Source organism: Caballeronia sp. LZ032, from assembly GCF_031451315.1.
In the GTDB taxonomy this organism is placed as follows: domain Bacteria; phylum Pseudomonadota; class Gammaproteobacteria; order Burkholderiales; family Burkholderiaceae; genus Caballeronia.
The window spans coordinates 173,702-227,867 of the sequence record NZ_JARUXP010000005.1; the positions used below are offsets into that span (position 1 = coordinate 173,702).

66 protein-coding genes and 3 pseudogenes (1 of these 69 only partly in view) are annotated in these 54,166 nt (G+C 59.3%); 44 read left to right on the forward strand and 25 right to left on the reverse strand.

Going from position 1 to position 54,166, the window contains the following annotated elements; all coding sequences use genetic code 11:
• Window positions 1–109 precede the first annotated feature (109 nt).
• Window positions 110–213: pseudogene (locus QCE69_RS35365) on the reverse strand (electron transfer flavoprotein subunit beta/FixA family protein); the annotation flags it as partial.
• 518 nt (window positions 214–731) lie between these two features.
• Window positions 732–1,121, reverse strand: a complete 390-nt coding sequence (locus tag QCE69_RS35370; protein WP_309935578.1) for a hypothetical protein — start codon at window positions 1,119–1,121, stop codon at window positions 732–734.
• 215 nt (window positions 1,122–1,336) lie between these two features.
• On the opposite strand from QCE69_RS35370, the gene QCE69_RS35375 reads away from it, so the two are divergent.
• The 5 genes from QCE69_RS35375 to QCE69_RS35395 all read left to right on the forward strand — a co-directional run bounded on the left by QCE69_RS35375 (window position 1,337) and on the right by QCE69_RS35395 (window position 3,197).
• Window positions 1,337–1,567 carry a hypothetical protein gene (locus tag QCE69_RS35375; protein ID WP_309935579.1) on the forward strand — a complete coding sequence of 77 codons (231 nt, stop codon included), beginning with the start codon at window positions 1,337–1,339 and terminating at the stop codon, window positions 1,565–1,567.
• 16 nt (window positions 1,568–1,583) lie between these two features.
• The gene (locus QCE69_RS35380) at window positions 1,584–2,339 is read left to right on the forward strand and encodes a hypothetical protein (protein WP_309935580.1); all 756 of its coding nucleotides are present in this window, start codon (window positions 1,584–1,586) and stop codon (window positions 2,337–2,339) included.
• Window positions 2,340–2,421: 82 nt separating this feature from the next.
• Window positions 2,422–2,601, forward strand: a complete 180-nt coding sequence (locus QCE69_RS35385) for a hypothetical protein (RefSeq protein WP_309935581.1) — start codon at window positions 2,422–2,424, stop codon at window positions 2,599–2,601.
• Window positions 2,591–2,713, forward strand: a complete 123-nt coding sequence (locus QCE69_RS35390) for a hypothetical protein (RefSeq protein WP_309935582.1) — start codon at window positions 2,591–2,593, stop codon at window positions 2,711–2,713. The genes QCE69_RS35385 and QCE69_RS35390 overlap by 11 nt, the downstream gene beginning before the upstream one ends.
• A 283-nt stretch (window positions 2,714–2,996) precedes the next feature.
• Window positions 2,997–3,197, forward strand: a complete 201-nt coding sequence (locus QCE69_RS35395; protein ID WP_309935583.1) for a hypothetical protein — start codon at window positions 2,997–2,999, stop codon at window positions 3,195–3,197.
• Between the two features lie 10 nt (window positions 3,198–3,207).
• Here the strand turns inward: QCE69_RS35395 and QCE69_RS35400 are convergent, their stop codons facing one another.
• Complete coding sequence (locus QCE69_RS35400) at window positions 3,208–3,450, reverse strand: hypothetical protein (RefSeq protein WP_309935584.1); 243 nt, start codon at window positions 3,448–3,450, stop codon at window positions 3,208–3,210.
• Between QCE69_RS35400 and QCE69_RS35405 the strand changes: the two genes are divergently transcribed.
• The 8 genes from QCE69_RS35405 (at window position 3,449) to QCE69_RS35440 (ending at window position 7,983) form a co-directional block, all read left to right on the forward strand.
• Window positions 3,449–5,218, forward strand: coding sequence for a replication endonuclease (locus QCE69_RS35405; protein WP_309935585.1), 1,770 nt, complete (start codon window positions 3,449–3,451; stop codon window positions 5,216–5,218). The two genes, QCE69_RS35400 and QCE69_RS35405, sit on opposite strands and share 2 nt — an antisense overlap.
• Window positions 5,215–5,478: an ogr/Delta-like zinc finger family protein gene (locus QCE69_RS35410; protein WP_309935586.1), complete on the forward strand. Its 264-nt coding sequence runs from the start codon at window positions 5,215–5,217 to the stop codon at window positions 5,476–5,478. The genes QCE69_RS35405 and QCE69_RS35410 overlap by 4 nt, the downstream gene beginning before the upstream one ends.
• The gene (locus tag QCE69_RS35415; protein ID WP_309935587.1) at window positions 5,475–5,681 is read left to right on the forward strand and encodes an ogr/Delta-like zinc finger family protein; all 207 of its coding nucleotides are present in this window, start codon (window positions 5,475–5,477) and stop codon (window positions 5,679–5,681) included. Before QCE69_RS35410 ends, QCE69_RS35415 begins: the two co-directional genes overlap by 4 nt.
• A gap of 25 nt (window positions 5,682–5,706) precedes the next feature.
• Window positions 5,707–5,913 carry a hypothetical protein gene (locus QCE69_RS35420; protein WP_309935588.1) on the forward strand — a complete coding sequence of 69 codons (207 nt, stop codon included), beginning with the start codon at window positions 5,707–5,709 and terminating at the stop codon, window positions 5,911–5,913.
• A 53-nt stretch (window positions 5,914–5,966) separates the two neighbouring features.
• The gene (locus QCE69_RS35425; RefSeq protein WP_309935589.1) at window positions 5,967–6,557 is read left to right on the forward strand and encodes a metal-dependent phosphohydrolase; all 591 of its coding nucleotides are present in this window, start codon (window positions 5,967–5,969) and stop codon (window positions 6,555–6,557) included.
• A gap of 8 nt (window positions 6,558–6,565) precedes the next feature.
• Window positions 6,566–6,967, forward strand: a complete 402-nt coding sequence (locus QCE69_RS35430) for a DUF4031 domain-containing protein (protein ID WP_309935772.1) — start codon at window positions 6,566–6,568, stop codon at window positions 6,965–6,967.
• Window positions 6,968–7,028: 61 nt separating this feature from the next.
• Window positions 7,029–7,670: an AAA family ATPase gene (locus QCE69_RS35435; protein WP_309935590.1), complete on the forward strand. Its 642-nt coding sequence runs from the start codon at window positions 7,029–7,031 to the stop codon at window positions 7,668–7,670.
• Window positions 7,671–7,737: 67 nt separating this feature from the next.
• Window positions 7,738–7,983, forward strand: a complete 246-nt coding sequence (locus QCE69_RS35440; protein WP_309935591.1) for a hypothetical protein — start codon at window positions 7,738–7,740, stop codon at window positions 7,981–7,983.
• A gap of 82 nt (window positions 7,984–8,065) precedes the next feature.
• Here the strand turns inward: QCE69_RS35440 and QCE69_RS35445 are convergent, their stop codons facing one another.
• Both QCE69_RS35445 and QCE69_RS35450 read right to left on the reverse strand, forming a co-directional pair.
• Window positions 8,066–8,425 (reverse strand): type II toxin-antitoxin system HicB family antitoxin, encoded by a 360-nt coding sequence (locus tag QCE69_RS35445; protein WP_309935592.1) that lies wholly within the window; start codon window positions 8,423–8,425, stop codon window positions 8,066–8,068.
• A complete protein-coding gene (locus QCE69_RS35450; protein ID WP_309935593.1) occupies window positions 8,422–8,673 on the reverse strand; it encodes a type II toxin-antitoxin system HicA family toxin in 252 nt (83 codons plus the stop codon). Before QCE69_RS35450 ends, QCE69_RS35445 begins: the two co-directional genes overlap by 4 nt.
• Before the next feature lie 477 nt (window positions 8,674–9,150).
• Here QCE69_RS35450 and QCE69_RS35455 point away from each other — a divergent pair, with 477 nt between their 5' ends.
• On the forward strand, window positions 9,151–10,404 hold the full coding sequence (locus tag QCE69_RS35455; RefSeq protein WP_309935594.1) for a hypothetical protein: 1,254 nt from the start codon (window positions 9,151–9,153) through the stop codon (window positions 10,402–10,404).
• Window positions 10,405–10,470: 66 nt separating this feature from the next.
• Here QCE69_RS35455 and QCE69_RS35460 read toward each other — a convergent pair whose 3' ends face one another.
• Both QCE69_RS35460 and QCE69_RS35465 read right to left on the reverse strand, forming a co-directional pair.
• Entirely contained in the window at window positions 10,471–11,523 is a 1,053-nt protein-coding gene (locus QCE69_RS35460; RefSeq protein ID WP_309935595.1) for a phage portal protein, read from the reverse strand.
• Window positions 11,523–13,286, reverse strand: a complete 1,764-nt coding sequence (locus tag QCE69_RS35465; RefSeq protein ID WP_309935596.1) for a terminase ATPase subunit family protein — start codon at window positions 13,284–13,286, stop codon at window positions 11,523–11,525. The genes QCE69_RS35460 and QCE69_RS35465 overlap by 1 nt, the downstream gene beginning before the upstream one ends.
• Before the next feature lie 160 nt (window positions 13,287–13,446).
• Here QCE69_RS35465 and QCE69_RS35470 point away from each other — a divergent pair, with 160 nt between their 5' ends.
• From QCE69_RS35470 to QCE69_RS35595, 26 genes and pseudogenes are all read left to right on the forward strand, one after another.
• Window positions 13,447–14,529: a GPO family capsid scaffolding protein gene (locus QCE69_RS35470; RefSeq protein WP_309935597.1), complete on the forward strand. Its 1,083-nt coding sequence runs from the start codon at window positions 13,447–13,449 to the stop codon at window positions 14,527–14,529.
• Between the two features lie 49 nt (window positions 14,530–14,578).
• Window positions 14,579–15,595, forward strand: coding sequence for a phage major capsid protein, P2 family (locus tag QCE69_RS35475; RefSeq protein WP_309935598.1), 1,017 nt, complete (start codon window positions 14,579–14,581; stop codon window positions 15,593–15,595).
• Entirely contained in the window at window positions 15,592–16,275 is a 684-nt protein-coding gene (gpM, locus tag QCE69_RS35480) for a phage terminase small subunit (RefSeq protein ID WP_309935773.1), read from the forward strand. The genes QCE69_RS35475 and gpM overlap by 4 nt, the downstream gene beginning before the upstream one ends.
• 102 nt (window positions 16,276–16,377) lie before the next feature.
• Window positions 16,378–16,854: a head completion/stabilization protein gene (locus tag QCE69_RS35485; RefSeq protein WP_309935599.1), complete on the forward strand. Its 477-nt coding sequence runs from the start codon at window positions 16,378–16,380 to the stop codon at window positions 16,852–16,854.
• Entirely contained in the window at window positions 16,854–17,060 is a 207-nt protein-coding gene (locus QCE69_RS35490; protein WP_309935600.1) for a tail protein X, read from the forward strand. The genes QCE69_RS35485 and QCE69_RS35490 overlap by 1 nt, the downstream gene beginning before the upstream one ends.
• A 17-nt stretch (window positions 17,061–17,077) precedes the next feature.
• Entirely contained in the window at window positions 17,078–17,422 is a 345-nt protein-coding gene (locus QCE69_RS35495; protein WP_309935601.1) for a putative holin, read from the forward strand.
• Between the two features lies 1 nt (window position 17,423).
• Window positions 17,424–17,696, forward strand: a complete 273-nt coding sequence (locus QCE69_RS35500; RefSeq protein ID WP_309935602.1) for a phage holin family protein — start codon at window positions 17,424–17,426, stop codon at window positions 17,694–17,696.
• Window positions 17,693–18,499, forward strand: a complete 807-nt coding sequence (locus QCE69_RS35505) for an N-acetylmuramidase family protein (protein ID WP_309935603.1) — start codon at window positions 17,693–17,695, stop codon at window positions 18,497–18,499. The genes QCE69_RS35500 and QCE69_RS35505 overlap by 4 nt, the downstream gene beginning before the upstream one ends.
• Complete coding sequence (gene lysB, locus QCE69_RS35510) at window positions 18,496–18,930, forward strand: Rz-like lysis system protein LysB (protein ID WP_309935604.1); 435 nt, start codon at window positions 18,496–18,498, stop codon at window positions 18,928–18,930. The genes QCE69_RS35505 and lysB overlap by 4 nt, the downstream gene beginning before the upstream one ends.
• Window positions 18,824–19,069, forward strand: coding sequence for an Rz1-like lysis system protein LysC (gene lysC / locus QCE69_RS35515; protein WP_309935605.1), 246 nt, complete (start codon window positions 18,824–18,826; stop codon window positions 19,067–19,069). The genes lysB and lysC overlap by 107 nt, the downstream gene beginning before the upstream one ends.
• Window positions 19,062–19,511, forward strand: coding sequence for a phage tail protein (locus QCE69_RS35520; protein WP_309935606.1), 450 nt, complete (start codon window positions 19,062–19,064; stop codon window positions 19,509–19,511). The genes lysC and QCE69_RS35520 overlap by 8 nt, the downstream gene beginning before the upstream one ends.
• On the forward strand, window positions 19,496–19,969 hold the full coding sequence (locus QCE69_RS35525) for a phage virion morphogenesis protein (protein ID WP_309935607.1): 474 nt from the start codon (window positions 19,496–19,498) through the stop codon (window positions 19,967–19,969). The genes QCE69_RS35520 and QCE69_RS35525 overlap by 16 nt, the downstream gene beginning before the upstream one ends.
• Before the next feature lie 95 nt (window positions 19,970–20,064).
• Complete coding sequence (locus QCE69_RS35530; RefSeq protein ID WP_409021275.1) at window positions 20,065–20,748, forward strand: phage baseplate assembly protein V; 684 nt, start codon at window positions 20,065–20,067, stop codon at window positions 20,746–20,748.
• Window positions 20,745–21,104, forward strand: coding sequence for a GPW/gp25 family protein (locus QCE69_RS35535; RefSeq protein ID WP_309935609.1), 360 nt, complete (start codon window positions 20,745–20,747; stop codon window positions 21,102–21,104). The genes QCE69_RS35530 and QCE69_RS35535 overlap by 4 nt, the downstream gene beginning before the upstream one ends.
• Entirely contained in the window at window positions 21,101–22,012 is a 912-nt protein-coding gene (locus QCE69_RS35540; RefSeq protein WP_309935610.1) for a baseplate J/gp47 family protein, read from the forward strand. The genes QCE69_RS35535 and QCE69_RS35540 overlap by 4 nt, the downstream gene beginning before the upstream one ends.
• On the forward strand, window positions 22,005–22,571 hold the full coding sequence (locus QCE69_RS35545) for a phage tail protein I (RefSeq protein WP_309935611.1): 567 nt from the start codon (window positions 22,005–22,007) through the stop codon (window positions 22,569–22,571). Before QCE69_RS35540 ends, QCE69_RS35545 begins: the two co-directional genes overlap by 8 nt.
• Window positions 22,568–23,485 carry a hypothetical protein gene (locus QCE69_RS35550; RefSeq protein WP_309935782.1) on the forward strand — a complete coding sequence of 306 codons (918 nt, stop codon included), beginning with the start codon at window positions 22,568–22,570 and terminating at the stop codon, window positions 23,483–23,485. The genes QCE69_RS35545 and QCE69_RS35550 overlap by 4 nt, the downstream gene beginning before the upstream one ends.
• Before the next feature lie 169 nt (window positions 23,486–23,654).
• Window positions 23,655–24,080: a hypothetical protein gene (locus tag QCE69_RS35555; RefSeq protein ID WP_309935612.1), complete on the forward strand. Its 426-nt coding sequence runs from the start codon at window positions 23,655–23,657 to the stop codon at window positions 24,078–24,080.
• A 2-nt stretch (window positions 24,081–24,082) separates the two neighbouring features.
• Window positions 24,083–24,373, forward strand: coding sequence for a hypothetical protein (locus tag QCE69_RS35560; protein ID WP_309935613.1), 291 nt, complete (start codon window positions 24,083–24,085; stop codon window positions 24,371–24,373).
• A 6-nt stretch (window positions 24,374–24,379) separates the two neighbouring features.
• Window positions 24,380–25,552: a phage tail sheath protein gene (locus QCE69_RS35565; protein WP_309935614.1), complete on the forward strand. Its 1,173-nt coding sequence runs from the start codon at window positions 24,380–24,382 to the stop codon at window positions 25,550–25,552.
• A 39-nt stretch (window positions 25,553–25,591) separates the two neighbouring features.
• Complete coding sequence (locus QCE69_RS35570) at window positions 25,592–26,101, forward strand: phage major tail tube protein (protein ID WP_309935615.1); 510 nt, start codon at window positions 25,592–25,594, stop codon at window positions 26,099–26,101.
• A gap of 65 nt (window positions 26,102–26,166) precedes the next feature.
• Window positions 26,167–26,523 carry a phage tail assembly protein gene (locus QCE69_RS35575; protein WP_309935617.1) on the forward strand — a complete coding sequence of 119 codons (357 nt, stop codon included), beginning with the start codon at window positions 26,167–26,169 and terminating at the stop codon, window positions 26,521–26,523.
• Window positions 26,524–26,531: 8 nt separating this feature from the next.
• Complete coding sequence (locus tag QCE69_RS35580; RefSeq protein ID WP_309935618.1) at window positions 26,532–26,648, forward strand: GpE family phage tail protein; 117 nt, start codon at window positions 26,532–26,534, stop codon at window positions 26,646–26,648.
• Window positions 26,648–29,224 carry a hypothetical protein gene (locus QCE69_RS35585; RefSeq protein ID WP_309935619.1) on the forward strand — a complete coding sequence of 859 codons (2,577 nt, stop codon included), beginning with the start codon at window positions 26,648–26,650 and terminating at the stop codon, window positions 29,222–29,224. The genes QCE69_RS35580 and QCE69_RS35585 overlap by 1 nt, the downstream gene beginning before the upstream one ends.
• Before the next feature lie 12 nt (window positions 29,225–29,236).
• A pseudogene (locus tag QCE69_RS35590) lies at window positions 29,237–29,656 on the forward strand (phage tail protein); the annotation flags it as partial.
• Window positions 29,657–29,961: 305 nt separating this feature from the next.
• Window positions 29,962–31,017, forward strand: a complete 1,056-nt coding sequence (locus tag QCE69_RS35595; RefSeq protein ID WP_309935620.1) for a phage late control D family protein — start codon at window positions 29,962–29,964, stop codon at window positions 31,015–31,017.
• 38 nt (window positions 31,018–31,055) lie between these two features.
• On the opposite strand, the gene QCE69_RS35600 is transcribed toward QCE69_RS35595, so the two are convergent.
• The 3 genes from QCE69_RS35600 to QCE69_RS35610 form a co-directional block, all read right to left on the reverse strand.
• A complete protein-coding gene (locus QCE69_RS35600) occupies window positions 31,056–31,331 on the reverse strand; it encodes a hypothetical protein (protein WP_309935621.1) in 276 nt (91 codons plus the stop codon).
• A gap of 10 nt (window positions 31,332–31,341) precedes the next feature.
• Complete coding sequence (locus tag QCE69_RS35605) at window positions 31,342–31,626, reverse strand: DUF6723 family protein (RefSeq protein WP_309935622.1); 285 nt, start codon at window positions 31,624–31,626, stop codon at window positions 31,342–31,344.
• 456 nt (window positions 31,627–32,082) lie between these two features.
• A complete protein-coding gene (locus QCE69_RS35610; RefSeq protein WP_309935623.1) occupies window positions 32,083–32,328 on the reverse strand; it encodes a hypothetical protein in 246 nt (81 codons plus the stop codon).
• A gap of 360 nt (window positions 32,329–32,688) precedes the next feature.
• On the opposite strand from QCE69_RS35610, the gene QCE69_RS35615 reads away from it, so the two are divergent.
• Window positions 32,689–33,060: a DNA-binding protein gene (locus QCE69_RS35615; protein ID WP_112007958.1), complete on the forward strand. Its 372-nt coding sequence runs from the start codon at window positions 32,689–32,691 to the stop codon at window positions 33,058–33,060.
• Complete coding sequence (locus tag QCE69_RS35620) at window positions 33,057–33,581, forward strand: RES family NAD+ phosphorylase (RefSeq protein ID WP_309935624.1); 525 nt, start codon at window positions 33,057–33,059, stop codon at window positions 33,579–33,581. The genes QCE69_RS35615 and QCE69_RS35620 overlap by 4 nt, the downstream gene beginning before the upstream one ends.
• Before the next feature lie 759 nt (window positions 33,582–34,340).
• Here the strand turns inward: QCE69_RS35620 and QCE69_RS39640 are convergent.
• A complete protein-coding gene (locus QCE69_RS39640; protein ID WP_409021268.1) occupies window positions 34,341–34,517 on the reverse strand; it encodes a hypothetical protein in 177 nt (58 codons plus the stop codon).
• Between QCE69_RS39640 and QCE69_RS39645 the strand changes: the two genes are divergently transcribed.
• Window positions 34,495–34,833 (forward strand): 5-methylcytosine restriction system specificity protein McrC, encoded by a 339-nt coding sequence (locus tag QCE69_RS39645; protein WP_409021269.1) that lies wholly within the window; start codon window positions 34,495–34,497, stop codon window positions 34,831–34,833. The genes QCE69_RS39640 and QCE69_RS39645 overlap by 23 nt on opposite strands.
• Here the strand turns inward: QCE69_RS39645 and QCE69_RS35630 are convergent.
• A pseudogene (locus QCE69_RS35630) lies at window positions 34,773–35,249 on the reverse strand (transketolase C-terminal domain-containing protein); the annotation flags it as partial. The gene QCE69_RS39645 and the pseudogene QCE69_RS35630 overlap by 61 nt on opposite strands.
• A 247-nt stretch (window positions 35,250–35,496) precedes the next feature.
• Here QCE69_RS35630 and QCE69_RS35640 point away from each other — a divergent pair.
• On the forward strand, window positions 35,497–37,638 hold the full coding sequence (locus tag QCE69_RS35640; protein ID WP_309935774.1) for a glycosyl hydrolase family 28-related protein: 2,142 nt from the start codon (window positions 35,497–35,499) through the stop codon (window positions 37,636–37,638).
• Between the two features lie 49 nt (window positions 37,639–37,687).
• Here the strand turns inward: QCE69_RS35640 and QCE69_RS35645 are convergent, their stop codons facing one another.
• The 13 genes from QCE69_RS35645 to QCE69_RS35705 all read right to left on the reverse strand — a co-directional run.
• Entirely contained in the window at window positions 37,688–38,380 is a 693-nt protein-coding gene (locus QCE69_RS35645) for a GNAT family N-acetyltransferase (protein ID WP_309935626.1), read from the reverse strand.
• An 86-nt stretch (window positions 38,381–38,466) separates the two neighbouring features.
• Window positions 38,467–39,942 carry a glycosyltransferase gene (locus QCE69_RS35650; RefSeq protein ID WP_309935627.1) on the reverse strand — a complete coding sequence of 492 codons (1,476 nt, stop codon included), beginning with the start codon at window positions 39,940–39,942 and terminating at the stop codon, window positions 38,467–38,469.
• 127 nt (window positions 39,943–40,069) lie between these two features.
• Window positions 40,070–42,592 carry a class I SAM-dependent methyltransferase gene (locus QCE69_RS35655; RefSeq protein ID WP_309935628.1) on the reverse strand — a complete coding sequence of 841 codons (2,523 nt, stop codon included), beginning with the start codon at window positions 42,590–42,592 and terminating at the stop codon, window positions 40,070–40,072.
• A gap of 106 nt (window positions 42,593–42,698) precedes the next feature.
• Window positions 42,699–43,784: a glycosyltransferase gene (locus tag QCE69_RS35660; protein ID WP_309935629.1), complete on the reverse strand. Its 1,086-nt coding sequence runs from the start codon at window positions 43,782–43,784 to the stop codon at window positions 42,699–42,701.
• Window positions 43,785–45,101: a glycosyltransferase family 4 protein gene (locus QCE69_RS35665; RefSeq protein ID WP_309935630.1), complete on the reverse strand. Its 1,317-nt coding sequence runs from the start codon at window positions 45,099–45,101 to the stop codon at window positions 43,785–43,787.
• On the reverse strand, window positions 45,098–46,057 hold the full coding sequence (locus QCE69_RS35670) for a polysaccharide deacetylase (protein ID WP_309935631.1): 960 nt from the start codon (window positions 46,055–46,057) through the stop codon (window positions 45,098–45,100). Before QCE69_RS35670 ends, QCE69_RS35665 begins: the two co-directional genes overlap by 4 nt.
• The gene (locus QCE69_RS35675; protein ID WP_309935632.1) at window positions 46,054–47,004 is read right to left on the reverse strand and encodes a polysaccharide deacetylase; all 951 of its coding nucleotides are present in this window, start codon (window positions 47,002–47,004) and stop codon (window positions 46,054–46,056) included. The genes QCE69_RS35670 and QCE69_RS35675 overlap by 4 nt, the downstream gene beginning before the upstream one ends.
• A 132-nt stretch (window positions 47,005–47,136) precedes the next feature.
• Window positions 47,137–47,955 (reverse strand): hypothetical protein, encoded by an 819-nt coding sequence (locus QCE69_RS35680; RefSeq protein ID WP_309935633.1) that lies wholly within the window; start codon window positions 47,953–47,955, stop codon window positions 47,137–47,139.
• A gap of 165 nt (window positions 47,956–48,120) precedes the next feature.
• Window positions 48,121–49,962, reverse strand: coding sequence for a glycosyltransferase (locus QCE69_RS35685; RefSeq protein ID WP_309935634.1), 1,842 nt, complete (start codon window positions 49,960–49,962; stop codon window positions 48,121–48,123).
• A 9-nt stretch (window positions 49,963–49,971) separates the two neighbouring features.
• Entirely contained in the window at window positions 49,972–51,252 is a 1,281-nt protein-coding gene (gene wecC / locus QCE69_RS35690; RefSeq protein ID WP_309935635.1) for a UDP-N-acetyl-D-mannosamine dehydrogenase, read from the reverse strand.
• Window positions 51,253–51,343: 91 nt separating this feature from the next.
• Window positions 51,344–52,480 (reverse strand): non-hydrolyzing UDP-N-acetylglucosamine 2-epimerase, encoded by a 1,137-nt coding sequence (gene wecB, locus QCE69_RS35695; protein ID WP_309935636.1) that lies wholly within the window; start codon window positions 52,478–52,480, stop codon window positions 51,344–51,346.
• 113 nt (window positions 52,481–52,593) lie between these two features.
• On the reverse strand, window positions 52,594–53,772 hold the full coding sequence (locus QCE69_RS35700; RefSeq protein WP_309935637.1) for a chain-length determining protein: 1,179 nt from the start codon (window positions 53,770–53,772) through the stop codon (window positions 52,594–52,596).
• Window positions 53,769–54,166, reverse strand: partial view of an ABC transporter ATP-binding protein gene (locus tag QCE69_RS35705; RefSeq protein WP_309935638.1) — the 3' portion only. It continues 265 nt past the right edge of the window; 398 of the gene's 663 nt are visible here — the last part of the coding sequence; its start codon lies off the right edge, out of view — the gene reads right to left on this strand; it ends in the stop codon at window positions 53,769–53,771. Before QCE69_RS35705 ends, QCE69_RS35700 begins: the two co-directional genes overlap by 4 nt.

The following is a 54,166-nucleotide window of genomic DNA, read 5'->3' on the forward strand; positions in this document are numbered from 1 at the left end:
TGCCCATGCCGAGCCTATCGGCACACATCTATCATCGTTACGAAAACCATCGCGCGCGGTTGGCACGCCGGCACTTTAACCCACAGAATAGCCAGAGTGGCTGCCGCAGCTTGCCGTCCGCGACCACGACCTTCGATGCGAACGTCGCCTGCGGCAATCCGGCCGGCGCTGCAGCATCTGGCCGGTCTGATTCGAATCGTCGTCGATGGCCTGTGAAACGCGGTGCGACATCCAGCGTGGCAGAGTCACTCCGGTATATGGGTTAAGGGAGGCTAACGCGCGTCCAGTTCAACATTCGGGACGAGGCGATTTTCGCTCGGCGTAGCAGTCTCAGACTGCTGCCGAAGAGTGAGACCAACGCGCGCTTACAAGTGCCGCACCGGCGCCAGATACTCGATCATCGGAAACAAGCCGCGCAGCGGTTCGCCTTTTCGGTAATAAGCGTCGATCTCGGCCTCGTCGATCGGACCAAATTCGACCCGCATACGCGCCACCGATCACACGCAAGCCCTTCAACTGGCGCCGCTTCCAGTTGCGCCGGCCGGCCCTTGGTCATGATGCGCAGCGCCTCGATACCGCCTTATCCAGACAGGCCTTCCGCGTGTGTGCCGTCTGCCTCCCCGCCTCGACAGCCTTGGCGACTTCGGCAGGCGTATTGAGACGTAGCATCAGGCGGGCGTCCGACCCGCATTCGCTTGCGCGTCCCTTCGTTCAGCAAGCCGCAGCGCGGTTTACATAATGCTTAGAGATGACCCCTTCGTCTGATTATCTCCACGCGTAGACGCCTGTGACGGGGTAGGGGCTAGCAGGCTCAAGCCAATTACGGACACGATCGAGCTCAGCGCGATAGCCCCCGCCGCTTTTCCCCAGGCATTCTCCCACAGTGAACGCGTTTCACTGTCTTTCGCGCGCTCGATGTTCGCGGCCGCAATCACCTCAATTGCCTGAATATTAAGGATTTCCGCCACGCGGAGAGCCGTTAGATTGTCGAACGACGTGCGTCCGACGCGATAGCTGCTGACAGCAGCGCGCGTCACGTGCAGAGCCTTCGCGACAGCATAATCGGACGGTAGATCAAGGTGCGCCTTGACCTCATCCAAATAGTCCACCGTAGTTTTCATACACGCCCCCCGGCGCAAGTTTTGGTCTCAACCCAGAATTTATGGCAAGCGTCAACATCTGACAACGGTATTCACCTGTTGACTTGTATGCAATTGTTGACGTAATTTTGCGTTCGTCAGGCCGCAGACGAACAGCACGACCCCGCTGTTTTAAGGCTGATCCCCTTTAGAGCGGTCTGACACCTTTTTTCCATAGGGGTCATCGGGGGTTCGTCGTGAGTCACAGCTCGTTACAAAGTCGTCGGGCAGAAGTGAAAGAGTTCGGCCCATTCCACAACCGCAGCGACGCTTTCGGCGGCTATTTCATGGTCTGCGGATTCTCCTTTCATTGGTTTGAAGACAGCACGCTGATCGAAGCGGCGCGCGCGCCGTATCGAAAGACGCGCGAGCAAGCGCTGCGCGCGGCTGAAGTGATCCGAGACGCTGCACTGGCCGGCGTGATGTGAGCACCGAGGACCGAAAATGAAAAACATCAATCACATGAAGTTCCGCACGTCGCCGCTCGGCGGCTATTCCGCTATCAGCGGATTCGAGCGTCGCAGCTCAGGACGGCTTGCCCGATTCGGGAAAGATGCGGTTGCGCTCGACCTTCAGCGTATGAAGAAGCGAATCGAGGGCAACGACGCAAAACGGGGAGGTGCGCTCGTATTCGGCAAGCAACGCTTCGAGCTCTTGCTGAAGTGCCTCAAAGTTCTCGGCATTGGTCAACGGGTAGCGTACGAAGAGCGGCAGCACGCGCGCCAGAACCTGACCAACGAATCCAAGGGAAGCCTCGGCGACGCCGAGAACATCATCCATCGTCGCGCTCGCGTTGCCCGACTTCTGCTTTGCCATGTGAACCCCGTTTCGAGTGGTGATAGTGGCGGCGATTCTAGCGCGTGCGGGTCTGACGGTTCAGACGACACGCCTTTCTGGCCGCACCATCGCGGCACGATGCCCGACGCTAAAGCGGACATTGAAAGCGATGCCGCCAGCAGACTGCGTGCAGAGTTTGAACACCTGAATCGCTCGGCAATGTCCGACGACTTCTCAAAGCTGAATGGCGGTCAGCCGCGCCCCGCGCGCGAAGTGATCGACGGCAAGCCGATCTGGTATTGGTCTTTCGACCGCTCAGATCGCTCCGACGAAAATGTGTCGGTCTGCGTGGAATACCGCGCCGGCCGCATCGCATCAATCCGCCGTTTCTCTCAAGCCCAACCCACTGCGGATCACGTATGACGACTGTACTCACGGTCGTCTTTCTCTCGGGCCTTGCTGCCGGCGTCCTGCTCATGGACGTCCTGTATTCGCGGCGGCCCAAGTGAAGCGCGTCCTTTTCTCTATCGCGATGTCGATTTTCGGCTTGCTGCGGACTGCGGCAAGCGTCGATGTCGACTGGTTCTCGTTTTCCGTGCTGATCGTCGCCGGCATCTTGCTCGTGGCTGGCGCTCTCGCGCTGCTCTATGAACACGCAAAAGAATGGGGCTGTGATGAACGCTGATTATTGGTTCGGATTCGCGAGCGGCGGCCTGATCGGCTGGCTGCTTGCTGTCGCGATGGTCGTGCTTATCGTCTCGATGGTTCGTATCAACGACAACGGACAGGTGAAGTGACCATGTACGAAGACGCAACCGAAGACGTTTCAGCGCGTGTCGTGCCGGGCTCGATCGGATCGGCCGGCGCGGTTTTCACGCCGTGGGTTCCGCGCCGCACCGCGGATTTCGATCGCGCACGCGCTGAAGCGCTGACGCACATTAATCGCATACTTCGTGGCCGGGGAGGCGACCGCGCTGGGCAAAGCACGACCCGGCGCGGACGTGCCATCAGCACGCAAGACTATCGCGACGCGCTCGAACGATTCAACGCGCGAGGCCCGCGCATGTCGGGATTTACGCGATGAAAGCACGCCGCTTCGTTGTCGGCGACCGCGTAATGGTCGATTCCAAAAGCGTCGAGACGGAAGAGATCGACGGTATGCGCGGCCGCGTATCGCGAGTCGACGGCGATATTGCAACCGTCGAATGTCGGGCGTGGATCGAGAGTCATGTTCTTCGCGTGCCGCTCGTCGAGCTCGTGCGCATCAGCTCCGACGCCTGACCATGACAGCTCAATCTTGCGGTTCGATACCCGTCATTCGAATCCCGTCCGTCTTGATCAGATCAGCCCATTGTTCTTGGTCTAGCTCATCGGCAAGCGCTTCCATGTCGTCGCGATCCTTGTACGGAACGACGGTCACAAAAAACTCGCCGTCGAATTCGTCGTCATCGAGCACGATTACTTGCTCGACGAAGATTTTTCCGCCTTTGTCGTTCTCCCAAACTGAGTAAAGCGGTGGGCATTCGATAGTCATGTCTGGTTCTCTCCTGATCAATTCTGCGAATCCGCACCAGTCCAACAGGGGCTGGCGCGAAGCTATGCAGCGGTCGTTGCCGGGCCGCTGGCGAAAAATCATAGCGCGCCGGATAGACGAGCTCGACGCGCGCTACAGCAACTGGGAGAAGGGTAACGCGCTGCTGAAAGACATCGTCAAGGATTACGCCGACGCGATGCTGCCGCTCGACGCTACGCTCGATGACATTCGGTCGTTTGCGGCGCTGCGTGCAATCGAGGCGCACAACATCGTCGGACGCCTGATCGAGACATCGATTGTCGTTTCCGAACTGAGGATTCTCTGCAAACGCTTCAAGGTCAAAGAGCCAGAAGACGTGACGGCCGGCGGATACATTGCGCGGCTGTCTGATCCCGGCTGGTGGGCGTCGCGACTGATCCGCATGCACAGTCAGGCCGTGGAGGCCGGCGCGATCAAGCTCGGACTCGTGAGCGGTCGGACCGATAAGTACGTGAGCAATGAGAACTTCCGCCGCCGCCTCGCACAAAACGCGCGTAACGCGGCGATGCTTGAGCGCACCTACGCGGTGAACGAAGACGGCGAGACATTCACACTGGCGCAGCTCAGTGAGAAGACGGTCGCTAATCCCGTCATCCGTCGCGGCGAGATGATGTTGCGCATGCGAGGGATGGAAGAGATCGGCGACGAGTTCGGATGCGCGGTCGACTGGTGCGTGATCACTGCGCCCAGCCGCTTCCACGCAATGCGCGCGAATGGATTCGCGAACGAGAAGTATGACGGCGCGACGCCCAAGGACACGCACAACTATCTGCAAACCCAATGGCAACGCTGCCGCACGTATCTGGCTAATCGTGGTGTCGAGTATTTCGGTTTGCGAACAGTTGAAGCGCATCAGGACGGCACGCCGCACTGGAACATCATGGTGTTTATCAAAGACCCGGCGCATCGCCGCACGTGGCGACAGGCAGTCACGAAGTACTTCCTTCTGAACGACTCGCCTAACGAGAAGGGCGCAGCGCAGCGTCGGCTCAAGTTTGATCGCGTCACCAAGGAGAAGGGCGGCGCTGCTGCCTACATCGCGAAATACATCAGCAAGAACGTCGATGGTGTCGGCATCGAATACGACCTGTACGGCGACCCGATAGTGACGACGACGCAGCGCGTTCAGGCTTGGGCGCGCACATGGCGGTTCAAACAGTTCCAGCCGATCGGCTCGGCACCGGTCGGCATCTGGCGCGAAATGCGAAAGATCGAAGAGGCCGAGGCCATGAAGGCGCCAGAGCATTTCCAGCGTGCGTGGCGCGCCGCGCAGCGCGTCGATAGCGATATCGAGGGCGAGTCGAAGCGCGCGGACTACGCTGAATACATTCGGGCGTATGGCGGCCCCTTCGTGAAGCGGAAGAACGCAAAGCTGTGGCTCATAAAGGAAGAGCAAGCCGGGCTCGGGAAGTACGGTGAGGCACTGGGAGAGCGGACCGCCGGCGTCGGTTGCCAAGGTCTGATCGAAGTTGACAAGGGCGGGATTGTCGGACTGATCAAGCTCGTTGCGTCGATTGTAGTAAAGGGCGTTCATCGCCAGTGGACGATCGTCCGAAGCAAAGGCGTCGAAATCGCGCTTTCTCGGACTCGTGTGAATAACTGTACGCGCGAGCGTGCAGATGACGCCGAAACACGAGAAGCAAGCATGCGAGCGGACTGCGCACCGCTCGCCAATAACGATGATTGGGCCGGGGGCGGCTACTTCGAGAGTGAATGGAGGCCGAAATGACGGGGATGAAGATTGAATGTCCGTGCTGCGGTGGCGAAATCGATGCGCGGCACACGGAAGGTTTATCGACGACGCTGCGTCGCATGTACTTCGTATGCGAAGACTGCGGATATCGCACGCCGGCGGGCTTCGAAATCCTGTATTCGCTATCCGCATCGTCGCGGCCGCGAGCCGGCGTCGAGCTCGAAGTGCGCCCGTCGACGATGCTGCGCGGGGCGGTGAACACCAGGACAACACAGATGCGCGAGGCACGGCCGTGAGATTCACGATCGCATGCCCGCATTGCGGCGCGCGCGGCATCGCTCGCGCGATGGAGAAAGTCACCGACACCGAATATCAGATCGATTTCCAGTGCGATGACGTGACTTGCGGTCACACGTACCGCACGCGACTCGAAATGTTTCCGCCTGAGCTGCCGATTCCGAGGCGGCCGCGCCGCGACACGCAAGAGCTCGCCTTTTGAGACATCAACACTCAACGAGAAGACTATGCAGATAACGAAAGCGCACGCTCGATACCTGCGCGGCCAAGGCGGCCCGCTGTGGCATATCACGCACGGCCAGACCAGCGCGGCCGTTTGGGCGACGCTGCCACGCGATGGCGCGGCATTACTGATCGAGCGATACGTTCTGACAGCTCAGGTCGAGAAGCTCGTCGAAATTGACCGCGCGCGTCGCGCGCTGGCAGAAATCTAGGCGATATCGGCTCGATATCGAATCAACGTAGTTCAACTGCCCCGGGGGAGCACATGACAACTCAGAAAGCCGTATCGATCCGACCTGACATCCTGACGGTCAGCGGCAACTACTTCGATTTCATTACGCCCGGTGATAGCGCGTTCGATATTCGAGACATCGCGCACGGCCTGTCGCATATCTGCAGGTTCGCTGGACAGACGAGCGAGTTTTACTCTGTCGCGCAGCATTCCGTCGCGGTGAGCTATCTCGTGCCGCAGCGTCATACTCTCGCTGGTCTGCTGCACGACGCTGCCGAAGCGTTCATCGGCGACGTGACGAGGCCTCTCAAAAACCTGCTGCCTGAGTATCGCGCCATTGAGGCGCGCGTCGAGCGCGCGGTGCTCGGCCGCTTTGGCTTGACTGTTCCGCTCGCGCCGGAAGTGAAGCGCGCCGATCTAGTCATGCTGGCGACTGAGCAGCGTGATCTCATGCCGCCGCACAGCGACGAATGGCAGCTCATCGCAGGCGTGCAACCATTAGATGAAACGATCGTCCCGCTCGCTCCGAATGAGGCACGAAAGCTGTTCATCGAACGATTCCATTTCATCATGAGCTCGTCGTCAGCACCGCTGCCGGGCGACCTCATCAGCGTTCGACTGTGAGGGCGGCCATGACTGTCTACGTTGACGATATGCGCGCGCGGTTCGGCCAAATGATCATGTGTCACATGATCGCGGACACCGACGAAGAGCTGCATGCGATGGCCGAGGCGATCGGCGTCGCACGCAAGTGGCATCAGCGGCCGCCGAAGCACAGCAGCCACTATGACATCGCACTGAGCAAGCGCGCGCTCGCGATCGCCGCTGGTGCGGTTCCGATCACGATGCGCCAAGCGGCCGCGATGTGCCGTCGCAGAAAAGAAACTGGTGAGCTGGGCTCGCCTGTCGACGCGCTCGAATGGCGCAACCAGCGCACTGGGCCACTGCTGCAACAGGTTCAGGCGGTCGTCGACGATATCGTGTCGCGCTGCTCGCCTCGCGACGCGTTGCCGACTTATCGCCGGCTGAAGTAGGTCGAAGAACCGATATCGACGCGATGTCGGTTCAATGTAGTTTCAATGCTCGGGGGAGCAAATGAAAAATGTTGTTGCAGTGGTCAACACAAAAGGCGGCGTCGGAAAGTCGACGACCGCGTTGCAGCTCGCGCTCGGGCTTTCACTCGCCGGCGCGCGCGTCTGGTTCGTCGACGGTGATCGGCAAGAGACGGGCATCAGCGCGCTCACCGTGCGCGCCGAAAGCGGCCGCTCGATCATCGCCGCATCAGCCTATGCGCACGGCCCGACGCTACGCGCACAGGTGACGGCGCAGGCCGGCGCATACGATCATGTCGTCATTGACGCCGGCGGCCGCGATTCGAGCGCGCTGCGCGCCGCGCTCACCGTCGCTGATACGGCGCTTATCCCGTTCCTGCCGCGCTCGTTCGATGTCTGGGCGATGGAAGACATCGCCTCGCTCGTCGACGAAGCGCGCGGCGTGCATGATCTGCGCGCACTGGCGTTCCTGAATCTTGCCGATCCGCAAGGCGCGGACAATCGCGACGCGGCCGACGCGATGCGCGAGTTTCCGTCGATCGAGCTGCTCGACTGCCGGCTGAACCGGCGAAAGGCATTCTCGAACGCGAGCGGCGCAGGCCTGCACGTCGAAGAGATGGCGCGGCGCGATCCGGTCGCATGCGCGGAAGTCGACCGGCTCGCCAATGCCGTTTTCATGGCGTGACGCTATCGAACCAGAGGCAAAACGATATCGAAGCGGTATCGTTTCAATATCGAAAGGGGATCAGCAAATGAGCATCACGAAGAGGCCGGCGACGCCGAGCGCGGCCGCCTTGCGGGAATTCATCAACCGCGCGCCGGACGCTGCGAGCGGCGACGAGCCGGCGCGCGGCGCGCGGCGCAAGAAAGAAACGATCAGCCTCGGCATCGATCCGGTGCTGCTGCAACGGATCGACGAACGGGCCGTCGAGCTCGGCATCAGCCGGGCGGCCGCGATTGCGATCGCGCTGGCGAAGTACGTCGAAGCTGAGAAGTAGGGCGCCAGGACTGCGGGCGCAAAAGGAAAAAGGCCGCCGGCGCTGTTGCGCGAGGCGGCCTTTCTTCGTTTGATCCACGCGGTCAGGCAGTTGCGGTGCGCTCCAACACTTCACTAGCGGCGCGCGCAAGGGCCTCTTCCGACCATTGATTGACGCTCTCGCCGGCCACGGCCGCCGCAATGCTGACGCGCGCGTGCACTTCGGGATCGATGCGTAGCATCAGTTTCCCCGATGCTGGCTTCTGCGGCTTGCGGCCGCTCTGCTCGCAGTCGTTCAGGTAATGATCGACTGCCGCATGGAAATCGCTCGACAGCTCGTCGACGGTCGCGCCGTGAAAACTGATCTTGTCGTCCACGCCGAGCACGTGCCCGACGAAGATGTTATCGCGCCCGTCGAAGTCGATCCGGGCGATGTATCCCTTGTAGGTCATTGCGTTGCTCATTTGATCCCAAGCTCCTTGAACCAGTCGCGCAGGTCTTCCACCTGATAGCGCTTCGCTTCTTTGCCCGGATGCGGGCGATGATGATAGCGGCGCGTGCCGTTCAGTTCGAAGGCGATGCGCGAACCCGCGCCTTCGTGGATGCTGCCGCCGAGTGCGACGACGAGCGATTCGATATCCGAAAACACGATGGTGCCCGATGTCGGCTTCGTGTTGATCGCGGCGAGGGTGCGGGCGTGTTTGGATTTCATGTCGAAATGATATCAAAAAGTGATATCACGAAGCAAGCAGAAAGTGATATCACGAACGCAGCGCGACCGAGCGGCACGGGCGACGCGATCAGACGCGCAAGGAGCGGTCGACCGTCGCGGGGCGCGCGAGGGGGGCGGCAGAGGCGCAGCGGCCCGCCAGCCGGCGGAAAACCGGGTCTTCGGGGCGGCGAAGGGCGGTCCGACGCTCGTTGCGTACGAACGAACGCGACCTTGAAACGCAGTCCCCCCTCCCCGCCTGCCCGCTTCTTGTCTGCCCACTTTTGATGCACAGCCGGTCGACCTCCGGAAGTCCACCGAATACCGGGTGTCGAAGGATTACGAACCGGGAAAAATGACGCATTTTGACGCAGAAAATCTGTCGATTGATGCACTGGTTTTGGAACGAGAAGGGAAAAGTTCCGCGTACAATACGCGCGAATCCAAGCCGTTAGATTGCGAGAGACGCGGACAATGACCATGAGAGCAACAGAAATCTTCACGCCGGGCAGAACTCCGACCGTGACCCTCGTTCGAGAACACCTCGTTGAGCGCCGGCAGGCGTTCGAGGACGCCCTCGAACAGGGCGGCATGCTTATATCCATCTCGGGACCGTCGAAATCAGGGAAGACGGTGTTCGTCAAGAGCATTACGGGCGCAGATAATCTCATTGCGATCACCGGTGCAGGCATTACTCAAGTCGAACAGCTGTGGACACGTGTGTTTCATCAAATCGGGACGCCGATTGGCAGAACAGAAGTCAATGAAAGTTCGGAAACTTCGACGGTCACGGCAAATGGCAAGGTTGCAGGTTCTGTGGTCGTAGCGAAGGGAGAAGCGGGCATTTCTGGCGCGCTCGCAAATGGAACAAAGGGTGCGACGACAGAAACCCAGGCAATCGACTTTCTGCAGTTGCTCATAGCTGAAGTGGCAGGCACGGGCTTAGTCGTGTTTATCGACGACTTCCACTACATTCCGCGCGATATACAGGTAGAGGCAGCTCGCCAGATAAAGGAGGCGATCGACAAGGACGTCATCATTGTGTGTGCCTCGGTTCCGTATCATTCAGAGGACGTGCTTCGCGCGAACTCTGATCTTCGCGGCAGAGTTGTCTCGATCGATTTCGATTACTGGAAACCTTCGACACTGTCATTGATCGCGGAGCAAGGATTCGCTGAGTTGAACGCAGAGTTTGACAACGTTGCAATTAGTTTGATTGCAGGCGAAGCAGCCGGCTCGCCGCAACTCATGCAATCCATTTGTCTAAATTCTTGCTTTCAGGCCGGGATAAGGGATCGACCGGATGATTTGTTTAAGTTTCCAAACGATCGCGCGTTTCTAAATGCTGCTTGTAACCGTACCGCGCAGAGCGCGGACTACTCAAGTACGCTGGAAAAGCTCAATGAAGGGCCTAAAACGCGCGGTACAGAACGGAATCAATATCGGCTAAAAGATGGCACGGTAGGCGACGTGTACGCGATCATTCTCAAGGCTATCGCGCTGTCTCCGCCGACGCTTCATTTCCGGTATCCGGAGCTTCAGGAGCGCATTAAGAACATCTGCGAAGACGATACGCCGGTCGGCTCAAGCGTAACTGGCGCCTGCCTTCAGATTGCACACCTTGCGAACGATGGGCTGCCGAAAGCAATCTTGGAATGGGATCACAGGGAAGACGTGCTGAACATCCGCGACCCCTATCTGTTGTTCTTTATGCGTTGGTCGGAAGCTTTATAACAGGCGGAGCTTCGATCGCGCTGGCCCTCAGCGCCTGCTATGCCTGCGCGCTCGCATCGCTCAGCCTTAAGCCGAAGGAGCGACTTTATCCACCTGCGGAATTTCGTAGGGATCGAACCGAATGATTTCCTCGCCGGCCCAATCGTTGAAGGCGAGGAATTGCGCTTGAAGCGGGGCGATTTCATTGCGGGCGAAAACGCGGGCGGCGGTGTCAGCCGCGCCAAAGCCTCCGGTGTTGCTCGGCACAATGCCGAGTAGTTGAGGCGGGACGCGGTGAGCGGCGAGAAGGTCGTCGCGCGTGACATTCTTGATGTTGAAGAACTCATCTTTCGCGGCGACTTCGGAAACGGGGATCAACTGGATTCCGTCTTTATGGCCGTTTGGAGAATAGACGAAGAGATTGCGGAAGTTACCCGGACCTTTCGACGACTTCAGCGCGTCGCGGATCGCATCGACATCGCCTTGTTGCTGCGCGGCGTCCGTCATGTACAAAATGAATCCGGCGTGACTGCCATTCTCGTAGTAGCGGCGGCGAAAGAGCGTCGACGACTCATTGAGCCATGCGGCGTGAAGCGCGCCGAGATATTCGGGCAGGCCGTAGACCTCCTGATTGATGTCAGGTTCGAGCAGATGAAAGATCGAGCCCGGATCGAATTCGTGCTTCACGCGAAAGCCGTCCGTCATGACGTACGTTTGCATATCGGGCTTGCGGCGCATGTATTTTCCCGGCGCGGACTCATAGCGCAAGACGCCGCCGAGCCGGTTGAGCTGCTGCTCGATGTAGCCATTGCCGAACGTCAGAAAATCGAGCGCGACGCGTCGAAACGACTCGCGCGAAAACTTTGCGTGCGGGATGAACGTCGACGCGAGCACGTTGCGCTTAAAGAAAAGCGCCGACGCGTGGTGCGTGCCAGCGCGCAGCGACTTCGCAAGGCCGCCAAAGCTGACAGGCGGCTCGTAGTATTCGCCATTCGAATAAATCTCGACGTAATCGAGAATCTCGGCGCGGGACATGACCGGCATCGGATCGCCGAACGTGAATGCGCTTGCTTCAGCCGTAGGCGCGATCGCGGGAACTGCTGAGGCGTTCGCGCCGGATTGGCCCGGATTATTTTTCATTAGGAAATCTCCATAAAGCTGCGGTTATTTGTCGTCGAACCTTCGAGCGGCTCATTGCCGAGCGCATGTAGGCAGGCCCACGCTAAGTCGGCATGTCCGGTTTCCTCGCTGCGGCTCGCGTGATATGTGACTTGCCGGCCGCTCGCGGTCATCGTCTTGCGAATCTGCATGAACGACTGAGCGAAGTCGGTCCAACCGGCATCGAATTCGAGCCGTGCCTTGCCGATGACCGACAGGCCTTTCAGTACGAGCCGGCCTTTGACCTCGGGCGAGTAGTTCAGGGCGATGGCGGCCGGGAAGAACTGGCGTGTGAGCTGATACACGCCTTGCCCCATGCCGGTCGTGTCGATCGCCATATAGGTGACGTTGTAGCGTTTCGTGAGCTGCTTGATGCTCTCGGCCTGCGCCTCGAAGTCCATGCCGCGCCACTGCAGCTTTTCGAGCACGCGGAATTTGCCGCCTGGAACGCTCGGCGGTGCGATCACGACGCAACCCGCGGAATCGCCGGTGTGCGCCGGGTCGTATCCGATCCAGACGGGGCGATAGCCGAAAGGGCGCTCGGCGAGAAATTCAACGTCTTCCCATTCTTCCCATGTGTCGACCATGCAGCGCTGCAGATCGGCGAGCGGAAAGATCGACGCCGAATCGTCGATGAACTGACACATGAGCAGGTTTGCATACTCGTCGGCGCTGTATTCGAGCCGTAGCTCGTCCATGTCGAAGAGGTTGCAACCGCCGGCGACAGCATCCTCAACAGTGACGATCTGCCGCCATTGACGGTCCTCGCATACGCGGCCGTTTGCGAGCGCGCCGTGCGATACGTCAAGGTGAATGTGATCGGCCTTCGCGCGGCCGCGATTGAAGTGATCGCCCGTCCAAAACGTATAGGCTTCGTGCGTGATGCTCGACGGCGTCGAGAAGTACGTTTTGCGCCAGTGCTTGTGCATTGCCATGCCAGACGCGACCTTGTTCAGCGTCTTGAAGCCATGGACCCAAAAATATTCGTCGAAATAGAAATTGCCGTGATAGCTCTGCGCGGTCTTAGCGTTGGTGCTCAGAAAGATCAGCTCGGCACCGTTCGGAAGCAGGATCGTTTCGCCTGTGAGTTCAACCTCGGCAACCTCGCGCGCGAACGCGCAAATGTACTGCCGAAAGACATGCACCTGCGCCTTACTGGCCGATAGAAAAATCTGGTTCCGGCCGGTTTCAAGCGCATCGTCGAGCGCTTCGTGCGAGAAATAGAAGGTCGCGCCGATCTGCCGCGACTTCAGCAGATTGCGCGTGCGATTCTGACCATTGCGATACCAGACCTTTTGATAGTCGAATTGCGATTCGAGAAAGGCGTCATGCAGTTTGCTCTGCTGCTCGGGCGCGATCTGGTTTCGCGGCGCGCGTTTCTTCGGTCCTTCGTTGCGCGTCTTGATATTCGGATTCAGGTCGGACTCTTTGCCGGTGTCGCTGTACTTGCGCACGCGCGCCATGCGTTCGAGCTCGCGTCCGAGCAAGTCGATCTCTTTGAAGTCGACGGGGTCTTTCACTTCCTTCGCGATCAGTAGGATCAAGCGCGTTTCGAGCGACGCCTCGACCTTTTCCGCAATGCTGGCCTTATCCCATTCGTCACGCTGCTTCCAAGACTCGATCGTCGAGCGCGGCTCGTTCAGATGGCGCGCGATCGAAGTCACGCGCCAACCTTTCCAGTAAAGGTCACGCGCGATGCGTCGCGGCTCAATGTCGGGCGAGAGTGTTTCGGCATTTTCTAACATGCCGAAAGCGTAACGGTCACTCGCGCGCGCGCGCATAACGGTCGTTTGTACTCCGACGAATTACTGAGGCGCTCCGTTGTTTGTCCGACCAGCGGCGTGCAACATTCACTTACACAACTTACATGTTGTAACGCCCTAATTGAACCTGAGAGGCTTTTCGATGAATAGTAAAACGATGCTGGCCGTCGCGGCCGGGATTTACGCCGTAGTGTGCATGATGGTGCCGGCGTATGCGCACGCTGCTGTAGTGCCCGCGCTCATGAACCACGTCGACGTTATCGGCGCACTCACCGGCCATGCGCCGATGTTCGGTGCGGCAAGTCTCGCGGCACTCGGCATCGGTCAAATCACTGGCGTAGGCGCACATGCCGACACGACTTCGAAATGGTTTCGAGTCGCGGTCGAAGGTGCGACGACCGATGGTCGGAACATTCAGCGCGAATGGATCGAGCAGATGGCCGCATCGTATGACCCGGCGAGGTACGGCGCGCGCGTGAACTGCGAGCACATTCGCGGCTACGCGCCTCTGTCCGACACGAATCCTTTCGGCGCGTACGGCGACGTGATCGCACTGAAGGCCGAAGCGCTCGCCGATGGTCCGCTCAAAGGTAAGTTTGCGCTGTATGCGCAGATCAAGCCGACGCCTGCCCTCGTTGCGCTCGTGAATGCCGGTCAGAAAATCTATACGTCGATCGAAATCAGCTACTCGTTCGCCGACACGAAGCAGGCCTACCTCATGGGCCTTGCGGTGACGGATAGCCCGGCGAGCCTCGGAACCGAAATCCTACAGTTCGCGGCCGGCCTCGGCGCGAAGAATCCGCTGGCGCACCGCAAGCAGAGCCCCGACAACGTATTTTCCGTCGCGGAAGAAACCGCGATCGAGTTCGAAGACATCGAGCCGACGCAATCCGCGCCGAGCATCACATCGCCGGGCCTGTTCGCTCGTGTCGCCGAAATCATCGGGATGGTGCGCAACAAGGGCGCGTCGGACGAAAAGCGCTTCGCTGACGCGGCGCAGGCTATCGAAGCACTTGCCACGCATGGCAGGGACCAAGCAACGCGAGTCGAAGAGCTGTCGACGCAGCTCGGCGCGCTGCGAACCGAGCTCGACGCAGAGAAGGGCGCGCACGCATCGACGGCGAAGCAACTCGAAGAGCTCACCGCGAAGCTGTCGACGCAGCCGGGCAGCGCACCGCGCGCGCCGGCGACCGGATCGAGCGGCGTGCAAACGACCGACTGCTGATCGTTCCGCTACCTGACCCGGCCTTACCCCTCAACGTTTGGAGAAGTTCATGCGCAACAATACCCGCGCGCTGTTCAATGCCTATCTCGGCGCGATCGCACAGCTCAACGGCGTGCCCGATGCGTCGGTGAAATTCACGGTCGACCCGTCCGTGCAGCAAACACTCGAAGGCCGCATTCAGGCGTCGAGCGAATTCCTGAAGCGCATCAACGTGATCGGTGTCGAAGAGCAGGCCGGTTCGAAAATCGGCCTCGGCATCGGCGCACCGATCGCGAGCACGACCGACACAAGCGCGAAAGATCGCACGCCCGTCGATCCGACGACCCTCGACGACAACGGCTATTTCTGCACGCAAACCAATTTCGACACGGCACTGAAGTATTCGCGCCTCGATGCCTGGGCGCAGAAGCCGGAGTTCCAGACGCTGATCCGCGATGCCATCGTGCAGCGCACGGCGCTCGATCGTATCTGCATCGGTTTCAATGGCACGTCGCGTGCCGCTTCTTCGGACCGGGCAACGAATGCGCTGCTGCAGGACGTGAACAAGGGCTGGCTGCAGAAGTGGCGCGAGAACGCCGCCGACCGCGTCATGCACGAGGCCGTCGCCGGCTCGAACAAGGTCAAGGTCGGCACGGCCGCCGGCTCGGATTACAAGAATCTCGACGCGCTCGTGCTCGACGCGCTGCAGCTGCTCGACGAGTGGTATCGCGACGACCCGGCCGTGGTGGTCGTGGTCGGTAGCGCGCTGCTGCATGACAAGTATTTCCCGCTCGTGAGCGCGGCGAACGTTGCGACCGAGCAGGCGGCGCTCGATATGGTGATCAGCGGCAAGCGCATCGGCGGCAAGCAGGCCGTGAGCGCGCCGTTCTTCCCGGCGAACACGCTCGCGCTCACGCGTCTCGACAATCTGTCGATCTACTACCAGAACGGCGGCCGCCGGCGCACGGTGGTGGACAATCCTAAGCGTGATCAGATCGAGAACTACGAATCGAGCAACGAGGCGTATGTCGTCGAAGACTACGGCTGCGGCGCGGTCGTGGAAAACATCGAGATCGAGGCGGCATAACCATGTCTAGCCCCGCTCGCCGACATCAAGCGCGCATTCGCGCAGCACAGGCGGCCGCATCGGTCGCGCCCGGTAAGACGCTCGCCGGCACGCGGCAATACGAGCTCATGCTCGCAAAGCTCGCGGTCGATAAGCGTCGACTGAAGTCGCTTCAGTCGGTCGCACGAAAAATCGATGTCAAGCGCGAGGTGCTGCCGGAATACGTCGACTATGTCGCCGGCGTGCTTGAAGGTGGGCGGGGTGCTCAAGACGATGTGATTGCAACGGTCATGATCTGGCGAATCGACGCGGGCGACTACGCCGGCGCGCTCGATATCGCACGCTACGCGCTGCGGCATGCCATGACATTGCCAGAGCACTATGAGCGAGCGCTACCGGCGGCGGTCGCAGAAGAATTCGCGGAGGCTGCATTGCGCGCCTTCAGCACCGGCGAGATTTTCCCGGTCGATTTCCTGCAGGAAGTCGACGAGCTGACCCGATCGTATGACATGCACGATCAAATCAGGGCAAAGTTACAGAAGGCACTCGGCTACGCGTTGGAGAAGTCCGACCCGGTCCGAGCGCTCGAAATGTTCCGCCGCGCGGTCGATTTGCACGATCGCGTGGGCGTGAAAAAAGACATCACTCGACTCGAAAACGAGTTGAGGAGTGCGACGGCCAAGAAGGCCGGCCGCACGTAACGAGCCCCCCCGGCATGGACGGCACCGGCTGACGATCGCAACGGCTGAGCGCTACGCGATACCGACGCCGGTCCACCGTCCACTTATTCCGAGTCACGTGCTATGAGCAGTTTTATCGCGACCGCCGAACCGAATCCGCCGACGCCTGACGCGGCGACGATCGAAAACGACGGCTTCTTTCCCGATATTTCGCTCGACGAGCTGCGCGCATCGACGCGCCTCGATGGCACCGTGACACACGAGCGTTTGCGCGAGGCGACCATCGACGCGGTCGCGAGTGTGAACGCTGAGCTCTACACATGGCGCGTCGAGCAGCTCGCGGCCGGTCATACGACGCTCGCCGATGTGCCTGCGCCGCGCGTCGCTGGCGAGAGCGTCCAGCTCGGCCGATACCGCCGCGCCGTGTTCAACATGACGCACGCCGATCTAACAGAGCGCTATCGCGACTGGGACACGACGAAGTCGGGCGGCCAAAAAGCGGAAGACCTTGAAGCGACGATCTGCAGCGCGCGCCGTAACGTCAGGTGGGCGCTCAACGACCTGCGCGGCATCGCGCGATCGACCGTCGAGCTGATCTGATGAAGGTCACGACGCAACAAGGCGACACCGTCGACGCGCTGTGCTGGCGTGTCTACGGCCGCACCGATGGCACCGTTGAGGCGGTGCTCGAAGCGAATGCGGGCCTCGCCGACTTGGGCCTCGTGCTGCCGCTCGGAACTGTCGTCGATATGCCTGAGCTCTCGACCGTCGAGAGCACGACGCCGCTTTTGCAATTGTTTGACTGATCCTTGGAGCTGGCGACATGGCCGAACCGAACACCACAACCGCTGCAGCGCTGTCGACTGCGATCGGGCTCGCCGGCCTTGCGCCCGGCATCGATGGCAATGCACTGATCGGCGCTTTCACCGGCGCGGCGCTTGTGGTCGTGACCTCGAAAGACATCGGCATCTTGCAGCGCATCGCGTACATGCTGATTTCGCTCGTCATGGGCTATCTCGCCGCGCCAGAAATCGTCAACGCGACGCCGATTCACTCGACGGGCGTCGCCGGCTTCTTTGCGGCCGCGCTGGTGATCACTGTCACATTGCAATTGATCGAGCGCGTCAAAAACATCGATCTGCTGGCGTTCCTGAAGCGAGGCGGCTGATATGCACATCTCGTTTGCGGTGATCGCGCTCGCGGCGCACGTCGCGGCCATGCTGCGCGTCTTGTTCTATCGGCGCAACGGCGCCCGACACCGCCATCATGTCTCGTGGGTCGCATGGGCGGTCGTTGCGGTGTCGGGTGGATCGGCGATCGAGCTCGCACTGCACGCGAAGCATGTCGGATTCTTCGAAGCGGCGACAGCGATCCTACTGGCGCTCTTCGTGTACGCCGCGCGCGGCAACATCGCGCGGCTCTTGTGGAGTAGCGAACAATGAAAACGCATCGACTCGGCGACTTCGGCGACGATGTCGGCCTGCTGCAGCGCCGGCTCATCCGGGCCGGCTTCGCGCTCGCGGTGACGCATGTCTACGACGACGCGACGGAAACGGCCGTCAAGGCGATTCAGACGAAAACCGGGCTTGTGGTCGACGGCATCGCCGGACCGAAGACGCTCGCGGCGATCGCGACCGGTCGTCGTGATCCAAAGCACCTCAGCGATGCGGACATTGTCCAGGCGGCCGCCGCGCTCGGCGTGCAGGTCGCGTGCGTGCGCGCGGTGAACGAAGTCGAATCGAGCGGATCGGGCTTTCTCTCCGATGGCCGGCCGGTGATTCTTTTCGAGCGTCATATCTTTTGGCAACGGCTGCAGGCACGCGGCATCAACCCCGAGCCGCTCGCCGCACGCTATCCCGACATCGTTTCGCAGACGCGCGGCGGCTATAAGGGCGGCTCAGCGGAATACATGCGCCTCGCGTCGGCCGAAATGATCGACGCCGGCGCGGCGTACGAGTCGGCGAGTTGGGGCGCGTTTCAGGTCATGGGCAGAAACTGGGAGCGGCTCAAGTATGAGAGCGTCGACGAGTTCGTGTCACGCATGGAGGGCAGCGAAGGCGAGCAGCTCGACGCGTTCGTGCGCTTCGTTGCCGCCGATCCCAATCTGCTTGCAGCGCTGAAGGCTCGCAAGTGGGTGCAGTTTGCGAAGGGCTACAACGGCGCGGCCTATGCGCAAAACCTTTATGACGTGAAGCTCGCGCGAGCCTTCGAACGATATGCGCCGACCGACAAGGCGGCCGCATGAATCCGATCATCGCGAAACTCGTCGTCGGCGCGCTCGTGCTTGCCGCGCTCGCCGGCGGCGTGCTGTATGTGCGCGAGCTGCGCGTCGAGCTCGCCGATGCGAATAACCAGCTCGCAACCGCAAAGCAGGGCATCGTCGACCGCAACAAGACAATCAGCGACCTGCAGCGTGACGCCGGCGAGAAAGCGAAGCAACAGGTGCAGCTCGACACGTCGACGACCGCCGTGCGCGCGACCGTCACGAGCGAACGCCAAGCCATGAAAAAGGTGATCAATGAAAATCCGACCGTTCGCACGTGGGCCGATACTCCTTTGCCTGCTGACGTTGTGCGCCTGTCAGCAAGCCCCACTTTCACCGGCACCGCGAATTTCGGTGCTGCAGTGTCAAACGATCACGCGGTGCACGCTGCCGGCGATGGCTCCGACAACTAATGGCGAGCTGCGCGCGGCGCTCACGACCGCCAAAGGCGCGTGGGGCGCGTGTGCGGCCAAAGTCGACATGATCGTTTCTTGTCAGACGGCCGCGCAGGCCGAAATCGACGCGCAGACGGCGAAGGGGAAACATGATTAAGCCGGCGAGTCTGCGCGCGGCGCTCGTCGCTGCTATCCCGGCGCTTGCGGAAAGTCCCGAAAAGCTGACAGTATTCATCGATCAGGGCGCGCTCGCCGCGACCGGCACGATATCGAGCTCGTTCGAATATCGCTACGTGCTCAATGTGATCGTGCTGGATTTTGCAGGCGACGCAGACGACCTCTTTATAGCGCTCGTCGATTGGGTTCGAATGTATCAGTCCGACCTCGTGAGCAACTTCGATCAACGATCGAACGGCATCACGTTCGAGATCGACATTCTCGACAACGCGACCGCCGATGTGTCTATCAAGCTGCAGATGACCGAAAGCGTCGTCGTCGGCACCGGGCCAACAGGCGAGCGCACAGTGACGCACATCGACGATTCGCAAGCGCTTGCCGACTCGATCACGTGGACCGGCGAACCGTGGCCGAAGAGCTGAACCTCTTCGAGAATTGGCTCGGCGGCCTGCTCGCGAAGCTCGACGCACCAGCGCGGCATGCGGCGCTGCGTGATATCGCGCGCGAGCTGCGCCGTAGTCAGCAGGCGCGCATCGCAGCGCAGCGCAATCCAGACGGTAGCGGGTACGATGCACGCAAGCCGCGCCTCAAACCCGGCGGCAAAGCTCTACGTGACAAACGCGGCCGCATCAAGCGCACGGCGATGTTCGTGAAGCTCCGCACGGCGCGTTACCTGCAGACGGAAGTCGATGCGACCGGGCTCGCCATCGGCTTTTCGGGCCGCGTGTCGCGCGTCGCGCGTGTGCATCAGTTCGGCGAAACGGATCGCGTCGCGCCCGGCGGGAAAGACTACAAATACCCGGCGCGCGTGCTGCTTGGATTTACGACCGAAGATCGCGAGCTGATACGCGACATGCTCCTGAAGCACATCACCAAGTGACAATCCGAGCCCTGTTCGCAGGGCTTTTTTGTGTCCAGACGAAACACATTGCGCGTTACTCGCCTCGCGCGCGCATGGCCGGCAACATGGCCGGTATGGACGCTAACGAATTTCGCCGCTTGATTGTCAACCTGATCCGCAAAGGGTCAGTGTTCGCGGTCGACCTCTCGACCAATCCGCCAACCGTGCGTGTGTCGGTGGGCGATCCCGACGACACCGACAATCCCGGCCTCACGACCAATTGGATTCCGTTTTTCGCTGCGCGCGCAGGCGCGACGCGTGAATGGAACCCGCCGACTGTCGGCGAACAGGTCATGCTCTTTTGCCCGATGGGCGACCCGGCGCAAGGCGTCGCGCTTCCCGGCATCTTTTCCGACGCCGCGCCCGCACCGGTCCAAAGCCCTACCGTGCACACGACCGTTTATCCAGATGGCGCGGTCATGCAGTACGACCATGCTGCGCACGAGCTTTCGGCGACGCTGCCGGTCGGCGCGACGGTGAAGGTAATCGCGCCGGGCGCGGTGACAGTCCAGACGCAGACGGCGACCGTCAAGGCGGATTCGATCACGCTCGATGGCGACACGACTGTGACCAAGTCGCTCAACGTCAAAGGCCCGTTCTCCTTCCAAGACGGCATGAGCGGCAAGACAGGGCCGAGCGGCGGCGATCACATGATCGACGGCACGATTCGCGTAAGCGTCGACGTTATTGCTGGCAACAAAAGTTCAGCGCATCACAAGCACCCTGAGACCGGCTCAATCACGGACGAACCGCAATGAAGGGCATGAACGCAATCACCGGCCGTGCGCTCGGCGGGCTCGATCACTTGTATCAGTCCATCGCAAAGATTCTGACGACACCGCTGGCGACATGCGTCAAGCGTCGCGCGTTCGGCTCGGAGCTCTTCGACCTCGTCGACCAGCCGAATAACGGCGCAGCGCGCACACGTCTTTATGCGGCCGTCGCGACCGCACTCATGCGCTATGAGCCGCGTCTGACGATCACGCGCGTGCAGCTGAGCATCGACGATTCGACGTTTGGCGGCGCACAGGTGATCGACATTGAAGGCTACACGACAGAGACCGGCGACACAGTTCAGACCAAGGTCGACCTGACAACCGGACAAACGCTATGAGCACGTCAGCATTGATCGACCTCGCGAGCCTGCCGCTTCCTGACGTGCTCGAAGTGCTCGACTTCGAGAGCATTCTCGCGACGCGCAAGGCGGCGCTCATTGCGCTGTGGCCGGAAGGAGAGCAGGCCGATATCGCTGCGACCGTCGAGCTCGAATCCGAGCCGCTCGCGCGCCTGTTGCAAGAAAACAGTTATCGAGAGCTCGTGCTGCGTCAGCGAATCAATGACGCGACGCGCGCCGTGATGCTCGCCTTTGCGAACGGCAACGACCTTGTTCAGCGTGCGGCGCTTTTCGGCATCGAAAAGCTCGTCGTTACTCCGGCCGATCCTGAGAACGATATCGCCGAAGTCGACGAGGACGACGACGACTTGCGCCGACGCATTCAGCTCGCGCCGCAAGGATTCAGCGTCGCCGGGCCGGCAGCTGCTTATGTCTCGAAGGCGCTCGCCGTCGACGGGCAACTGCTCGATGCGAAGACCTCGCGGCCGCAACCGGGAGACGTGCTGGTGACACTGCTCGCTCGTGACGGCGACGGCACCGTGCCGCAGCCGATTATTGACGCAGTCTACGCAGCGCTGAGCGAAGAAGATCAGCGCCCGCTCAATGACACCGTTTTTGTCGCGTCGGCGGAGATCGTCACATATCGCATTCATGCGAAGGGCTACACGAAATCGGCCGTGGGCGCTGACGTGCTGCTTGCGCAGGCCGCGAAAAATGCGCAGGCGTATGCGGACAAGGTGCACCGCATCGGCGTCGGGGTCGCGGTGTCGGCAATCACCGGCGTGTTGCAGGCCGCTGGCCTCACCAAGACGGAACTGATCGAGCCGGCCGCAGACCTTGTCATCGACGACACGCAGGCGTCGTACTGCCTTGAAGTCGTGATCGAGAACGGCGGCATCTATGCCTAATCTGCTTCCGCCCAATGCGACCACGCTCGAAAAGCGCACCGCTACCGCGCTCGCCGCGATCGACGATCTGCCGATCCCGATCCGTGACTACTGGAATCCAGACACCTGCCCGGCAGCGCTGCTGCCGTATCTCGCGGCCGAAGTGTCCGTTGATGGGTGGGAGCTCGCGGAGTCGGACGAAGCCCGGCGTGGGTTGATCAAGGGCGCGATCCAACTGCATCAGAAGCGCGGGACACCGTGGGCCGTGCGCGAAGTGATTCGCCGGCTTGGGTTCGGTGAAGTGGCGATCGTTGAGGGCCGGCGCATCCGCCGGCGCGATGGCAGCACGACACGCAATGGCGACTACGTCCATGGCGATGCGTCGGCGTGGGCGCAATACATCGTGCGTCTCTCGCAGCCGATCACGATCGACCAAGCGACCAACCTGCGCGCCGTGCTCGAACGTTATGCGCCGCAGCGTTCCCAGCTCGTCTCGCTCGACTATCAACAAGCGGAGATTCGGCATAACGGCGTCGCTCTTCGCAATGGCCAATACACAAGAGGGAGCATCCAAGCATGACGAATCTCGTCGAATCCGATCAATGGGAAGAGGGCGTATATCAATACGAGACGTCTGACCCTGTACAGGGCGGCCCTGACGGCGTTGATAACAAGCCGCTCAAACAGCTCGCGAACCGCACGAAATACCTATTCAATCGCATCGCCGAAATCCTCGGCGTCGCAAAAGCGTATGCGCTCGCCGGCGGCACGGCGAATGCAATCACCGCCGCTTACACGCCGGCGGTTCAAGCGATTGCAGATGGGTCGGTGTATCGGTTCAAAGCCGGCGCGGGCAACACTGGCGCAGCAACCTTCACGCCGAACGCGACAGGTGACCAAGCGATCCCCGCCGCGCCGATCTGGGGCCTCGATCATGCAGCATTGAAAGGCGGAGAAATCGTCGTCAGCGGTCTCTGTGAAGTTCAGTGGAACGCTTCGCTCAACAGTGGAAACGGCGCATGGGTATTGGTGCGAAATTCGGGCGGCGTTCAAACGGCCGTCGCGCCAGCGCAAGGCGACAGCAGCGCGAAGGTTCCGACAACCGCGTGGCTGTCGACGAATATTCAAGCGCTTGTCGCAAGCTGCATCGATGCCGTGGCTTCTGCTGCCGGCTTCACGCTGGTGACGGGCGACATAGGCTATTTGAAACTGCCTTCGTGGCTTGGCGGGGTGATTCTTCAGTGGGGATGGTCATCCAACGTAGTGAGCGCAACCACGCCAGTGACTTTCCCGATTGCGTTTACGAGCGCCTGTTGGCGTGTCATTGCCACAGGCTACCAAGTCGCCTATGGCGTTCAGGCTTACACGGTCCTGAATAGCAAGTCGGTAACTGGGTTCGGGTGGGGCGCATTTGCTAACAACAGCGGTAGCGCGCCGGTCAATTCAACGTTGGCCGCCCAAGTTCAAAACTGGTGGCTTGCGATCGGGAAGTAAGGAAATGAGACAAAAACAAGCTGCATACGATTCGACGAGCCTCTCGCTTGTCAAACCAATCATCGCTTTCTATGACACCGTTGATAGCCCCGCGCCCGAAGGCGCGAGCGTCATCGACATCACGGATGAAGAATGGCGTGATTGCATCTCCAATCAAGGCGCGCGCGGCGTGAAAGACGGCGCGCTCACCGACATGCCGCCACCTTCCGATGCAGAGCTGCTCGACGCGGCAAGAGTCGCGAAAGTCGCCGAACTGGCGGCCGCATGCAAGGCGGCGATCTACGCCGGCTTTTCATCGAACGCGCTCGGCGAGCTTTACAGCTACCCAGCAAAAGACACCGACCAGCAAAACCTTGCGTCGAGCGTGCTCGCCTCATTGATGCCCGGCAATGCGGCCGATTGGTCGACGCCGTTTTGGTGCGCCGACGCTTCCGGCGAGTGGGCGTTCCGCGCGCATATGGCTGCGCAGATGCAGCGTGTTGGCCAGGACGGCAAAGCAGCGATTCTTGCCGCGATGGCGCGCAATGCGCAGCTCGCCGCGCAAGTAGCGGCGGCCGAATCAGTCGACGCGGTCAATGCAATTGCGTGGAGCTGAGCATGTTCTTGCGCTGGCTTCGAAACGTACTCGTGGCGCTCGATCAGCTCGCAAATGCGATTGCGTTGGGCGACCCCGACGAGACGATATCGAGCCGCGCGGGCAAGGCCATGCAAGAGGGCAAGCGATGGGGCTGCGTGCTCTGCCGCTGCCTCGATCTTCTGCAGAAAGACCATTGCCTGAAATCGATCGAATCGGATGAAGGTGCGCGCGCGCTCTTTCCCGAAAATCAGAGCGGCGCATCGAACGATTCGACCGCGACACTTTCCCGTATCACCTTACCCTCGGAGTGAAACAACATGGCGCAAGACTATCACCACGGCGTACGCGTCGTTGAAATCAATTCGGGCACGCGCCCGATCCGCACGGTATCGACTGCTGTCGTGGGTGTCGTGTGCACGGCCGAAGACGCCGACGCGACGATGTTCCCGCTCGATACGCCCGTATTGATCACGAACGTTGTCGCGGCGCTCGGCAAAGCAGGCACCAAAGGCACGCTGTACAAGACGCTCAATGCGATCGGTCAGCAAACCAAGCCCGTGACTGTTGTAGTGCGCGTTGATGAAGGTGCGGACGCGGCCGCGACGACGACGAACGTCATCGGCACCGTGACGGCCGATGGCAAATACACCGGCATGAAAGCGCTGCTCGCCGCGCAGGCGCAGCTCGGCGTCAAGCCGCGGATTCTCGGCGCACCGGACCTCGACACGCAACCGGTCACCGCCGCGCTCGCCGCGATCGCGCAATCGCTGCGCGGCTTCGTGTACGCCTATGCCAGCGGCTGCAAGACGAAAGAGGAAGTCACGACCTACCGCGCGCAGTTCAGCCAGCGCGAAGTCATGATCATGTGGCCGAATTTCCTCGCGTGGGATTCGACGGCGAATGCGAACGTTGAAGTTCCGGCCGTCGCGTATGCGATGGGCCTTCGAGCGAAGATCGACAACGACACCGGCTGGCACAAGACGCTCTCGAACGTGGGCGTGAATGGCGTCGTGGGAATCTCGGCTGACGTGTCGTGGGATTTGCAGGACCCGGCGACCGATGCGGGGTATCTCAACGAGCTCGACGTGACGACCCTGATCAACAAAGACGGCTATCGGTTTTGGGGCTCGCGCACGTGCTCCGACGACCCGCTCTTTCAGTTCGAGAACTACACGCGCACGGCGCAAGTCATCGCGGATTCGATCGCAGAAGCGCAGATGCCTGTCATCGACGGGCCGCTCAATCCGTCGCTGCCGCGCGACATCATCGAGGCAATCAACGGCAAGTTCCGCGAGTGGGTGTCGCAGGGTTACATGATCGGCGGTTCGTCGTGGTTCGACCCGGAGCCGAACACGACCGATGTGCTGAAGTCGGGCAAGGCGTACATCGATTACGACTATACGCCGGTTCCGCCGCTCGAAAACTTGGTGCTGCAGCAACGTATCACCGACCGCTATCTCGCCGACTTCGCTTCGCGCGTGAACGCGTAATCAATCACGCCGCATAGGCACGCAAAGGAGCATCACAACATGGGTATGCCTCGTAAGCTGAAGGGGTTCAACCTCTTCCACAACGGCGAGAATTTCGTCGGGCAAGTCGCGGAAATCACGCTGCCGAAGCTGACGCGAAAGATGGAAGACTGGCAGGGCGGTGGCATGAGCGGCCCGATCAAGGTCGATTTCGGTCAGGAAGGGGTTCAGATGGAATGGACCGCCGGCGGCATCATGAAATCGGTGCTCTCGCAATACGGAGTCACGAAGCATGATGGCGTGCTGCTTCGATTCGCCGGCGGCTACCAGTCCGAAGACTCGACCTCGTATGACTCCGTCGAGATCGTCGTGAAAGGTCGTCACATGGAGATCGATCCGGGCACTGCCAAGGCGAAGGAAGATACGTCTTTCAAGGTGACGACCGTCGCCAGCTATTACAAGCTGAGCATCAACGGCGAGGACATCATCGAGCTCGATTTCGTCAACATGATCGAGAAGGTCGGCGGCACTGATCTGCTCGCGGCGCTGCGCACCGCGATCGGCCTGTAACCGAAACACACGCGAGCCGGCGATGACCGGCTCGCCATCCATCACATCACGCCACAAGGGGCAGCATGAAGACGAACAAGCAAACCAATCCGCACGACGCCGTCGACGTTGTCGCCGGACCCGTCGAAGACTCCAACACGCACACGCTCGACACGCCGCTCGTTCGCGGTTCGCAGATCATTGACAAGATCACGCTGCGAAAGCCGAAGTCGGGCGAGCTGCGCGGCGCGTCGCTCTCCGACCTCGTGAATCTCGACGTGGCCGCGCTCTCGAAGGTGCTGCCGCGCATCAGCACGCCGACGCTCACCGAGCAAGATGTCGCGAACATCGATCCGGCTGACCTCGTGATGTTGGGAGGCATCTTTGCCGGTTTTTTGATGCCGAAGGCCATGAAGTCGAAGCTGGAATCCCTGAACGGGTAGAAGACCCCATGGCCGATATCGCGCTGGTTTTCGGATGGACGCCGGCGACGATGAACGATTTCAGCCTGTCGGAGCTGATGGACTGGCGCGAGCGGGCGCGTGAACGATACGAGCGAAAAGACTGATGGATAACGCGCTGAAACTTCGCGTGATGTTCGACATGGTCGACAACATCACGAAGCCCCTTAAAACCATGCTCGCCGGAAACAAGGGGCTCGCTGCGTCACTCAAGGATACGCGGCGCGAGCTCGCCGAAATGGGCAAGACGCAAAAGGCCGTCGCATCGTTTCGCGAAATACGCACCGGCCTCGAAGCAACTGGCGCACAGCTCGCGACCGCGCGCGAGCGCGTGAAGGAACTGGCGGGCTCCCTGCGCACCATGGGGCCGCCGTCGCAAAAGATGATTGCAGACTTGCAGAGCGCTCGCGAAGCCGCGCGCGCACTGTCGCAACAGCAAAAGCAACAGGCGCAGACGGTCAACGACCTGCGCACGCGTCTCGAAGGCGCAGGCATCAATACGCGCAACCTCGCGCAACACGAGCGCGAGCTGCGCACCAATATCGCGGCGACCAATTCGGCCATGAATGAGCAGGCCGCCAAGCTGCAGCAAATCAGCGATCGTGAGAAGCGTGTCGCTACGGCGCGCAAGAGCATGCAGGACGTGCAGGGCTTCGCCGCGAATATGGCCGTCGCCGGTTACGCTACGCGTAGCACCGGCGCGCATGTGATCGGTGACTTGCGCGAGACGCTCGACGAGTCGAAGAAAGCCGAGAACGAGGGTATGCGCATCAAGGCGCTCGGCTTGGGCGATCACGCTGCGGAAGACGCGATCAAATATGCGCGCGCAATGAAAATGTACGGCGTGTCGACGACCGACAACCTCACGATGATGCGTGACGCGCTTACCATCTTCGCCGACGAGCATCACGCGCAGATGGTGATGCCGACGCTCGCGAAAATGAAGTTTGCGAACGAATCGATGTTCGGTGCAGAAGACGCGCACGCGAACGAAGAGAAATTCATGAACATGCTGAAGGTGATCGAGCTGCGCGGCGGCACCAAAGACGAAGCGACGTTCAAAGACGAAGCGAACATGGTGCAAAAGGTGCTCACCGCAACCGGCGGCCGAGTGGGCGGTGATGAATGGCGCAATTTCATCCAGACGGGCGGCGTCGCGGCAAAGCAACTGCGCAAAGACGCGTTTTATTACCAGATGGAGCCACTCATTCAGGAAATGGGCGGGCATGCGGTCGGCACCGGTTTGATGTCGGCATACAGCAACGTCTATCAGGGCAAGACAACGGTGCGAGCTGCCAAGCAAATGATGTCGCTTGGTCTGCTCGATCCGAAGATGGTCGAATACACGAAGATCGGCACGCTCAAGCAAGTGAAGCCGGGCGCGCTGCGCGGCGGCGACATGCTAAAAGCGTCGCCGCTTGAATGGCTCGAAAAGGTGCTGCTGCCGAAGCTCGCCGCGAAGGGGATCACTGACCCGGATAAGGTCAAAGACATGATCTCGACCATCTTCACGAATCGGACGGCCGCGAATCTGTTCACGACGATGTACATGCAGAGCGCGCAGATTCACAAGAACGAGAAACTCAACGCGGGCGCAGACGGCATCGACGAGCTCAAAGCGAAGGGCGAGCAGATGACGACAGGGCGCGAGACTGAGTCTCTCGCGCAGTTGAAAAACCTGAAGCAGGAAATCGGCGAGCGGGTGTCGCCACTGTATAACGCCGGCCTGCAAGTGCAAGCTACGCTTACAGCGAAGGTCGTCGGATTCATGAAAGAGCACAGCGCGGCGGCGACGGCGATCATTACCGTGCTCACGGTGCTCGCCGCGCTGCTCGTTACGGTCGGAACGCTGACGATCGCGCTCGCCGGCGTGCTTGGGCCGCTCGCGGTGCTCCGCTTTAGCATGACGACGCTCGGCATGCAGGGCGGGCTGCTTGCGCGCGGGCTTGGACTCGGCGCGAGCGCGTTTCGCATGTTTGGGTCTGCCGCGATGCTTGCCGGCCGCGCGATGCTGATGAATCCAATCGGCCTTGCGATCGCGGCTGTCGTCGCCATCATCGCCGGCGCGGCGTACTTGATCTATACCCATTGGGACACGATCAAGACGGGCGCGGCGAGCGCATGGGATTTCATCCGCGCCAAGTTCGCAGAATTCACCGGGTGGTTTAGCTCGATGCCGGCGCAATTCTCCGCTATCGGATCGAACATCATCGGCGGGCTCGTGAACGGCATCACGGGCGGGCTCGGCACCGTGAAAGATGCGATCGTGAATGTCGCGAGCTCGACGGTAGGATGGTTCAAGGAAAAACTCGGCATCCACAGTCCAAGCCGCGTATTCGGTGAGCTCGGCGGATTCATCAGCCAGGGCGCCGCGCTCGGCATGGAAGACGAGCAGGGCCGCGTCGCGCGGGCGGCCGTGGGCCTCGCTGGCGTCGCAGCGAATTCATTCGGTACCGGCGCGCTCGTGCGTCCGACTGTGCCGATCGATCGACGCGGTCCGCTATCGAGCACGCCGGCGGCGGCGAGCGCGGCGGCCGCCGCATCGACGCCGGCGATCATCAACATTTACCCGCAGGCCGGAATGGATGCGCAGGCCATCGCGCGCGCCGTCGCGGCCGAGCTCGATCGGCGCGACCGCGCAAAGCAGTCGCGTATTTCGTCGAGTTTGTCGGACAGGGAATAAGGAAAGCCGATCATGATGCTCTCACTCGGACAATTCGTTTTCAGTCTGAAAACTGCGCCATTCAAGGAGCTGCAGCGTCAGCGCAGCTGGAAACACCGCACGAGCTCGCGCGTCGGCGCACGCGATGCGAGCCAATACACAGGTGCCGGCGATGACACGATCACGCTTAACGGCATGGTCGCGCAAGACAACGAAATCGGCACGATCGCGTCGCTCGACGAGCTCGCCAAAATGGGCGACACCGGCGACGCATATGTGCTCGTCGACGGATCAGGCACGGTGTACGGCGCATTCATTATTGAGAGTCTCAACGAGACGGCGACATATCACACGGCCGAAGGCATCGCGCGCAAGATCGAATTCAACCTGTCGATTAAGCGCGTCGACGATGATGTGCTGTCGCTTTCGTCCGATGTGAAGTCGACGACCGACGCAGGCAAGGCGACGGCGAGCGAAGCGTCGACGGTGCTTTCAGATACGAAGAAGGTCGCTAACGTCGCGGCCGCCGTGGTGACTGCGGCGAAGAGCTCGACCGTCTCGAACCTGAGTTCTGCGGTCGTCAGTGTGACGGATGGTATCGACGCGAGCACGGCGAGCGCGGTGTCGAAAGGGCTGAGCAATGCTAACGGACTGTCGCTCGCAAATGTTGTGTCTGCAGCGAAGCAGATATCGCAACTAAACGGGCAAACCGCGAGCAGCGCGATCGCGCTCGTGTTATCGAAAGCGGCGGACGCATCATGACCGACAGTACGCGCAAACAACCGTTGGCGGACTATCGCATCACGCTCGATGGCCGCGATCTGTCGCGCCTGATTGCGCCGCGCCTCATGGCTCTGACGCTCGCTGAGTCGCGCGCCGATGAATCCGACATGCTCGATCTCGTCATCGACGACAGTAAAGGCACTTTTGCCATTCCGAAGCGTGGCGCGAATATCAAGGTGATGATCGGATGGGTTGGCGAGCCGCTCATCGACAAAGGCACGTTCACCGTTGACGAAGTCGAGCATAGCGGCGCACCGGATATCATCACGATTCGCGCACGATCGGCCTCAATGACCAACGCCATGCACGAGCGGCGCGAACAAAGCTGGCATGGTCAAACACTCGGGTCGATCGTGCGCACCGTCGCCTCGCGGCATTCGTTGAAAGCGGCCGTTGCTGACGTGCTCGCGAAAGTCGCGATTGCACACATCGATCAGACGCATGAAAGCGATATGTCGTTTCTCACGCGCCTCGCCAAGCGCTACGACGCGGTGATGAACGTCAAAGACCTGAACCTGCTTTTCATGCCGATCGGTACCGGCAAGACGGCAAGCGGGCGCGCGCTCTCCGAGCTCGCGCTCACGCGGCGCGACGGCGATCAGCATCGCTATCACATCGCGCAGCGCGAGAGCTACGCGGCCGTGCGCGCTCATTGGCATTCGAACGGCAAGGGCAAGCGGCAGTCGGTCGTCATCGGTGGCGAGAACAATCACAACGTGAAGGTGCTGCCGGAAGACTATCCGAGCGAGGCGGAAGCGCGCGCGGCCGCGCAGGCCGAATTTGCGCGCGTACAGCGTTCGCAGGCCACGCTCGATTACACGCTGGCGCGCGGCCGCGCTGAGCTCTTTCCAGAGCTGCCGGTGACGGTAAGTGGTTTCAAGCCAGACATCGACGACACGCCGTGGCTCGTGAAGAAAGTCACGCACACGATCACAGGCGACGCAGGATTCTCCACGGCGCTGGAGCTCGAAGTGCGCGACGATCCGACGACCGACCGACATCGGTCACATTTTCGCCGATCAGGACGGTGAGCCACGTGCTTAATCTCTGCTGAGCGATCCGGCGCGAGTCAATCGGCTGCTGATGACCCTGAGATTTTCCGCGAACGATCGCCCGCCTCGAGCGCAGGTTGAAGGTGTTTAGTCTGCAGATTTTCACCAAGCCAACGCGAATGCTTGAGCGCCTCGATGAGCGCGTCTTGCTCTGTTGCAAACGGTCCCAGGGTGTCCGACGCTTGATGTTGCTGGGTGCGTGTGGGAATGATCACTTTCGACAGAAACTTGTTGTCCTCCGTCCACACGACGACCGTCAATTGCCCGCGCGCAGGCCGAACGATCTTGTACATGGAACGCTCCTTAGTACTCGGGGCACTGTATATCCCCAGCTACTAGTTTAGTCGCTAACTCTAGCGCAGCAGCGACAGCAGCCTCCTTTTCCGGAAATGGACCGATATCAGATGAACCCTCGAAGGGGTAGAGAACGTGGCCGTCCGTTTTGCGAACAACGGTGAGACTGCCGAGATACGCACCCGTAAAGCGGACTATGTAGGACGCGTAGACCGCATAGTCGTCCGCGCAGAGTTGCGTCGACGCGGGCGCGGTCATTTCGCTGCCAAGATACTTCAGCTTTGCACGCCTCATGCGTCGATCTCCAGTCAAAGCGCTCAGCGCAAGATCCGCGCATTAAGCTGATTTATTCGATGGAACGCCGTCGGTAAAAGACCGCCCGACCAGCGAGTCGAAGGCGGCTTCGTCGCAGTCGGCAATGGCGGCGACCAGCCTCATGAATGCGCTGAGGCCTGAGAGCTCACGCGCCAAAACCCGCGCGGTGCGAAGTGTGATGACACCGACCGCCGGAGCACGGCCGTCCTCGCACAAGCTGAACTCGAACTGGTGTAGTTCTGCAGGGTGTGCAGAGCAACGGTGCGAAATAATGGTCGCGATACTTCCCATGATGCGAAACAAGCCATGACAGCTACGCAGAGCAATTCGCGTTCCGCACAGAGCGCGGATAACCGTATGTCATGGCCTTCTCCGATGGGCGCGTCGGCCGCCAAGGTGTAGTGACCGCGCGCACTGCAAGTATCGTTGCTGTTCTTATTCGCTTAATGAGAGCCGTAAACCTAGTCTGCGCGCGAGCGTTTTTTGACGCTGACGGCCACTTTCGATGGTTGAGTCGAACGTCCCGTACATCTTGGCGCGGCGTACCTTGTCAGCAACGGCCCACGCTTTCACGTAATGATCGAAAGCCCGCTGGCTGGAAGCGTAAGCAGGGGCGACGGCTTCAACCCAAAGAATTAGGTCGTCGTATGTCACAACGACCTCACCGAACAGGTCAAGCATGCAGCGTCCAACAGAATTGCGACGGTTTACAGTAAGCTAACCCGGCAAACCTTGCAGCTTGTTTGTAAATAGATGCTTAAGCAGCAAGCAGCAAGCCTGCGAAATGGCGATTTGTTGCAGGAACGCCACGCTTACGGCGATTCCTATAGGTTGACATAATGCTTATTATCACATTTTCGTTAGTTATACGAACCGCCCGAGTGGAGAATTGGTGCACTATACATAAAGCGATTTATCCACTATTCGTGAAGCACCTAACTAATCATGAGATCGATCTCGCTATCGCTTCTATCGCGAACATCGTACTATGCTCGAACTGTGCGTATAATGTGCACATGGATCATCGCCGGAGCTTAAGAGATGAACGCTGACACCCTTGCCGACGTTTTGGAGTCTGCCCGAGAAGCCGGTACCTCGCGGCTTTCTGCGATTAATCTCGCCAACGTGCTCGGCCTGCAGCAGCAAGATTTGGCCACCATCGCCGGCGTGCACCGGAACACGCTGCGCACGCATCCCGAGTCGCCTCGATTGCAGGCCGCCTTGCGTGACCTCATGCGGGTCGTGTCGGCAGCCGTCGCTGTCCAACCAGACATCGAACGTGCGCTGTTTCTGATCAAAAACCATCCGATCCCGGCGTTTCGCCATAAAACGATTCTCCAGTTGGTTCAGGAGGGTCGGACGGAGGATGCGATCGACTACCTGGAATCTATCAGCGCAGGTTTCGTTGGATGATCCTGACCGATCTTCCGGAAGGAACCACGCTCTATCGCGCCCACACGCCCCGCTGGGCCGATCGCCCGGTGAGTGGCGCCGGCGCCGCGCTGAAGGGCGGACGCTTCAACAGGGAAGGAGTCGAGGCGTTATACCTCTCACTGGAAGAGCTGACGGCGCTTCGCGAATACCAGCAGACCTCCCCCTTTCTACCGCCCTGCACCATCTGCTCATACACCGCCAGCCTCCGGGACCTGGTAGACCTGCGGAAGGTGGAGGAAGGGAACTGGGACGAGCTTTGGCAAGATTGGCGCGAGGACTGGCGGTATTGGAAGTTCGACCAACACATCGAACCGCCAACCTGGGTGTTAAGCGACCTAGTCCGGGACCTCGGCTGCACCGGCATTGTTTTTCCAAGTCAGGCGCATGAGGGAGGAACGAACGTCGTTGTCTTCAGCGATCGACTTCGCGATGGCAATTCGATCAAAGTCAACGACCCTGCCGAACAGCTACCTAAAAATCAGTCGAGCTGGCTGCGCTGAGCCTCCAATGGGCAATTTTTTTCGGCGGTTTGCACAGCAGAACCAGTTTGACAGGTAGACGCGACCCAAGCGAATGTGTGACCCTTTCTTCAGTCTTTTTGACTACACAGAACTCCGAGACTTTCGGAAGCCCCTGCTTGCAAGGTCCCAAGTTCATCGACCATTCGCTGTTACTGGGCAAGCTGCCGCTCGTCGGCCAATGCCGACGTTCGGGCATCGTGCTTCATGTGGCGGCTCCAGGTTCCTTTTCTGTCGTTCGACGCTTCGCGAACGCGAATGTCGGGTGTACTGACGCGGATGCGTACTCTCGTACCGTTGCCGCCGTCCGGTCTGCCGGGCTCGTAGGTACCCTATCAAATAGCGTCGAGCGATCCGATCGATTCGAGCTGGTACATTGCTTTATGATCACAGGAACTTCGCGCCTTTGCTCGCACAACACCCATGTCAACGTCCAAAATTCCAGATGCCGTCGTCAAATCCTGGGAAGACCCCGACATTCGCAGAAAGCGTCTGGAACGCCATAGCGTGCTATGCAACGGAGTGCGCTTTCCGAGTTTCGTTGCGGCGCTGAAGCACTTCGGCATTCCGGATCCCACGAACAGACATATCAAGATCCGAGGCCTGCTGACCAGCGGAGAAAGTCCTCGGGAAACCTGGCTTCACGAAGGCAAGGAATATGTCTTCGAACTCGCCGATCCTCCCGGCACAAACGAATCGACGGTCGCAGATTCGGGCATGCCCGCAGTCATCGAAAAGACATCACCGGACATGAACACTTCCCTCCTCGACCAGATCCTTTACGGGCCGCCGGGAACTGGCAAGACGTATCAAACGATAGAGAAGACGCTGGAGATTCTCGATCCGCAATTCCTTGCCGACAACCAGGAACGCTTCGCGTTGAAGCGCAGCTTCGATGAACTCGTCGAAGCGGGTCACATCGCATTCGTCACCTTCCACCAGAGTTTCAGCCACGAGGTTGCTTCGCGAGCTGCCTGCATCGCGCGATGCGGAGAAGGATTTCCGCAGGTGGCAGGACGACAGATTGATGGTGCATTATCGGCCGGTAAAGCCATGGTGCGAACTGGTCTTGCGCCGGCACTTGCCGCACGCGGTTCACGGAGACTGGCGCGGCATCAGCTTTCGGTTTCCCATGGAGCGGCTCTTCGAGGACTACGTGGGTTCAGTGCACCATATGCCCGCTTTCGATAGCGTGGTCGCCACCGCATCGCCCAGTCCGCTCATGACTGTGTGATATTCCGCGACGACGACCATTCGAGCGCTGCGATTCGCCTCCCGGATAATGGTCTCGGTGTCGCGCGGCTTGATGGTCGGCCCGTGCAGCACGGCGACATCAACCTTGTCCGCTTCCAACACCTTCGCTGTTTCAAGCGCGCATCGTCACGATGCCCGAGGAGATGATGAGCACGTCCGGTCCATCTCGGAGCATTTTCGCCTTGCGCAGTCGAACTGGTAGTTATACTCGTCCAGTACGGCCGGTACGTTTCCGCGCAAGAGCCGAGCGTAGATCGGACCCTTTAGCGCCGCGATGGCCGGCACCATTTTTTCGATGTCGAACGCATCACAAGGGTCGATCACCGTCATTTTCGGCATTGCACGCATAAGCGCCAAGTCTTCAGCCGCTTGTTGGCTTGGACCATAGCCGGTGGTGGCGAGGCCACCGCCGTGCACGCGGCGGCCGCCTGCTGCTTCGCGGCCACGACGCGCTCGCTAAGCGCCCACGACAACATCAGCCATACCGCGACACTCAGCAGGCCGCAGAGCACGGCGATCAGAATCCAGAGCGTGAAAAGCTGAGTGGAAAACGACGGTCTCGGCATGGAAGGAGCATGAGCGAACGGAAATGAGCGGCTGTCAAGCAAGTCTTCTGGCAAGCATAAGGAGCGGCTTGAACGTCGTGGTCGTCCGTTACGTAGCGATCGGACTCCGCTGCCTCTCCCCCTTCGGGAATGCCCTTGCCGGCGCTTTATACATGCAAGCCCGGCGCTTGAAACATGTGCAGAAAAAAGGAACAGGATTAATGGAACCAGGTAAGCAAGAGACTCATTCCGATTGGACACCAGACTCTCCGTTACCTCATCGTCGTAACTTTTTGCTCGCAGCAGGCGTAGGAGCCGCCGCAATAGCCGGGGCATCGCGTGCGGGTGCGCAAACATCTCATGCCGCCGGCCAGGTCGACATCTATCACGGAATGCCCCCAACGGATTTCGCCGCTCCGAACGCACTCGTCGCCGATTCGATTTCGGCGCTGCGACAAGCCTCGAAGAGCGTTTATAGCCGGGCTTTTCTCACCGGTTACTATGGACCGCATGACGGCGGCGGCGGCGTCTACGAACACGATCCCAAAGATACGACAAGCACCGAAAACGGCGGCACGATCATCGTCGCAGCGGACGGAGGGCGGTGGAAACTGGCATTCGGCGGCGCGGTCGACGTTCGCCAGTTTGGCGCAAGAGGCGACGGTGAAACCGACGATACCGACGCCATTCAACGGGCTACCGATGCCCTTGGCCGGCTCGGCGGAGGACGGCTGTATTTCTCGCAGGGAACGGCGTCGACAGGCGGGCGCTTCGTCATAAGCGGCGTCGTCGTCAAGGTCGCCAATGTCGCGTGGCTCGGCACGGGAACGCCGAATGGCGGTCTGCTCGTCCGGCAATCGATCCATATCGGACAGTCGGGTTTCTCGGCGCGCCATCTGGATTGCCAGCATTCGGGACCGCTGAACGGCACGGCGTCGAACTGCTTCAGCGTCTATAGCACCGACAAGAGTGTCCCGCTCAGCGATTTCGTGTTCGAGCGATGCACCTTCAACGGCTTCTTTTATGCGGTGGATTTTCTCGGCTGCCTCGACTCGCTGCCCATTGCGACGGCTTCCCATACAAAAAATCCGATCTATAACACCCAGATCCTGTTCTGTAAGTCGACGGCACCGGCGCGGCAAAACGCCGGCCACTTTCAGCATCAGTCGGTGTTTGGCTGCGCGGTGATGGGATGCGAAACGTATAACGGAAAGAACTGCGCGTCGTATAACTTCACTCGCGACTGCCGCGACATCAAGGTTATCGGAAACTTCGATGCGAACAGCGCGTGGGGCGCGGTTGAAATCGAGAACAGCCCAAAGGCGAATGCTGTCGTAAGCGGCAACACCTTCACTTCAACCGTGACGTCGCAATACGCCGCGATCTGGGTGGATGATTCCGCCCATGTGCGCGTCTATGGCAATGTCGTGCAATGGCTGCTCAAGGCGAGTTGCGGGAATTCCATCAAGAGTTCCAGCGGCTTGTATCCCGAGGAAATATGCGCGCAGACGCAGGTCCACTTCAGCAACAACATCTGCTCGCATATCCAACTGGGTTCATTCGGCACGTATGTCAGTGGCACGGTCAGCGCCGATGTCAAAGACAATATGATCTTTGGTTCCGGAGCGCACGCGATTCTCGCGGACCGATATTACGTTGGCGGTGAGATCGACCATAACAAGGCGACCGGCGCGCTCGGCAACTTTGCGCAACTCGTGCGCACGCCCGCTTTGCGCGTTTTCGTGCGCGGGAACAATAGCAATGGCACGCCTTCGGCTGTGAGCGGCTCGGGCGGGACCATCATCGCTCAGGATAACGACTCGATCTGGAGCGATCAGACCGAAACCAATCTGCAAGGTCTGAATATCGCTCAGGGCGTGATCAAGATCGCTCCCGTCACCCAATCCGGCATACCTGCCGGCGGTTCGGCGGCCTTTGTTTTCAAAACGCACGAAGCAGTTCGCCGGGTGTCTCTCACGGTATTCGAATTCCGGTGTCTCTGTCGCGCTGCAGTGCCGCTCGCCGACGACTATGTGGCGTTTTCCGTTCTCGTCTCCAACGATAACGGAACCTTCGTTTGTAACGTGTCCCCCTTGGTCAAGATGCTGGGCAATCATGCAAGCAACTTCACCGTATCGGCTTCGATGTCAGAGGCGACCCTCGCCATTACGGTCACGAATTCCCATTCAGCCAAACTTGGCGCGGTTCAGATGTTCTGCGAGAACCTGATGAACCTGTAGCCTGTAGCCCGCACGGCCGGGCTGCATCGCCCGCGAACACGGCCCTACGCTAGATGAGATTTGCTTCGCCGTCGCGCGCGGGTCGATTCGCGCTGTCGAGCCGCATGCGTACCGACTCTAGCCTTGCCGGAAAATAGCGCGAGCGCGCACGCCGCCGCTCTAGCGGAACGAAGCCAAGCCTTCGATAGAGCGCCATTGCCCGGGGATTGCTCACGAGTACATCGAGCACCAGTTCGCGATTCTCCGCATCGAGGCTATCGAGTTTTGCTCGGCACGCATAGTCGAATAGCGCGGCAAAAACGCCCTTGCCACGGGCATCGGACGCGGTCGCGCAGTGCGCGAGCAGCGTTTGCGTGCGCCTGGGTTTGGGCAATTCGGTTTCCAAGATCAGGCCACGAAGCAGGATTGGCACCGCGCGCATCGGACCAAAGTGACGTAGCACCGCCCAGGCGATATGGGGATCGTCGGCAAGCAGACGGCGACCGTCATGGAGCGCGAGCACGGCCACGACCCTACCCTGAGCATCCACCGCCACTTCGTGGCGCCGCCATGAAAAGCGTCCACCCGACCCGCGGAACTGTCTTTTCAGAAACGCGATGCATTGCTCTGGCGACGCGCCGAGAAAATATTCGAACTCGTGCTCGCCTGATGCAAACACGAGCGGCGCACACACTGCCGCATCGCTGGCACGCGCCAGGCGGAACGTCAACGTCTGGTGATTTTTTTGCATCTCGACGGGCATGGTGTTATCGGGGATGTCGCGAACGGGTTACATCGCACGCGGTTGAACGCGACGTGTGCGTCGTTGCAGCCCGAAATGAGGCGAAGCTAAGCGCGCACACGCGCACATCGTTCTGTCCAAGTCCAACGCAACACCATGCCGAATCCCACGCAGACGGTGACATTGAGGGGCACCAGCACAATGTTGCCGCTTTCGAACGCTACACCGATCGTGAACAGCGAATAGAGAAAAGTCAGGACCTCGCCGAGCCACAGAATGGTGTTGATACGAGGCACGGCCGAGTGCAGTTCGTCCTTGCCTTTGGGCGTGCGATTGAAATCGTTATAGACGCCAAACAATGCCCGCACACCACCCACAAAGTAGTACCAGGACATCGGCAGAAACATGGCGATGTACAGGTAGGTGTGCGCGACGCTCATCAATATGCTGGGCCGGTCCTCGAACCGGCCGCCTTTGCGCGCACCCAATGCGTTGCCGACTCCCCATACGGCGACGAGGATGAAGAACATCAGCGCCCCCCAACGCACGCCTGCTCCATCGAAATGAACGAGATAGGTCAGCGGAAGGCTCAGGAGGACCAGCACGTGGATGGCCGCCAGCAGCACGGACGAAAACATCACCGAGATAGCATGCAGGCGCTTGACCAGCGGTAGCGGCTGCAACAGCATTTTCCGCACATGCTTGAACGCGCTATGAATCAGCCCTCGCCCCCAGCGCTCGCGCTGAACCCGAAATGCGCTGATGGTCTCGGGCAACACGGACATCGACACCACGTCACGAAGATAAGCATACTTCCAGTCGCCGAACTGCGCGCGATAGCCGAGGTCCACGTCTTCCGTGACGCTCGAGTCATTCCAGCCGCCCAGCGCGTCGACGCAGGCTTTGCGCCATACGCACGAGCTTCCGCTCAGCGAAGCCATATCGCCGTCTTCGCTCAGGCCTACCGTCACGTATTGCTGATGGCCCATTTCCATTGCCTGGAAGCGTGTGAGAAACGATACATCGCGATTCTCATAGCCGATGCCGGTTTGCAGAAATCCGAGCTCGGGATCCGTGAAACGCGGGATGGTTCGCAACAGAAAATCGACGGGCGGTACGAAATCCGCGTCGAAGATCGCGAAGAACTCGCCACGCGACTGCTGGATTCCGTTGACCAGATTGCCCGCCTTGTGTCCCTTCCGATTGCATCGCTTGATGAGGCGAATATCGATGCCTTGCGCCGCGTGGCCGTCGACTTTCGCGCGCGCGAGTTCAGTGGTACGGTCCGACGAATCGTCGAGCACCAGAATTTCGAACGCATCGGACGGGTAGTCCAGCCGGCAAGCGGCATCGATCAATCGCTCGACCACCCCCGATTCGTTACAGATCGGCAGCAGCACACTCACCCGAGGCCAGAAATCCGGTTCGGGTTCGTGAGGCATATGGTCGAGTTCGGTCAGCCTGCGCTGCTCGACTTTTCGGGAAATCAAGAACACCCGCAGTTCGAGCAAAACGTACAGTGCAAAATAGACAACCACTGCAAGGAACATCGCCTGGAAAAGCCAGGACAGCAATGCGAGCATCGTGATCGGGTCCTACGGCTTAATCACGGTGCAGAGTGCCAGCATGATGTCACTCAAGTCCTGATCTGTTTTCATGAAATCGAAGTTGAAGTCCGGAACATTGTGACGGTTCGAACTTCCTTTTTTCTCAGTTTTTTTGAGGGAACACCGAAACGAGACACGCATCCTTTTCGAACTTCAGTTCGGTCAGCTTGTGCTCGCGTCCTGCGGCCTGCATTTCTGCCTGCCATATTTTGGTGACTTCCTTTTCGTCTTCGCGGATGTAGTCATCGAGAAGAAGGTCGACGCGGGCCGCGCTAAAGCGTTGCATGAGCAGCGGACCCGCGGGATAGCGAGCGTGTTTTCCCGTCGCGGCCGGCGGACCATCGACGATAACGAGCACTCGCTGACCGGCCTCGTCATGCTGTTGCGCCAGGGTGCTCAATTCGCTTCGACAGTTATAGTAGGGATAGGTATTGCCATTGGGAGCCTGCCAATCCTGTAGCGGCGCCAGCATAAGCTGAACTGCGTCTTCCAGACCCGCCTGTACGAGATGGGCACGGGTTTGCGCGTAATACTTGTCGAGGTGATCGAATGACACGAGGCGAGAAGCACGCCTGCCCTCGCGACGAAGCGATGCCTTGGTCAGCGCCTTTGCAACGATGACGGTGGAGATGCCCGATCCGAATTCGATCACAAGGTCATAGTTGTTGGCTTCGATCAGTTCGACCAGATAAAGCGCGAAGTCCTGGCTGACCGGCCAGGTATTCCGTTCACAGCTCAACCGCGGCAGTTCACCCGTCGCATAGTAGTTTTGCAGTCCAATGAACGCCTGTGTCTGTTTGGTCGAATTGGCGATCTCGTTCTTCAAGACGCCATCGAGGTACTTTCGCACCTGAATGAGACTATCGGATTGCTTCTTGAACAGATCGTCCACGACGCCGTTCCGCTGAGCGAGCGTCGATGCCAGTGCCTCGACTTTCTGGACGATCTGCTTTGTGTGTTCCTGACCCGCCCACGTCGATAGCTCAAGCTCTCGCTGCCTGATTTCCAGCGTGGACTTTTCCTTTTCCAATGCTGCCTGAGTCCGGGTGAGCTGCAACAGTTCGCCTTGTCGCTGGGCGGCGAGCGTGGCTTGCTCGTCTCGCGCCCGTGCCAGCGCCATCACCTCTTTCTGAAGCGTTTCATGCCTCTCGGCCAATGCGGATTCCTTGAGTTCGAGTCGGGCGTGAGCTTGACGCAAGGCTTCGATTTCGCCCTGCCGCTGCCCCGCCAGCACGGCCTGCTCGTCCCGTGCGCGAATCAATCCCGCGTGTTCCTGTTCGAGTCCGATCTGAACCTGTTGCGAAGTTTCGATTTCACTCTGCCGCTGCGCCGCCAACGCGGCTTGCTGGTCTCGCGTCCGGGTCAACTCGACTTGCTCCTGTTCGATTCGGGCAATAGCCTGCTTCAGAGCTTCGCTTTCTTTCTGCCGCTGCGCAGCCGACGCGAGTTGCTCGTCTCGTGCCCTGGTCAGCCCAGCGCATTCCTCTTGAAGTCGGGCTTGCGCCTGCCGCAAGGTTTCGACTTCGTGCTGCCGTTGGCTTGCCAACGCGGCTTGCTCGTCCCGGGCGCGAGTCAGTTCGACATGCTCGCGTTCGAGTCGAGCCTGAGCTTGTTGAAGGGCTTTGATCTCGTCCCGGCCCCGCCTCGCCAATCCGGCCTGCTCGTCTCGTTCGCGCGTCAACGCGAAGTTGTCCCTCTCGAGTCGCGCCTCGGCCTGTCGCAACGCTTCTATCTCCTTCTGCCGACTCGCTGCCAGCGCAGCCTGCTCTTCTCGCGCCTGTGTCAAGCCCGTCACCTGGCGGCCCAACTCGGCGCGACGTTCCGAATACGCGCACTTTTTCTTCGCTTCGCGCAAGCGAGCCTGTTGCGCGTCATTGCGCAGTCGCATAGCTTGCCGCGTCTCGGATTCGCTGAACTGCATATCCGAAGGCAAAGCCTCAAGCATGGCTTCGGCTTCGAGCAGCTTGCCTGCCTCATGCAGGCGAAACGCGAGCCATTTGAGACGGAATGCGCGTGGCTCGATCGCGTACGCGCGTCGCGCCAATTCGGCGGCCTCCCCAGGCGCCTTTTGCATCACGCTGCGTGCAACGGCCGTCAAGGCGTTTGCCTGAATGAAGGCCGATACGGAAACGGAAGCCAGCAATTCTTCGACAGCCGCAAGCCCGCCTTTTCGATAGGCGGCGATAGCCTTCTCGAATCCCTTACCGCCGAGTTCCCCTGGTGGAGTCGTCTTCTTTTCCCTGCGCCAGACGCCCAGCAGTTTCGAAGGCGCGGCGAACATTGAAGCGGAAGAGTTCGTTGCCTGAATCAGGATGCCACCAAGCTTGCTAGCCAACGCATGCTCTGCCTCGAGCCGGTGGATCTCCTTCTGCGTTTCAAGCATGGCCTGGGATCGCAGAGCCTCCGCCATCACCTCCGGCAGTTGATCGTCCACCCAATCCAGCGTCACGCTACCGACGATTTGCAATTGAGCCTGAGCCGGAGCGCCGCCATGCAAGCGCTCCAGTTCTACCTGCACAACGTGAATCTGATCGATCAGGAGCGAATTCTCTTCCTCCAGATCCTTGAGTCGTGCCTCTGCTGTCATTTGCCCAAAACTACTCTGGACTTTGTCGATCGTGTTCATGAGGTATCTAGGTATCAATCAATTAACGTGGTGCGGCACGATGCTTTCTCGTAGCCTCAGCGTTCCAGCAGAGGTCTGCGATCGAGACGGTCATCTTGTCGACTCTTCAAATTTTCGCGACCGCGCAGATTTCCGCCAGTCGATGCGACCACGTATGGTTCTGCCGCACGTACTGTGCTCCTGCTTCCGCACGCGCCAGATCCTCCGGCGAAGGACCATGCCGGAGACGGGAAAATACTTCCACCGACTCCTCCGCTGTACTGATCACATGGCAGTAGTCACGAAAATATCGATCTACGGCACGGCTCGGATTCGTCACGGCAATTCCTCCGCAGGCCAGTATTTCCAGCAGACGACGCGAACACATCGTTTCGGAAGCCGTGACAGAGTTCACGTTAAGCGAGGCGACATGTGTCTTGTAGACCTCGGCGGTTTTGCGGTGCGACACCTTTCCATGCATGCGCAACTGGCTTTTCTGTGGAAAGCGAAATTCGAAATGACGCGACAGCCGATCGAAATTGCGATCGAATACATTGATTCGAAGGCCGGATTCCTCGCAGGCATCGAACGCCATGTCGAGAAAATTCTTGCGCTCATGCAAGATCCGCCGATAGTAACTACCCGTGAAACAAGCCTCGTTGCGGCCGAAGCTGAATCCCGTGAAGTTGTGGAATGCAGGCTGATAAGGCATGACCAGCGTGTTCACGGGCACGTGCGCCGGCACGTGCCGACGATAGCGGTCAAGGCACTCCTTGTCCGTCGTGAAAACGAAGTCGAATGCCTTCGCCACGTCGATGAACGCATCGAAAAAAGCGCCGTCGTCCTTGTTCCAGAAGACCGTTGGAATACCGCGATTTCTCGCGAACTCGACCAGGCGATGAATTGCCGTCGGTTTCGTCAGGCGCATCCATTTCGGCTGCTTCGCCAGTTCATAGCGCCAGCTGCCGTCCACGCCATGAAAAGCCGATTCCACGAAGACGAGATCGGGCTTCCACTCGTCGATCACATCTTTAAAATTCGCCGGCGTCAGAACGCGTATCCTGCACTCCGCCGACAGGCAATCCGTCGTGAAGTAATCCGATACGAGCGCGATCTTCAGCCGACCGTACGGTCCCGGCTGTTCGACATCCTCGGACACCCGCGGATATTCATAAACCAGCGTCCCCAACTTTCTGATAACCCTGCCGACCATTCAAACCTCACCCTGCACTGGCAATGCCTCGACCACGAAGTCGCGCCACCGACGCTGCGTGACAGCGTGCTCTCTTGCACGCCTCCCCATTCGACCCAACTCCTCGACATCGGACAATGCCGATTTCACCTTGCGAGCCAGATCCCCGGCGTCACCCGATTTGAAGAACCAGCCCGGAGGACAATCGCCCATCTCGTCGCGAAACACCGGCAGATCGGGAACGATTACCGGCTTGCCCATCGCCAGCGCTTCCACCAGCTTGATGGGCGGAACGATCTGGCATACCTTGAACGGCTTGCGCGGAATGCATACCAGCGCGCAGCGGCTCAACATCGCGCGCGCTGCTTCCGGCCGCATCTTGCCGACGAATCTGATGCGATCGGTCAGGCCCAGACGCCGCACTTGGTCCTCCAACTGCGGACGCGCCTCGCCGTCGCCGATTACCGTGACCGAAACGGGATGTCCCTCGCGAGCCAGCGTATCGACGGCATCGACAAGCGTATCCAGTCCCTCGTAGCCGATCAGCGAGCCGGCGTAGCCGATCGTGCCTGCTTCGACGTTTTGCGGATCGGCTGGAACAAAGCGGTCCGGATCCACGCAATTCGGCAGCAAGGACACGCGATTTGCGTCGACACCGAAATGATCCCGCGCATAGTCGCCAAGCTGCTGGGAAATGACGAATAGCCTGTCCGCCTGACGGGCAACCAGACCCTCCAGTTGCAGACCCTGCCTGAATGCTTGCGACGCCTCGTATTGCGGCATGCGAGATATTCGCGTCAACTCCCACAAACCGCGCATCTCATACTGGAACGGTATGCCCAGCTGGCGTGCCGCGAGAAGTGCGGGCAACGCATTCACATGATTGGAGGCCGCATGAATCACGGCCACGCGCCGACGTCTCGCGATATCCGCGACGACCGCCGCTGCCTGCAAAGCATATTGCAATACCGGACGATTGTTGTAAGGCGCGACCGCATGCTGATAGCGCACGTTATCCGTGATGGTTTCATCACCATGAGCATCGCGCTGGCGATCCTTGCGGTCCCACGGATAACCCGGCCGCGTCAACACATGAACGTTTCCGCCCGCGGACTGCAGGGCGCAGATAACTTCATGAGTACGCGTGGTATAGCCGGTCGTGTGATAGGGCAGCGAACTCGCGGCCACATACAACATGCTGGCGGAATTCGGCTGGTATGGCGTCTGACGGGCGCGAATGCGTACCTGTCGTTCGAGTGTGCGGACGGTTAGCTGCCGGCTCAGGACGAGCCACGGTTCGCTAAACCAGCTATGCAAAGGCTTCACGAACATGCTCATATGGACCGGGATTTCAGTTCGGCAAGTGACAGATCGACGTTCTTGGCCGTCTTGATCTTGCCACTTGCGTGAAGGTCCAGAAAATCCTCTGTCGTGATGACGTCGTAGTCTTTGGTCAGCTTGGCCAGCAGCTTCCGATAGCCCTCCAGACGATGGCTATCCCGATAGGACGCATGTCCGTGCTCGTTCCAGTACAACAGCGACCACGAATGCAGCAGGAACACCGCGAAATCCGGACTGCCGCTGAGCGTGCCCAGAAGAAATTTCCCCCACCAGGGACGGAACCTGAAATAGCTCGACTCCGGGTACGTCAGACGAGTCCACCACTCATCCTTACCCACCTTTGGCAATATTTTCTTTTCAGTAGTGGGTACCTCGATGACGCCATTCGACCAAACATAAGGCTGATTGGTCGGCTCGCTGAAATTGCATTGGCCCGCATGCACTGCACATGTGGAGTTATTGAACGACAACGTAATATCGGCTGCCTTGAGCGCGCGGATCGTATGTGCGTTCCAGCGAAACGAACCGGCTCGATGCGCCCGCACTTTCTTGCCGGTGACTTCCGCGATCAAATTTCCAAAGTGCTTGATGACGAACTCCGCTCGTGCACCATCCGCATATTGATTCATATACTGCGGCTTCGGATTCAGACCATGATCCGCCCAGAAGCTCGGCGGCAAATACTCCGGATGCGTATGCAGCTGCACGTCCTGACCTTGTGCGTCGAGCCAACGCACGACCTCGCGCATCTCATCGAGACGGGTATAAGGCGCGCACATATCGACAAAGAACACATGCCGCGCGCTGAACTCTGCGCCAATCGAGCACATCTCGCGTATTCCGGCCGTACCTTCGGCGTGCTCGCCCCAGATCAATCGTTTGACGTGATCGTCCGTGGCGCGCTTGGGCAAGGCCTCCGTATCGACGGTCAGCAAGGCGTAACGATCTTTCATCTTTTCAGCTCTGCCTTTTTTATATCGACCGCATGGGTCGCACGAACCTTGCCACGCGAATACAGATCCAGCAAATCTCGCGTAGTGATGACCTCATAGTCCTTCGCGACCCGAGACAAAAGGTTTCGATAGCCCTCGAGACGCTGATCATCTCTGTACGTCGCACGCCCTTTTTCGTCCCAATACAGCAAAGACCAGGAATGCATCAGAAATACCGACATGTTGTCGCTGCCGCCACGAAATGCGGATAGCCAGTTCCGGCGCGGCGCAACGTATGGGAAGTAGCTCGACTCGGGATAAGTCAGGCTCGCCCAACGCGCTTCCCTTTCGGCTCGCGGCGGCACATATTTCTCTGTCAAAGGTACTTCGACAACACCGTTCGACCAGCGATACGGGCGATTGGTCGGTTCGCTGTGACTACACCGCTTCATCTGATAGGCCCGCATTGTGTTGTTGAACGAAAGCGGTATGTTCGCCGCCTTGAGCGCCCTGAGTGTGCCTGCGTTCCAGCGAAATGACCCGGCACGAAAGGCGAGAAGGTCTTTACCAGTAACTTCCGCAATCTGCTTGCCGAAATGCTTGAGAACGAATGTTGCTCGTGCGTCGTCGGCGTACTCATTCATGAACTTCGGCCGGGCCTCGAAGCCGTGGCTTACCCAGAAGCTATCGGGAAGCACCTCTGGATGAGCGTGCAGCTGAACATCTTGTCCATCGCGGTCGAGCCAGCGCACCACATCGCGCATTTCATCGAGGCGCTCATGCGTCGCGCACATATCGACAAAGAAGACGTGTTTCGCATTGAACTCGTCGCCGATCGAACTCATCTCGCGAACGCCCGCCGTGCCACTCTCGTGCCGACCCCAAATCAGACGGTCGATGTGATCCCGCGTTGCGCGACCTGGCAACGCTTCGGTATCGACAGTCAGAAGTGCATAGCGGCTTTGCATCTTTTATTGGGCTATCAAGCCATGTAAATCCATTAGAGTATTGAGAACGTTTTCAAGACCCCAGGCTTGATCCGCTCTGTATTGCCGGAGCCTTTCTGGTCTTCGTTGCGCGCAACTTATCCGGGCTTTTCTTCACTGGAAATACGCACCTTGAGGAAAGAGTTCAAGCACATCCCTCCCTTCGAGCAGGCGCCGAATAACCCCCAGCTCCGTCGCCCGAGGTAACGGATTGTGGCCGCTTGCCTTGTCAGCGTATGTAACGAACTTTGAACTTCTTATTAGCTTTCGGGGTTCAGCATATTGAACGTACGGAAGAAAGTGCCTCTCGTAGTGGAAGGCATCCTCCAGATTCTGCGAAAAAACCAAATTGAACGGAGCGTCAAAATGGTGAACGCTGAGTCGCTTGTCATACTTTGCGGGAAGGTCGGCAGGTTTTTCCCCGGGATAGCAGACAGTCGCCATGGCACTGTATGCGGTGCTCCAATACTTCGATGCATCGGTCTGGACGTTGCACACATACAGAGTCGATTCCGCAACGGCGGCTGCGACGTTGAAGCCGGGAATACCGCCGCCCGAACTTGCATAAATCAGGACGTTCTGACCATCGATCTTCAGCGCCGTCAACATCTGCTTGACCAGTTGCGCCAGCATGCTCGCGTAGAACCGCTCGCCCTCTCCCTGAAACCACGCCAGAGACAGAGTCGGCGAGAGCAATAACGTGGGATCGAAGCAAGCCACGCAGTTCGCGTTCAGGTCCTCAAAATAGCTGGATCTCTGAAACGAAGGAACTGGACGCCCCCGGTCAGTGGTCCCCGGCAGAAAGATCACCAGCTTGTCCGACCCTTCAACGAGATTCCACTTGAACGCGAACAAGACACCGCCAAATGAGATCATGAAGGCGTCGCCTCGCGGCGCTTTCATCGCTTGCTCGAAATCAAAGAAGACATGCATGAATCAATTTCTCTTTATCAGATCAGGGCGACGTGGCCTGAACAAGCTGGCAGACCAATCCGCGACGTCGACTCGACGGGAAAATCAAGCTGGAATCGCAGTCGCTGTCGATAGAAAACCGGGTCCCGACTCGTTCGATCGCACCGCGCGTACTTCCCCCTAAGATCACAGCCGGACAACATCCTCTTGCATGCCTTTTCCGACTACGGACCCCTTGGCGGTGAAAAACTCTTCATCGACTTGCCACGTATGACGAGTCGAATCCTTCGATCTGAATTGGATGAAGTTGAAAGGGTCACTCGCGTAGATCGAGAAACCCAGATTCCTCACCGATTCGAGCAGATTCGAGTCTTCGCCGCGATTCAAAGGCGCGAAGCCCGTCAGTGCCAGCACATGCCGCTTGATCACGAACGTCGGCCCCGCCACGAACTGGGTGGGCTTGTGCCGTTCTCCCTTCATGCGCAGCAATGTTTCGTCTCTGCCTTCCAGATAGACGAACACCTCGCGCTTTCCAACGATTCCCCAATTACCGAAGCGGAACGGAATCAGCATGTCCGAGAGGTAATTCTCGAAGTAGAAGTCATCGTCATCCATTTTGGCGACGTACTCGCCGGTGGACGCGGCAGCCGCCCGATTCAGGCGCGCTCCGAGGGGTGCGTCGCTATCGTCACGAATGATCGTGATGGTGCCGATGTTCGACTTTCGCTGCCTCAACTTCTGGTCAAGCTCCGACTCCTGCGCCTTCGAATACCCCTGAATCACGACAACCAGGTCGCTATTCGGGTGCGTTTGCCGGCAAACATTGGTGACGATCCGATCGATGAAATGCGGGCGGTTGCTGGCCATGATGATCGAGACCGAAGGCTCGGTGTATTCGCTCGCATATCCCAGCCCACGACGAATCTGATCGGCTCGATGTGCATAGGTGTGCTTCTGCATCACCTCGCGATAACCTCGGTGAGACAGACGCAACCACGCCCACTCGTCGTTCAGAAGATGCTTCGCGAGTTCGTTCGCCTCGGCCGCATTCTTCGCAACCTGAACGATGCCCGGGAACTGTTCTTCGATCGATCGGGACGGCGTGGAAATCACCGGCGTACCGCACGCGAGCAGCTCGTAGACTCGCCGCGACATCATGGTCGGCGAATCCGTGATCGTGTTGACGTTCAGGAACAGCTTGTACCGCTTGTACACGTCGACGATTTCGGTAAACGGCACCGCGTCGCGAATGAACGGCTTATATTGCGGCGGATAGGCATATCGATCGTTTTCCAGCTTCGACATGCGGTCGTAGATATCGCCCTTGAAATCGATGATCGTAGGGAGCAGATTGTTCATCTGATCCTTCCGATCATCATGACCCACGGAATAGTATGAGCCGGCAAAGCATACCGTTCCTGGCTCTTCGTTGAAGCGGCCAGACGGGTTACAGAGCTGCGGGTTGGCGGCAAACGAGAGCGATTCGACACGAGCGCCCGGAACGTCGCGAATATAGTCCGGCACCTTGTTGCTGTCGGTCGTAAAGATCACATCGCATCGGGAAGCGATCGGCATGAAGCGGTCGTAATGCATCGGGTCTTCCTTGTTCCAGAACAGAACAGGAAGTCCCTTTGCCTTGGCGCTGTCAATCGCCGCGCACAATGCGCCTGCGTTGTGATGTTTCAGTCCTGGAGAGGTGAAAGCGTACTCCCACTCTCCCTGGTTTCCTTTCCAGCAGCTCTCAAGGAACAGCGCGGGACTCGACAATGATTCGATCTGGGCCTGATAGCCGGATCGGGCCAGAGGGGTCAGCGAGAATTCGGTCTTCCAGGACGCTGCAGAAATTTCGTCCAGAATGGAAAAGAACCGAACCTGCTTTCCCGCCATGCGCTTCTCGCATAGCTCCAGATTCACGCGGAAGTACTTTTCGCCAATTTTCTCTGCGGCTTTCTTATAAAGTTCAAAAGCCGTTTGATAATTGCCGCGATCGAACTCCTCGCGAGCGTGCGGCACCAATGATTGCTGCATTGACATCTCTTATACCTTCGCGACCTGGCCAGACAATAGACCCGCGGCATCGATGAGTCTGCCGTGGTCGCTGATCTCTTCAGCCGCCTCGATGAACGGTCGATGCTTCACCAGAACGCACACCACATCGGCGTCGGCCAATGCGGCGGTCAACGGAGCAAGCGTCACGTTACGCACGGCAAGCTTGTCCGGAAGTTCGGTCACATTCGGGTCGACCGCGAGCACCCGGCAACCCAGGCGGGCGACCTGCTGAACGATTTCCACAGCCGGGCTTTCGCGCAGATCATCGATGTCCGGTTTGAATGCGAGGCCGAGACACGCCACTTTGAGATCGCTCGCGGAGTAACCCGGCCGCACAGCCAGCAACTCGGTAATCGCCTCCTTGATCTTGCCGATCAGCCACTCCGGCTTGTGGTCGTTGACCTCACGCGCCGTGCGGATGATACGGGCCTCCTCGGGCGTGCTATCGACGATGAACCACGGATCGACCGCGATGCAGTGCCCGCCCACGCCGGCGCCGGGCTGAAGAATCTTCACGCGCGGGTGACGATTCGCGAGGCTGATGAGTTCCCAGACGTCGATGTCGAGCTTGTCGCAAATCATGGAGAGCTCGTTAGCGAACGCAATATTGACGTCGCGGAAGCTGTTTTCCGTGAGCTTGCACATTTCGGCTGTGCGAGCATTCGTGGCGACCAGCGCGCCGTCGACGAAAGTCTTGTAGAGATCCATAGCCTGCGCGGTGGCCGCCTGCGTCATGCCGCCGATGACGCGGTCGTTGGCCACGAGCTCCTGCACCACGCGACCCGGCAATACGCGTTCCGGACAGTACGCGATCTGGATATCGGCGGTTTCGCCCGCCTGCTGCGGGAACGTGAGATCGGAGCGCGCTTCGGCCAGCCAATGCGCCAGCTTCTCGGTGGTGCCCACAGGCGAAGTGGACTCGAGAATCACGAGATTGCCTTTGCTCAGGACCGGGGCAATCGACTTGGCGGCGGCTTCGATATAGCTGAGATCCGGCTTGTATCCGTCGGTGAACGGGGTCGGCACCGCGATCAGGAACGCGTCGGCAGCTTCTGGCTTGGTCGTCGCGCGCAGGTACTTCTCGGTCACTGCCGCATGCACGAGGATATCCAGCTCAGGCTCGATGATATGAATCTTGCCCTGATTAATCGTGTCGACAGCATGTTGATTGACGTCGACGCCGATAACTTTTTTCTTGCGCGAAGCAAACAGCGTGGCGGTGGGCAGGCCAATATATCCCAGGCCGATCATGGAAATGGTACTAAACATGGCAGTTGTTTTTCTATGAGCTGGATTGTTAAATATCTTTGGATATGCTCGGGCGCTTACTCGTCTTTACCGTAGCTGCAAACGCGGATCATCACTTCCCCGGCGAGGAATCAGAAACCCGCTTCCAAACATCGCGGATACGCGCCGCCGCCTTCCCGTCTCCGTACGGGTTATGGGCGCGAGCCATGAGTTCATAGGAAGCGGGATCGTCAAGCAGACGGTTGGCTCCAGCCACGATAGCGGCGGAATCAGTACCGACCAGTTCGACCGTACCGGCGTCGACCGCTTCCGGTCGTTCCGTGGTGTCCCGCATGACCAGCACAGGTTTTCCGAGCGAGGGCGCTTCTTCCTGCACGCCGCCCGAATCGGTGATCAACAGCGCACTGCGGTCCATCAGATAGACGAACGGCAGATAGTCCAATGGCTCGATCAGGTGCACATTGGATACATTCGCGAGAATGCGACGGACAGGCTCCTGCACGTTGGGATTGAGGTGAACCGGATAGACGACTTCCACGTCTCCTCGTGAAGCGATATCACGCAGTGCAAAGCAGATGTTCTCGAAGCCGGCGCCAAAATTCTCGCGACGATGGCCCGTGACGAGGATGAGACGCTTGGTCGAATCAAGGAAATCAAACTGAGTCTCGAAGCGCGTGCGCACCGTTGCGTCGTGCCGCACCCGCTCGACGACGTCAAGCAAGGCATCGATAACCGTATTGCCGGTGATGTAAATCGAATCCGCCTGCGTTCCTTCGCGCAACAGGTTATCGCGCGATTTTTCCGTGGGCGCGAAATGAAGGTCGGAGACCGCGCCGGCAATGCGCCGGTTCATCTCTTCCGGCCACGGGGAATACTTGTTCTGCGTCCGCAGACCCGCCTCGACGTGCCCGACTCTTATCCTGGCATAGTAGGCGGAAAGGCTCGCCGCCAGCGTCGTCGTCGTGTCGCCGTGAACGAGGACAATGTCCGGCATCCATTGCCGGTAAACGTCACGCATGCCCAGCAGCACGTTGCAGGTGATGTCGCTCAGGTCCTGATTGGGCTTCATCAGATTCAGATCGAAGTCCGGACGAATGTCGAAAAGATCGAGCACCTGGTCCAGCATCTGACGATGCTGAGCCGTGACACAGACCTTGACCTCAAAGGCCGGATCGGCGGCGAGCGCTTTGATTACGGGCGCCATCTTGATGGCTTCCGGGCGAGTGCCGAAGACAGTCAGAACTTTCATATTTTCCCGTTACGCATACTCAACCGCGTTCCGTTGACAATCCGCGGTCAGCATTCGATCTTCCTGCTGGTTATGTTCACAAACAACCACGAGCCGTGGCGCCTTCCAATATTTCAGTCGACGTGGTCAAGAATGATGCTTTCGAGCAGTTTCAAGACCCCCACAATGGCAAATCCGACAAGCAAGGTAACCAATGCGTTGTACCAGCGCTCAGGCTCGATCGGATAACTTGGCATCGTCGGCAACTGCAGCACTGAAACCATTTTCAGAGTGCGCGCGGCGTTCATGCGGCCCTGCTCCAAAGCGGAAAGTGCCGTCTTGTACAAGTCTTCGGAGAAGCTGACTTCCATTTGCAATCGCTGGAATTCTTCGACTGCATAGTTCAGCGTTCTCTTCGACGGAGACGCCAACTCAGTCCGTCTTCGTTGAATCTGCTGTTCGATTGCCGCAAGGCTTTTCCTGAGCATCACAACGGTGGGCTGATCGGAATTCAACGACGAAGGCAAGGAACCGAGTTGCGTCTGGATATCCGTCTTCTGCGCTTCGAGTTTGTCGATCAGGCCATTGAGGCTCTGTGCCGTCGTGCTCGGCGCAACCAATCCTTGACGATTCTGGAAATCGATCATGGTGTGGGTATCGTTGAGCAGACGCTCGTGCGCGGCCGTAACCTGCTTGGTCAGAAAATCGACCTGGGACTCGGCGAGTTGGTGCGCAATCAGGTTCATTTGCGCCCCACCTTCCCGAATCATGAACTTTACGATCGCGCGCGCGGTCTTGGCGTCATACGCCTGCACCTGAATATTGATCACGCCGTTGTAGTCGTCGTATGAAACGTCGACGCGCGACAACCAATACTTATAAAACCATTCGATCGGCTCGTTGCGGGACAGCATGCGCGAGAACGGATCATGGCTCCAGCCGCTGTAATGCGAACGCAAATCGAATGCGGCATCCAGCTTCTCTAGCATGTCCAGAGACAGAAGATACTGCGTCAGCAACAGCTGATCGGCGCTATTCGGATTGGTACCGCCAGCAAGCGCGGCAACGCTCAGCGAAGCGGCGGACGGTCCGTTGATCTGGTCGGTTCGCTGGACGAATACGATGGTGTTGGAAACGTACCGGTCGGAAGCAATGAACAACCAGTACGGCACGGAAAGAACCGAAAGAACGATAATCAGCCGCACGAGAAGCTTGAAAGCTCTCATGGAAGCCACCGTATTTTTGGATCGGACATACAGCGAGTTCAACTTGCCGATCAGGCCCGAACGTTTTGGCAACAATGCTTCACTCATGCCCGAAGACTTTCCTTATATTCTTTCAAGCCATCTTCAAGAACATCGAACCAATGCGCCTGGCCGTTGTTGATCCAGATAGCGGACTGACAAAACTGTCTAAGTGTGCTTTCGTCGTGCGAGACCATGATCACGCTCGCATGGCTCGTCTTTTGTTTGAACGTATCCGCGGCCTTCTTTCTGAATCTTGCGTCTCCCGCAGCCGTCACTTCATCGGAGATGTAGACGTCGAAGTCGAACGCCAATGACATCGCGAATTGCAAGCGCGAGCGCATGCCCGATGAGTAAGTCTGAATGGGATCGTCAAAGGCTGACCCCAACTCAGCGAAGTCCTGAATGTAGGCGAGACGATTCGCAAGCTCGTCCTGATGACCGTGGATTCGACACACGAACT

Excerpts from the sequence above, each read along its gene's own strand:
- QCE69_RS35605 (WP_309935622.1), bottom strand. The coding sequence starts at position 31,626 with ATGAGGCGTGCAAAGCTGAAGTATCTTGGCAGCGAAATGACCGCGCCC.
- QCE69_RS35675 (WP_309935632.1), bottom strand. The coding sequence starts at position 47,004 with ATGCAAAGCCGCTATGCACTTCTGACTGTCGATACCGAAGCGTTGCCA.
- QCE69_RS35465 (WP_309935596.1), bottom strand. The coding sequence starts at position 13,286 with ATGTTAGAAAATGCCGAAACACTCTCGCCCGACATTGAGCCGCGACGC.
- QCE69_RS35585 (WP_309935619.1), top strand. The coding sequence starts at position 26,648 with ATGGATAACGCGCTGAAACTTCGCGTGATGTTCGACATGGTCGACAAC.
- QCE69_RS35420 (WP_309935588.1), top strand. The coding sequence starts at position 5,707 with ATGCAGATAACGAAAGCGCACGCTCGATACCTGCGCGGCCAAGGCGGC.
- QCE69_RS35475 (WP_309935598.1), top strand. The coding sequence starts at position 14,579 with ATGCGCAACAATACCCGCGCGCTGTTCAATGCCTATCTCGGCGCGATC.
- QCE69_RS35545 (WP_309935611.1), top strand. The coding sequence starts at position 22,005 with ATGCCTAATCTGCTTCCGCCCAATGCGACCACGCTCGAAAAGCGCACC.
- QCE69_RS35565 (WP_309935614.1), top strand. The coding sequence starts at position 24,380 with ATGGCGCAAGACTATCACCACGGCGTACGCGTCGTTGAAATCAATTCG.
- QCE69_RS35685 (WP_309935634.1), bottom strand. The coding sequence starts at position 49,962 with ATGCAGCAATCATTGGTGCCGCACGCTCGCGAGGAGTTCGATCGCGGC.
- QCE69_RS35650 (WP_309935627.1), bottom strand. The coding sequence starts at position 39,942 with ATGCTCGCATTGCTGTCCTGGCTTTTCCAGGCGATGTTCCTTGCAGTG.
- QCE69_RS35370 (WP_309935578.1), bottom strand. The coding sequence starts at position 1,121 with ATGAAAACTACGGTGGACTATTTGGATGAGGTCAAGGCGCACCTTGAT.
- QCE69_RS35440 (WP_309935591.1), top strand. The coding sequence starts at position 7,738 with ATGAGCATCACGAAGAGGCCGGCGACGCCGAGCGCGGCCGCCTTGCGG.
- QCE69_RS35425 (WP_309935589.1), top strand. The coding sequence starts at position 5,967 with ATGACAACTCAGAAAGCCGTATCGATCCGACCTGACATCCTGACGGTC.
- QCE69_RS35535 (WP_309935609.1), top strand. The coding sequence starts at position 20,745 with ATGAAGGGCATGAACGCAATCACCGGCCGTGCGCTCGGCGGGCTCGAT.
- wecB (WP_309935636.1), bottom strand. The coding sequence starts at position 52,480 with ATGAAAGTTCTGACTGTCTTCGGCACTCGCCCGGAAGCCATCAAGATG.
- QCE69_RS35450 (WP_309935593.1), bottom strand. The coding sequence starts at position 8,673 with ATGAAATCCAAACACGCCCGCACCCTCGCCGCGATCAACACGAAGCCG.
- QCE69_RS35550 (WP_309935782.1), top strand. The coding sequence starts at position 22,568 with ATGACGAATCTCGTCGAATCCGATCAATGGGAAGAGGGCGTATATCAA.
- QCE69_RS35655 (WP_309935628.1), bottom strand. The coding sequence starts at position 42,592 with ATGAACACGATCGACAAAGTCCAGAGTAGTTTTGGGCAAATGACAGCA.
- QCE69_RS35665 (WP_309935630.1), bottom strand. The coding sequence starts at position 45,101 with ATGAGCATGTTCGTGAAGCCTTTGCATAGCTGGTTTAGCGAACCGTGG.
- QCE69_RS35400 (WP_309935584.1), bottom strand. The coding sequence starts at position 3,450 with ATGACTATCGAATGCCCACCGCTTTACTCAGTTTGGGAGAACGACAAA.
- QCE69_RS35570 (WP_309935615.1), top strand. The coding sequence starts at position 25,592 with ATGGGTATGCCTCGTAAGCTGAAGGGGTTCAACCTCTTCCACAACGGC.
- QCE69_RS35455 (WP_309935594.1), top strand. The coding sequence starts at position 9,151 with ATGAGAGCAACAGAAATCTTCACGCCGGGCAGAACTCCGACCGTGACC.
- QCE69_RS35530 (WP_409021275.1), top strand. The coding sequence starts at position 20,065 with ATGGACGCTAACGAATTTCGCCGCTTGATTGTCAACCTGATCCGCAAA.
- QCE69_RS35380 (WP_309935580.1), top strand. The coding sequence starts at position 1,584 with ATGAAAAACATCAATCACATGAAGTTCCGCACGTCGCCGCTCGGCGGC.
- QCE69_RS35405 (WP_309935585.1), top strand. The coding sequence starts at position 3,449 with ATGTCTGGTTCTCTCCTGATCAATTCTGCGAATCCGCACCAGTCCAAC.
- lysB (WP_309935604.1), top strand. The coding sequence starts at position 18,496 with ATGAATCCGATCATCGCGAAACTCGTCGTCGGCGCGCTCGTGCTTGCC.
- QCE69_RS35505 (WP_309935603.1), top strand. The coding sequence starts at position 17,693 with ATGAAAACGCATCGACTCGGCGACTTCGGCGACGATGTCGGCCTGCTG.
- QCE69_RS35645 (WP_309935626.1), bottom strand. The coding sequence starts at position 38,380 with ATGCCCGTCGAGATGCAAAAAAATCACCAGACGTTGACGTTCCGCCTG.
- QCE69_RS35430 (WP_309935772.1), top strand. The coding sequence starts at position 6,566 with ATGACTGTCTACGTTGACGATATGCGCGCGCGGTTCGGCCAAATGATC.
- QCE69_RS35470 (WP_309935597.1), top strand. The coding sequence starts at position 13,447 with ATGAATAGTAAAACGATGCTGGCCGTCGCGGCCGGGATTTACGCCGTA.
- QCE69_RS39645 (WP_409021269.1), top strand. The coding sequence starts at position 34,495 with ATGAACTCGTCGAAGCGGGTCACATCGCATTCGTCACCTTCCACCAGA.
- QCE69_RS35390 (WP_309935582.1), top strand. The coding sequence starts at position 2,591 with ATGAACGCTGATTATTGGTTCGGATTCGCGAGCGGCGGCCTGATCGGC.
- QCE69_RS35560 (WP_309935613.1), top strand. The coding sequence starts at position 24,083 with ATGTTCTTGCGCTGGCTTCGAAACGTACTCGTGGCGCTCGATCAGCTC.
- QCE69_RS35575 (WP_309935617.1), top strand. The coding sequence starts at position 26,167 with ATGAAGACGAACAAGCAAACCAATCCGCACGACGCCGTCGACGTTGTC.
- QCE69_RS35495 (WP_309935601.1), top strand. The coding sequence starts at position 17,078 with ATGGCCGAACCGAACACCACAACCGCTGCAGCGCTGTCGACTGCGATC.
- QCE69_RS35660 (WP_309935629.1), bottom strand. The coding sequence starts at position 43,784 with ATGGTCGGCAGGGTTATCAGAAAGTTGGGGACGCTGGTTTATGAATAT.
- QCE69_RS35500 (WP_309935602.1), top strand. The coding sequence starts at position 17,424 with ATGCACATCTCGTTTGCGGTGATCGCGCTCGCGGCGCACGTCGCGGCC.
- QCE69_RS35600 (WP_309935621.1), bottom strand. The coding sequence starts at position 31,331 with ATGTACAAGATCGTTCGGCCTGCGCGCGGGCAATTGACGGTCGTCGTG.
- QCE69_RS35540 (WP_309935610.1), top strand. The coding sequence starts at position 21,101 with ATGAGCACGTCAGCATTGATCGACCTCGCGAGCCTGCCGCTTCCTGAC.
- QCE69_RS35460 (WP_309935595.1), bottom strand. The coding sequence starts at position 11,523 with ATGAAAAATAATCCGGGCCAATCCGGCGCGAACGCCTCAGCAGTTCCC.
- QCE69_RS35445 (WP_309935592.1), bottom strand. The coding sequence starts at position 8,425 with ATGAGCAACGCAATGACCTACAAGGGATACATCGCCCGGATCGACTTC.
- QCE69_RS35620 (WP_309935624.1), top strand. The coding sequence starts at position 33,057 with ATGATCCTGACCGATCTTCCGGAAGGAACCACGCTCTATCGCGCCCAC.
- QCE69_RS35435 (WP_309935590.1), top strand. The coding sequence starts at position 7,029 with ATGAAAAATGTTGTTGCAGTGGTCAACACAAAAGGCGGCGTCGGAAAG.
- QCE69_RS35485 (WP_309935599.1), top strand. The coding sequence starts at position 16,378 with ATGAGCAGTTTTATCGCGACCGCCGAACCGAATCCGCCGACGCCTGAC.
- QCE69_RS35410 (WP_309935586.1), top strand. The coding sequence starts at position 5,215 with ATGACGGGGATGAAGATTGAATGTCCGTGCTGCGGTGGCGAAATCGAT.
- wecC (WP_309935635.1), bottom strand. The coding sequence starts at position 51,252 with ATGTTTAGTACCATTTCCATGATCGGCCTGGGATATATTGGCCTGCCC.
- QCE69_RS35615 (WP_112007958.1), top strand. The coding sequence starts at position 32,689 with ATGAACGCTGACACCCTTGCCGACGTTTTGGAGTCTGCCCGAGAAGCC.
- QCE69_RS35520 (WP_309935606.1), top strand. The coding sequence starts at position 19,062 with ATGATTAAGCCGGCGAGTCTGCGCGCGGCGCTCGTCGCTGCTATCCCG.
- QCE69_RS35670 (WP_309935631.1), bottom strand. The coding sequence starts at position 46,057 with ATGAAAGATCGTTACGCCTTGCTGACCGTCGATACGGAGGCCTTGCCC.
- QCE69_RS35490 (WP_309935600.1), top strand. The coding sequence starts at position 16,854 with ATGAAGGTCACGACGCAACAAGGCGACACCGTCGACGCGCTGTGCTGG.
- QCE69_RS35680 (WP_309935633.1), bottom strand. The coding sequence starts at position 47,955 with ATGCATGTCTTCTTTGATTTCGAGCAAGCGATGAAAGCGCCGCGAGGC.
- QCE69_RS35595 (WP_309935620.1), top strand. The coding sequence starts at position 29,962 with ATGACCGACAGTACGCGCAAACAACCGTTGGCGGACTATCGCATCACG.
- QCE69_RS35610 (WP_309935623.1), bottom strand. The coding sequence starts at position 32,328 with ATGCTTGACCTGTTCGGTGAGGTCGTTGTGACATACGACGACCTAATT.
- QCE69_RS35395 (WP_309935583.1), top strand. The coding sequence starts at position 2,997 with ATGAAAGCACGCCGCTTCGTTGTCGGCGACCGCGTAATGGTCGATTCC.
- QCE69_RS35700 (WP_309935637.1), bottom strand. The coding sequence starts at position 53,772 with ATGAGTGAAGCATTGTTGCCAAAACGTTCGGGCCTGATCGGCAAGTTG.
- QCE69_RS35580 (WP_309935618.1), top strand. The coding sequence starts at position 26,532 with ATGGCCGATATCGCGCTGGTTTTCGGATGGACGCCGGCGACGATGAAC.